Source organism: Pseudomonas sp. JE3303, assembly GCF_056312565.1.
Genome location: NZ_JBWGIF010000013.1, coordinates 1 through 57,671, shown reverse-complemented (window position 1 = coordinate 57,671; position 57,671 = coordinate 1). Strand labels below are relative to the sequence as shown.

At 63.9% G+C, this 57,671-nt stretch carries 39 protein-coding genes and 2 pseudogenes (1 of these 41 running past the window's edge); 22 read left to right on the top strand and 19 right to left on the bottom strand.

Annotation, left to right across the window (positions count from 1 at the left end):
- The 3 genes in view from ptsP to AC0ZZU_RS18590 are tightly spaced (each overlapping or abutting the next) and all read left to right on the top strand, a layout consistent with a single transcriptional unit that may run on beyond the window.
- Positions 1 to 2,347: the 3' portion of a phosphoenolpyruvate--protein phosphotransferase gene (gene ptsP, locus AC0ZZU_RS18600; RefSeq protein ID WP_476342649.1), read on the top strand. 509 nt of this gene lie to the left of the window's left edge; the window shows 2,347 of its 2,856 coding nt (coding positions 510-2,856); its start codon lies beyond the left edge, outside the window; the stop codon is at positions 2,345 to 2,347.
- Positions 2,347 to 3,294, top strand: a complete 948-nt coding sequence (gene pfkB / locus AC0ZZU_RS18595) for a 1-phosphofructokinase (RefSeq protein ID WP_476342647.1) — start codon at positions 2,347 to 2,349, stop codon at positions 3,292 to 3,294. The genes ptsP and pfkB overlap by 1 nt, the downstream gene beginning before the upstream one ends.
- Entirely contained in the window at positions 3,291 to 5,027 is a 1,737-nt protein-coding gene (locus tag AC0ZZU_RS18590) for a PTS fructose-like transporter subunit IIB (RefSeq protein WP_476342646.1), read from the top strand. Before pfkB ends, AC0ZZU_RS18590 begins: the two co-directional genes overlap by 4 nt.
- 25 nt (positions 5,028 to 5,052) lie before the next feature.
- Here the strand turns inward: AC0ZZU_RS18590 and AC0ZZU_RS18585 are convergent, their stop codons facing one another.
- On the bottom strand, positions 5,053 to 5,274 hold the full coding sequence (locus tag AC0ZZU_RS18585; protein ID WP_476342645.1) for a DUF3820 family protein: 222 nt from the start codon (positions 5,272 to 5,274) through the stop codon (positions 5,053 to 5,055).
- A 203-nt stretch (positions 5,275 to 5,477) separates the two neighbouring features.
- Here AC0ZZU_RS18585 and AC0ZZU_RS18580 point away from each other — a divergent pair, with 203 nt between their 5' ends.
- Entirely contained in the window at positions 5,478 to 5,954 is a 477-nt protein-coding gene (locus AC0ZZU_RS18580; protein WP_476342644.1) for a ferritin-like domain-containing protein, read from the top strand.
- Here the strand turns inward: AC0ZZU_RS18580 and AC0ZZU_RS18575 are convergent.
- The 12 genes from AC0ZZU_RS18575 to norR all read right to left on the bottom strand — a co-directional run bounded on the left by AC0ZZU_RS18575 (position 5,951) and on the right by norR (position 35,401).
- Entirely contained in the window at positions 5,951 to 7,447 is a 1,497-nt protein-coding gene (locus AC0ZZU_RS18575) for a GGDEF domain-containing protein (RefSeq protein WP_476342643.1), read from the bottom strand. The two genes, AC0ZZU_RS18580 and AC0ZZU_RS18575, sit on opposite strands and share 4 nt — an antisense overlap.
- A gap of 128 nt (positions 7,448 to 7,575) precedes the next feature.
- Complete coding sequence (locus AC0ZZU_RS18570) at positions 7,576 to 8,856, bottom strand: OprD family porin (protein ID WP_476342834.1); 1,281 nt, start codon at positions 8,854 to 8,856, stop codon at positions 7,576 to 7,578.
- Positions 8,857 to 9,112: 256 nt separating this feature from the next.
- Positions 9,113 to 9,337, bottom strand: a complete 225-nt coding sequence (locus AC0ZZU_RS18565; RefSeq protein WP_476342642.1) for a hypothetical protein — start codon at positions 9,335 to 9,337, stop codon at positions 9,113 to 9,115.
- Between the two features lie 129 nt (positions 9,338 to 9,466).
- Complete coding sequence (locus tag AC0ZZU_RS18560) at positions 9,467 to 12,556, bottom strand: multidrug efflux RND transporter permease subunit (protein WP_476342641.1); 3,090 nt, start codon at positions 12,554 to 12,556, stop codon at positions 9,467 to 9,469.
- Positions 12,553 to 13,731: an efflux RND transporter periplasmic adaptor subunit gene (locus AC0ZZU_RS18555; RefSeq protein WP_476342640.1), complete on the bottom strand. Its 1,179-nt coding sequence runs from the start codon at positions 13,729 to 13,731 to the stop codon at positions 12,553 to 12,555. Before AC0ZZU_RS18555 ends, AC0ZZU_RS18560 begins: the two co-directional genes overlap by 4 nt.
- A gap of 77 nt (positions 13,732 to 13,808) precedes the next feature.
- Positions 13,809 to 14,120: a hypothetical protein gene (locus AC0ZZU_RS18550; protein WP_476342639.1), complete on the bottom strand. Its 312-nt coding sequence runs from the start codon at positions 14,118 to 14,120 to the stop codon at positions 13,809 to 13,811.
- A 61-nt stretch (positions 14,121 to 14,181) separates the two neighbouring features.
- A complete protein-coding gene (locus tag AC0ZZU_RS18545) occupies positions 14,182 to 15,081 on the bottom strand; it encodes a chemotaxis protein CheW (RefSeq protein WP_476342638.1) in 900 nt (299 codons plus the stop codon).
- A gap of 76 nt (positions 15,082 to 15,157) precedes the next feature.
- The gene (locus AC0ZZU_RS18540; protein WP_476342637.1) at positions 15,158 to 16,342 is read right to left on the bottom strand and encodes an HlyD family type I secretion periplasmic adaptor subunit; all 1,185 of its coding nucleotides are present in this window, start codon (positions 16,340 to 16,342) and stop codon (positions 15,158 to 15,160) included.
- Positions 16,339 to 18,498 (bottom strand): type I secretion system permease/ATPase, encoded by a 2,160-nt coding sequence (locus AC0ZZU_RS18535; protein ID WP_476342636.1) that lies wholly within the window; start codon positions 18,496 to 18,498, stop codon positions 16,339 to 16,341. The genes AC0ZZU_RS18540 and AC0ZZU_RS18535 overlap by 4 nt, the downstream gene beginning before the upstream one ends.
- A complete protein-coding gene (locus tag AC0ZZU_RS18530; RefSeq protein WP_476342635.1) occupies positions 18,495 to 19,928 on the bottom strand; it encodes a TolC family outer membrane protein in 1,434 nt (477 codons plus the stop codon). Before AC0ZZU_RS18530 ends, AC0ZZU_RS18535 begins: the two co-directional genes overlap by 4 nt.
- A gap of 66 nt (positions 19,929 to 19,994) precedes the next feature.
- The gene (locus AC0ZZU_RS18525) at positions 19,995 to 33,563 is read right to left on the bottom strand and encodes a BapA/Bap/LapF family large adhesin (protein WP_476342633.1); all 13,569 of its coding nucleotides are present in this window, start codon (positions 33,561 to 33,563) and stop codon (positions 19,995 to 19,997) included.
- A 275-nt stretch (positions 33,564 to 33,838) separates the two neighbouring features.
- On the bottom strand, positions 33,839 to 35,401 hold the full coding sequence (norR, locus tag AC0ZZU_RS18520; RefSeq protein ID WP_476342632.1) for a nitric oxide reductase transcriptional regulator NorR: 1,563 nt from the start codon (positions 35,399 to 35,401) through the stop codon (positions 33,839 to 33,841).
- 156 nt (positions 35,402 to 35,557) lie between these two features.
- Here norR and hmpA point away from each other — a divergent pair, with 156 nt between their 5' ends.
- From hmpA to AC0ZZU_RS18465, 11 genes are all read left to right on the top strand, one after another.
- Positions 35,558 to 36,736 (top strand): NO-inducible flavohemoprotein, encoded by a 1,179-nt coding sequence (hmpA, locus tag AC0ZZU_RS18515; RefSeq protein ID WP_476342631.1) that lies wholly within the window; start codon positions 35,558 to 35,560, stop codon positions 36,734 to 36,736.
- A gap of 264 nt (positions 36,737 to 37,000) precedes the next feature.
- Positions 37,001 to 37,507 carry a disulfide bond formation protein B gene (locus tag AC0ZZU_RS18510; RefSeq protein ID WP_476342629.1) on the top strand — a complete coding sequence of 169 codons (507 nt, stop codon included), beginning with the start codon at positions 37,001 to 37,003 and terminating at the stop codon, positions 37,505 to 37,507.
- Between the two features lie 558 nt (positions 37,508 to 38,065).
- A complete protein-coding gene (cyoA, locus tag AC0ZZU_RS18505) occupies positions 38,066 to 39,013 on the top strand; it encodes a ubiquinol oxidase subunit II (protein WP_476342628.1) in 948 nt (315 codons plus the stop codon).
- Positions 39,014 to 39,016: 3 nt separating this feature from the next.
- Entirely contained in the window at positions 39,017 to 41,035 is a 2,019-nt protein-coding gene (gene cyoB / locus AC0ZZU_RS18500) for a cytochrome o ubiquinol oxidase subunit I (protein WP_476342626.1), read from the top strand.
- Positions 41,036 to 41,038: 3 nt separating this feature from the next.
- Positions 41,039 to 41,662: a cytochrome o ubiquinol oxidase subunit III gene (gene cyoC / locus AC0ZZU_RS18495; protein WP_476342625.1), complete on the top strand. Its 624-nt coding sequence runs from the start codon at positions 41,039 to 41,041 to the stop codon at positions 41,660 to 41,662.
- Positions 41,662 to 41,994, top strand: a complete 333-nt coding sequence (gene cyoD, locus AC0ZZU_RS18490) for a cytochrome o ubiquinol oxidase subunit IV (RefSeq protein WP_476342624.1) — start codon at positions 41,662 to 41,664, stop codon at positions 41,992 to 41,994. The genes cyoC and cyoD overlap by 1 nt, the downstream gene beginning before the upstream one ends.
- An 11-nt stretch (positions 41,995 to 42,005) precedes the next feature.
- A complete protein-coding gene (gene cyoE / locus AC0ZZU_RS18485) occupies positions 42,006 to 42,893 on the top strand; it encodes a heme o synthase (RefSeq protein ID WP_476342622.1) in 888 nt (295 codons plus the stop codon).
- A gap of 151 nt (positions 42,894 to 43,044) precedes the next feature.
- The gene (gene alaC, locus AC0ZZU_RS18480) at positions 43,045 to 44,253 is read left to right on the top strand and encodes an alanine transaminase (RefSeq protein WP_324121786.1); all 1,209 of its coding nucleotides are present in this window, start codon (positions 43,045 to 43,047) and stop codon (positions 44,251 to 44,253) included.
- Positions 44,254 to 44,406: 153 nt separating this feature from the next.
- Positions 44,407 to 44,781, top strand: a complete 375-nt coding sequence (locus tag AC0ZZU_RS18475; RefSeq protein WP_476342620.1) for a YkgJ family cysteine cluster protein — start codon at positions 44,407 to 44,409, stop codon at positions 44,779 to 44,781.
- Between the two features lie 52 nt (positions 44,782 to 44,833).
- Positions 44,834 to 45,382: a hypothetical protein gene (locus AC0ZZU_RS18470; RefSeq protein WP_476342618.1), complete on the top strand. Its 549-nt coding sequence runs from the start codon at positions 44,834 to 44,836 to the stop codon at positions 45,380 to 45,382.
- A gap of 41 nt (positions 45,383 to 45,423) precedes the next feature.
- A complete protein-coding gene (locus tag AC0ZZU_RS18465) occupies positions 45,424 to 45,795 on the top strand; it encodes a lysozyme inhibitor LprI family protein (protein WP_476342616.1) in 372 nt (123 codons plus the stop codon).
- On the opposite strand, the gene mnmH is transcribed toward AC0ZZU_RS18465, so the two are convergent.
- Both mnmH and selD read right to left on the bottom strand, forming a co-directional pair.
- The gene (gene mnmH / locus AC0ZZU_RS18460) at positions 45,779 to 46,906 is read right to left on the bottom strand and encodes a tRNA 2-selenouridine(34) synthase MnmH (RefSeq protein WP_476342615.1); all 1,128 of its coding nucleotides are present in this window, start codon (positions 46,904 to 46,906) and stop codon (positions 45,779 to 45,781) included. The two genes, AC0ZZU_RS18465 and mnmH, sit on opposite strands and share 17 nt — an antisense overlap.
- Positions 46,906 to 47,940, bottom strand: a complete 1,035-nt coding sequence (gene selD, locus AC0ZZU_RS18455; RefSeq protein ID WP_476342613.1) for a selenide, water dikinase SelD — start codon at positions 47,938 to 47,940, stop codon at positions 46,906 to 46,908. Before selD ends, mnmH begins: the two co-directional genes overlap by 1 nt.
- Before the next feature lie 124 nt (positions 47,941 to 48,064).
- On the opposite strand from selD, the gene AC0ZZU_RS18450 reads away from it, so the two are divergent.
- The 4 genes from AC0ZZU_RS18450 to phnE are packed head-to-tail and all read left to right on the top strand — an operon-like array spanning position 48,065 to position 51,295.
- Complete coding sequence (locus AC0ZZU_RS18450) at positions 48,065 to 48,919, top strand: putative selenate ABC transporter substrate-binding protein (RefSeq protein WP_476342611.1); 855 nt, start codon at positions 48,065 to 48,067, stop codon at positions 48,917 to 48,919.
- On the top strand, positions 48,916 to 49,710 hold the full coding sequence (locus AC0ZZU_RS18445) for a phosphonate ABC transporter ATP-binding protein (RefSeq protein ID WP_476342609.1): 795 nt from the start codon (positions 48,916 to 48,918) through the stop codon (positions 49,708 to 49,710). Before AC0ZZU_RS18450 ends, AC0ZZU_RS18445 begins: the two co-directional genes overlap by 4 nt.
- The gene (locus tag AC0ZZU_RS18440; RefSeq protein ID WP_476342608.1) at positions 49,704 to 50,531 is read left to right on the top strand and encodes a PhnE/PtxC family ABC transporter permease; all 828 of its coding nucleotides are present in this window, start codon (positions 49,704 to 49,706) and stop codon (positions 50,529 to 50,531) included. Before AC0ZZU_RS18445 ends, AC0ZZU_RS18440 begins: the two co-directional genes overlap by 7 nt.
- Positions 50,528 to 51,295: a phosphonate ABC transporter, permease protein PhnE gene (phnE, locus tag AC0ZZU_RS18435; protein WP_476342607.1), complete on the top strand. Its 768-nt coding sequence runs from the start codon at positions 50,528 to 50,530 to the stop codon at positions 51,293 to 51,295. Before AC0ZZU_RS18440 ends, phnE begins: the two co-directional genes overlap by 4 nt.
- A 9-nt stretch (positions 51,296 to 51,304) precedes the next feature.
- On the opposite strand, the gene AC0ZZU_RS18430 is transcribed toward phnE, so the two are convergent.
- Complete coding sequence (locus AC0ZZU_RS18430) at positions 51,305 to 52,198, bottom strand: bestrophin family protein (protein ID WP_476342606.1); 894 nt, start codon at positions 52,196 to 52,198, stop codon at positions 51,305 to 51,307.
- Positions 52,199 to 52,470: 272 nt separating this feature from the next.
- Here AC0ZZU_RS18430 and AC0ZZU_RS18425 point away from each other — a divergent pair, with 272 nt between their 5' ends.
- From AC0ZZU_RS18425 to AC0ZZU_RS18415, 3 genes and pseudogenes are all read left to right on the top strand, one after another.
- Positions 52,471 to 53,517 (top strand): diguanylate cyclase, encoded by a 1,047-nt coding sequence (locus tag AC0ZZU_RS18425; RefSeq protein ID WP_476342604.1) that lies wholly within the window; start codon positions 52,471 to 52,473, stop codon positions 53,515 to 53,517.
- A gap of 167 nt (positions 53,518 to 53,684) precedes the next feature.
- Positions 53,685 to 54,965: pseudogene (locus tag AC0ZZU_RS18420) on the top strand (DUF3300 domain-containing protein).
- A 32-nt stretch (positions 54,966 to 54,997) separates the two neighbouring features.
- Positions 54,998 to 55,882, top strand: a complete 885-nt coding sequence (locus AC0ZZU_RS18415; protein WP_476342832.1) for a DUF2950 domain-containing protein — start codon at positions 54,998 to 55,000, stop codon at positions 55,880 to 55,882.
- A gap of 27 nt (positions 55,883 to 55,909) precedes the next feature.
- Here AC0ZZU_RS18415 and AC0ZZU_RS18410 read toward each other — a convergent pair whose 3' ends face one another.
- From AC0ZZU_RS18410 to AC0ZZU_RS18400, 3 genes and pseudogenes are all read right to left on the bottom strand, one after another.
- Positions 55,910 to 56,584, bottom strand: coding sequence for a MarC family NAAT transporter (locus AC0ZZU_RS18410; RefSeq protein ID WP_476342603.1), 675 nt, complete (start codon positions 56,582 to 56,584; stop codon positions 55,910 to 55,912).
- A 33-nt stretch (positions 56,585 to 56,617) separates the two neighbouring features.
- Positions 56,618 to 57,196, bottom strand: a complete 579-nt coding sequence (locus tag AC0ZZU_RS18405) for a hypothetical protein (RefSeq protein ID WP_476342601.1) — start codon at positions 57,194 to 57,196, stop codon at positions 56,618 to 56,620.
- Between the two features lie 273 nt (positions 57,197 to 57,469).
- Positions 57,470 to 57,671, bottom strand: a pseudogene (locus AC0ZZU_RS18400) (hypothetical protein); the annotation flags it as partial.

Here is a 57,671-nt window from a genome sequence, read left to right as displayed (position 1 = left end):
GCGCCTGTTGCAGCGCGCCGATTGCGTCGACAACGGCTTCGCCTCGGTGCTCCAGCAGGCCGAGCCGCTGCCGCTGGGAGATGGCCTGTGGTGGCTGAACAGCGAACGCCAGGTGCGCCAGCCGGGCCTGGCGTTCGTTACCCCGCAGCAGCCCCTGCGCTACCGCGACCAGCCCTTGAACGGGCTGTTCTGCCTGGCCAGCCTCGGCGCTGCGCACCAGGCGTTGCTCGAGCGGCTGTGCGAAGTGCTGATCGAAGGCCGTGGGCAGATGCTCTACCAGGCCACCAGCAGCCGGACCGTGCTCGAAGTCCTGGGTGGCGAGGTGCCGGCTGACTGGCCAAGCGTGCGCGTGACCCTGGCCAATCCCCACGGGCTGCATGCCCGCCCAGCGAAAGAGCTGGCGCAGCTGGCCAAAGGCTTTGAAGGCGAGATCCGCCTGCGGGTGCTCGACAGCAGCCAGCCAGCGGTTTCGGTGAAGAGCCTGAGCAAGTTGCTGAGCCTGGGTGCGCGCCGCGGCCAGGTGCTGGAACTGATCGCCGAGCCTGACATTGCTGCCGATGCCTTGCCCGTACTGGTAGCGGCCATCGAACAAGGGCTGGGCGAGGAGGTCGAGCCGCTGGCTGCGACGCCCGAGCCCACAGTGGCGCCGGTGCCTGAGGTGAAGCTCCAGGCGCCCGCCTTGGGTAGCCGCATTCAGGGCGTCGCGGCGTCGCCGGGGATTGTCTGCGGACCCGCGCATATCCAGGCCGAGCGCAAGATCGACTATCCCCTGCGCGGCGAATCGCTGCAGCACGAACGCGTGAAACTTAGCGGCGCACTGGCGGTGGTGATCAGCGAACTGCAGGTGCTGGTGCAGCGCAGCGACAAATCCATTGCCGAGATCTTCGTCACTCACCAGGAGATGCTCGCCGACCCGGCCCTGACCGATGATGTCGAGCAGCGCCTACGCCAGGGCGAGAGCGCCGCGGCGGCCTGGATGGCGGTAATCGAGGCGGCCGCGCGTCAGCAGGAGTCGCTCAACGACGCCTTGCTGGCCGAACGCGCCGCCGACCTGCGTGACATCGGCCGGCGCGTGCTGGCGCAGCTCTGCGGCATCGAGGATCACCCTGCACCGGAACAACCCTACGTGCTGGTGATGGCCGAAGTCGGCCCGTCCGACGTCGCCCGCCTGGACCCGGCGCGTGTCGCCGGCATTGTCACCGCTCACGGCGGAGCGACGGCGCACAGCGCGATCGTCGCCCGGGCGCTGGGTATCCCGGCAGTGGTCGGCGTGGGCGAGTCGGTGTTGCTGCTCCAACCCGGGACCCAACTGTTGCTCGATGGCCAGCGTGGCCAGCTGAGCGTGGCGCCCGCCGAGCAGGACATCCAGCGTGCCCTGGCTGAACGCGACAAGCGTGAAGCGCGCTTGCAGGCGGCCTGGACCCATCGCCTGGAGCCCGCCATAACGCGCGACGGGCATGCTGTCGAAGTGTTCGCCAACATCGGCGAAAGCACCGGCATTGAGAAGGTCGTCGACCAAGGCGCCGAAGGCGTCGGCCTGCTGCGTACCGAGCTGATCTTCATGGCCCACCCCCAGGCGCCCGACGTGGCGACCCAGGAGGCCGAATACCGCCGCGTGCTCGAGGGCCTCGATGGCCGTCCGCTGGTCGTGCGTACACTCGACGTGGGTGGCGACAAGCCGTTGCCCTATTGGCCGATCGCCACCGAAGAGAACCCTTTTCTTGGCGTGCGCGGAGTGCGTCTGACGCTGCAACGCCCGCAAGTGATGGAGGATCAGCTGCGGGCCTTGCTGCTGGCGGCCGGTGAACGTCCCCTGCGCATCATGTTCCCGATGGTCGGCCAGGTTCACGAATGGCGCCAGGCCCGGACCATGGTCGAGCGCCTGCGCGAGGAAATCCCGGTCAGCGACTTGCAGCTCGGGATCATGGTCGAGGTGCCGTCGGCTGCCCTGCTGGCCCCGCAGCTGGCACGCGAGGTCGACTTCTTCAGCATCGGCACCAACGACCTGACCCAATACACCCTGGCGATCGACCGCGGCCATCCGAGCCTCAGCGCTCAGGCCGACGGCTTGCATCCTGCGGTATTGCAGCTGATCGACATGACCGTGCGCGCTGCCCATGCCGAAGGCAAGTGGGTGGGCGTGTGCGGCGAGCTGGCAGCCGATCCGCAGGCGGTCGCGCTGCTGCTGGGCCTGGACGTGGACGAGCTCAGCGTGTCGGCCCGCAGTATTGCCGAGGTCAAGGCGCTGGTGCGCGAAACCGATCAACAGCAGGCCCGCGCCCTGGCGCGCCTGGCCTTGCAGCAAGACAGCGCCGAAGCGGTCCGGGCGCTGGTGGAGAACAACTGATGGCCAAGATACTCACCCTGACCCTTAACCCTGCCCTGGATGTCACCGTAAGCCTGGACGTGTTGCGTGCCGGGCACGTCAACCGCAGCCAGGCGCAGCACAGCCATGCCGCCGGCAAAGGGCTGAACGTAGCCCAGGTGCTGGCGGACCTTGGCCACGATGTCACGGTCGGCGGCTTTCTCGGCCGCGACAACCTGCAGCCGTTCGAAGCGCTGATCGAGGCGCGCGGTTTTACCGACTGCTTCGTGCGCGTGGCTGGCGAGACCCGCAGCAACCTCAAGCTGGTCGAGGCCGATGGCCGCGTCACCGACATCAATGGCCAAGGCCCTGTGGTCGACGAGGCTGCACAGGATGAACTGCTGCGTGTGCTTGCACAGGTCGCGAGCGGCCATGACGCCGTGGTGGTGGCTGGCAGCCTGCCGCGCGGCATCACTGCGCAGTGGCTGCGCCAGCTGTTGCTGCAACTCAAGGCCCAAGGCTTGAAGGTTGCCCTGGACAGCAGCGGGGAGGCCCTGCGCCTAGGGCTCGAGGCTGCGCCTTGGCTGGTCAAGCCAAACACCGAAGAGCTCGCCGAAGTGCTCGGCCAGCCAGTGGAGGGCCGCGCCCAGCAGCGCGCCGCGGCCGAACGCCTGTTGGCCAGCGGCATCGAGCATGTGGTGGTCTCCCAGGGCGAGCAGGGTGTGAGCTGGTTCACCAACGGCCAGGCCCTGCACGCGCAGCCTCCCCAAGTGCGGGTGGCCAGTACGGTTGGGGCGGGGGATTCGCTGGTGGCGGGCATGGTCCATGGCCTGCTGCACGCCCAGGCCCCTGCGCAGACCCTGCGCCGCGCGACTGCGATCGCCGCGCAGGCGGTCACCCAGATCGGTTTCGGTATCCGCGACCTCGAGCAACTGGCGCAGCTCGAAGCCGCGGTGCAACTGACAGAAGAACAAGAGGGTTGCCGATGAACATTGCGATTATCACTGCCTGCCCGAACGGCCAGGTGTCGAGCGTGCTCAGCGCGCGCTTGCTGGCTGCGGCGGCGCAACAGCGCGGCTGGGCCACCTGTGTTGAAGTCCAGGATCCGGAGCACCCGGAGCGGCGCCTGACGGCCGCCGAGATCGACGCGGCCGACTGGGTGCTGGTGGTCAAGACCGGTCCCGTCGACCTGTCCCGCTTCGTTGGCAAGCGTGTCTACCAGAGTACGCCTGCCCAGGCGCTGGCCGACCGTGAAGGTTTCCTGGAAGTCGCGGCAGACCAGGCGCAGTTGCTGGAGGCTGTGGACAACGCCGAGCCTGAAACCGCCACCGGTGTGCGCAAGATCGTCGCTGTCACCGCGTGCCCGACCGGTGTCGCGCACACCTTCATGGCGGCGGAGGCGTTGCAGCAGGCCGCGCAGCAGATGGGCCACCAGCTGACGGTGGAAACCCAGGGCTCGGTCGGCGCGCGCAATCCATTGTCCGCCGAGGCGATCGCCGAGGCCGATGTCGTGGTGCTGGCGGCCGACATCGAGGTGCCGACCGCGCGTTTCGCCGGCAAGCGGATCTACCGCTGCGGTACCGGCATCGCGCTCAAGCAGGCCCAGCCTACCCTGACCAAGGCGCTCGCCGAGGGCAAGGTGGAAGGCACCGGCGCTGGCGCTGCAACTGCAGCGGGCAGTGGTGAAAAGGCTGGGGTCTACAAGCATCTGCTGACGGGCGTGTCGTTCATGCTGCCGATGGTGGTGGCCGGGGGACTACTGATCGCGTTGTCCTATGTCTTTGGTATCGATGCCTACAAGGAAGCCGGCAGCCTGCCCGCCGCCTTGCGGCAGATCGGTGCACAGGCCGCGTTCCAGCTCATGGTGCCGCTGCTGGCGGGCTACATCGCCTGGTCGATCGCCGACCGTCCCGGCCTTGCGCCGGGGATGATCGGCGGCATGCTGGCGACACTTCTGGGAGCAGGCTTCATCGGTGGCATCGTGGCCGGCTTTCTTGCCGGCTACTGCGCCAAGGCCATCAGCCGTTGGGTGCGTCTGCCCACCAGCCTCGAGGCGCTCAAGCCGATCCTCATCATTCCGTTGCTGGCCAGCCTGTTCACGGGACTGGTGATGATCTACGTGGTCGGCCAGCCGGTCGCGGCCATGCTCGATGGCCTGACCCGCTTTCTGGACAGCATGGGCACCACCAACGCCATCCTGCTCGGGGTGCTGCTTGGCGGCATGATGTGCGTCGACCTTGGCGGGCCGATCAACAAGGCGTCGTATGCATTCTCCGTCGGCTTGCTGTCGTCCTCCAGCTTCGCGCCGATGGCCGCGACCATGGCCGCTGGCATGGTGCCGCCAATCGGCCTGGGCATCGCCACCTTCATCGCCCGGCGCAAGTTTGCCCAGAGCGAGCGGGAAGCGGGCAAGGCGGCACTGGTGCTGGGGATGTGCTTCATTTCGGAAGGCGCGATCCCCTTTGCCGCCAAGGACCCGCTGCGGGTGATCCCTGCAAGCGTCGTCGGAGGTGCATTGACCGGGGCACTGTCGATGTATTTCGGCTGCAAGCTGGTGGCGCCGCACGGTGGGTTGTTCGTGCTGCTGGTACCCAACGCGATCAACCACGCGCTGCTGTACCTGCTGGCGATTGCCGCAGGCAGCCTGGTAACGGCGGTGGTGTATGCGCTGCTCAAGCGCAGTGAGCAGGTAGAGCTGGCGGTGGCGCCGGTGCAGGGGTAACCGGCCGGCGACACTGTTTTGAAACTTACCCCCGATGCTTGCGCCGCAACGGCGCAAGCAACTCCCCAAGCCCGTTGTGATCGATCTCGTGCATCAGCGCCAACAGCGCGCCGATCTCCCCGGGGGGAAACCCCTTTCGTGCAAACCAGCCCAGATAATCGCCCGGCAGATCAGCGATCAACCGGCCTTGGTATTTGCCATATGGCATCTGCCGGGTGACCAGCAGTTCGAGGTTTTCCGGCTTCATGGGGCCTGCCTGAATATTTCAAACCGGTGACCTTACTGCAATCTGCACGAAGGCCAAAGGACAGTTCATGCAGAACGCCGTGAATCGAGAGGTTCAATCTTTTATAAATGCTTGATTTAAAACAATATTTTATTTTAACAAAAGCTGGCACAAAGGCTGCTCTGTAAAACAGGACTTCCACCTGTGCAACAAGGAGATTTGCCATGAGCACCCCGAACAAAGACGTGATCGACGTACTGAACGACCTGATCGAGTACAGCAAGGACGGCGCCAAGGGTTTCCGCGAGTCGGCGGATGACGTCAAGGACACCCAGCTCAAGACTTTTTTCCAGACTCGCGCCGCAGAGTGCGAGACCGCTGCATCCGAACTTCAGGCCGAAGTTCGCCGCCTGGGTGGCGATCCGGAAACTTCCACTAGCGTCACCGCCGACCTGCACCGTGGCTGGGTCAACTTCAAGTCGATGTTGACTGGCAAGGACGAAACCGCCGTTCTGAACGAAGTCGAGCGCGGTGAGGACTACGCCCTCAAAGCCTACAAGGAAGCCCGCGAGAAGCTCGCCAAGCACCAGCTCACCGCCACTGACCCGGTCTACTCCCTGGTAGAGCGTCAGCTGCAGGGCGTGCAACGCAACCATGACCAGGTCAAGGCGCTGCGCGACGCCGCTCGCGCCCGCTCTTAACCGAGCGCCGTCTCTACCCGGTTGCGGCCATTGGCCTTGGCCCGGTAGAGCGCCTCATCCGCGGCACCCAGCACGCTCGCGAGATCCTGCTGGGTTCCCGGGATGAATACCCCGATGCCGATGCTCACGGTCACAGGCTGTGTGTCACCGGCAAACGGCGGTAGTGTCTCGACACCCGCACGTATTCGCTCTGCCATCTGCAATGCCCCCGCCAGTTCCGTTTCCGGCAATACCACCTGAAATTCTTCCCCACCGTATCGCGCTGCCAGATCGGCCGGGCGGCGAATGCTGCTGTCGATGGCCTTGGCCACTTCGCGCAAAGCGCTGTCCCCCCCGGCATGGCCATGGCGCTGATTGAAGGCCTTGAAGTGATCCACATCCACCATCAGCACTGCCAAGGGCTTGCGGTTGCGTTGAGTGCGCGCCCATTCCTGGCTCAGTACCTGATCCAGGTGACGCCGATTGGCAAGCCCCGTCAGGCTGTCGGTGGCGGCCAGGTCCGCCAGGCTCAGTTCGGCGGTGTGGCGGCGGCGCAGCTCGCGTCCCAACAGCAACGTCAGCCAGAGAATCCCGACGCACAGCACCCCTGTGGCAGCGCTGATCACCTGCGCGGTACGTCGCCATGACGCAAATACCTCATCGGCAGCCTGTACCACCAACACCATCAGGGGCAGGTCGGCGACCTGGGCAAACGTGTAGATCCGTTGAGTGCCGTTAACGGCGGAGGTGCTGACGAAGGTACCGCTCTTCTCGCTCAGGAACCGCTTGAAGTTGGGGCGCTGGCTGAAGTTCGCGCCGATCAGCGGATCTGACGTCCGCGTGGGTTGGCGGGCGAGCAGTTGGCCGTCGGTATTGAACAGGTTGATGCTGCTCTCGGAACCGATGTCGAGCCGCTCGAACAGCTCGGTGAAATAGGACAGGCGCAACGCCCCGGCCGCCAGTCCCGAGAATTGGCCATCAGGCCCCAGGATGCTTCGGCTGAAACTGATGCACCAGTCCAGTTCGCCCAGGCGCGCCTTGAACGGCGGGCTGATGACCAGCCCCAGCCCGGGATCACGACGATGCAGGCGAAAGGGTTCGGTGTCGGCGAAATTGGCCTTGCGCGGCACTGCGCTGGTGGAATCACCGACTACATCGCCTTGCGCGTCGAGCCAGAGGATATCGCCGCGCATCGGGGCACTGAAGGCCTGGTTGAACAGAATCTGCTGGCGCAGCTCGGCGGGTACCTTGAGCAGCTGGGGATGCTGGACGGCCCAGATCAGCCCGCGCAGGGACTGGTCGTAGAGTTCGACGTTGCGCACGATGTCGCTCTCGATCAGCTGGACGATATTGCTCGAAGAGCGCGCGGCAGCCTGCTCGACGCTGTCGCGTTCGCGCATCAGGAGGTAGCTGACGATCGCTACTATAGCGAGCACGGCCACGCAACTGCCCAGGGTCAGGAGCAGTTCCGGATGCTTGTGGAAGATGGATCGCGCGGATCGGGTGGACGTCATGCTCGCTACTGCAAAAGCCCTCGAATTGTAAGGGTATAGTCATGCGGCGGGCATATTCTAGGCGTCAGGCATTTGTCGGACAATACCTGAGGCTGTTGTCCGACAAAATGAACCCTGACGGCGTGGGATCAGAACACGTCTAGCGGGTAATCGACTATCAGCCGGTACTCATCGACGTTGTTGTCGACCTGCGAGTAACCCTGGCTGACCCGGTGGGTCGCCCAGCGCAACTGCACCGAGAGGTCCTTGAAGTCGCCCTCCTGGACCACGTACTGCACGTCAAGGTCGCGCTCCCAGTGGCGGGCGTTCTCGCCGTCGGCGTTGTACCAGCTGCTGTAGCTCGCGCTGTCCTGGGCGGCCTTGGTCATGTCCATCTCGCCGCGCGAATACGACAGGGTGGTGCTCAGGCCCGGGAAGCCGAAGCCGCTGAAGTCATAGCCGTACTGCAGCTTCCAGGAGCGCTCGTTGGGACCGTTGAAGTCCGAGTACATGCGTGAATTGTCCAGGAACACGCTGTCGCCCAGGTTGATGTAGTCGAACGGCGTGTTGCCGTTGACCCGCTGGTAGGCCGCGCTAACGCTGTGGTAACCCACGTTGGCGGTGAGCGAGAAGCTGTAGGTGTTGTTGTCGATCTTGCCCAGCAGCGCCTGGCCGGTGTCCTGGGTGTGATAGAAGTGCAGCGCTGGGGTCAGGCTCAGCTGCTCGTTGACCTCATGGGTGTAGCTGAAGTCGAAGTAGTACTGGTTCCAGATATCCTCGAGCTCGGCCGCGTACAGGCTGGTGACGATGTCCGGATTGGCGTTCCACACTCCGCCTGCCCAATTCATGTGCCGGCTCTTGCTGCCCTCGGGGAGGCTGCCGTAGAAGGTGTCGATACGACGATGGCCACTCTGGTTGTACGGTTTGGTAAAGCTGGCCTGGCCCGCTTCGAGCATCAGCCCGTCGATACTGTGGTTGGTCAGGCTCACGCCGCGGAACGTCTGCGGCAGCATGCGCGTCTCGCCACCGGCGATTACCGGGTTGCTGAGAAACAGGTCCCCCGCCTTGAGCTCGGTGTCAAAGGCCTTGAGCTTGATCGCAGCGCCCCCGGTCGAGAATGAACCCGGCGCCTTGTTGCGCTCGCCGTCCTCGTCGAAGCTGTCCGGCAGGATGCTGGTACCCGCGTGCCCGCCACCGCCGTCGAGCTTCAGGCCCAGCATGGCGTGGGCATCGATACCAAAGCCCATCACGCCTGGCGTATAGCCCGACGAGAACTTGGCGATGAACCCCTGGCCCCACTCGCGGCTGTCAGCGTTGCCACGGTCGCGCTGGTTGCGGTTGAGGTAGAAGTTGCGGGCATTGAGGTTCAGGGTCGAACCTTCGACAAAGCCCTCGGCGGTGTCGCTGTCGGCCTGGGCGGTGAAGGGCATCGTTGCAGCCAATGCAACGAACAACGGGGTAGAACGCAAAGCAGTGGACACCGGTACAAACTCCTTTGATCTGACGTCGAGGCAGTTTTTATTGTGTGAAAAACGCACTTCTTGTTGATGGGCGTCCCAGCTCTACTGGTATTTTCGACACACAAAAAAAAGCCGCTATTGGCAGCGGCTTTAAAAGACTAACACATCGCCGCCCGAGGCTACCATGTGTGGGTCGAGGGAACAGGTTGCTGTATCCGGGCGCCGATCAACTATCGGAAGCTTCATCGCTGACTGCCTGAGAGGCCGTCTGCCGTGCATCTTTTGCCGCATCGGAGTGTTGCGCGGCGTAGGCGTCGCGGGCCTCTTGATGAACAGCGGCGAGTTGGGCATTACGGGTGACAAAGGCCGGCGATTCTTCTGCCATGGCCAAGGGCGACAACAACAGGGAAGACAGGACGAATACGCTGGCAATACCCATACTGTTGGACATTTGAAACTACCTTCTTGCGGAGCAAGTGCTAATTAAGACCCCGCTAAATTAGTCCGCAATTGCACGTCGAAACAGTGTCGGGCGGGATAATCACTATTGCAGCCAATGTAACAATTGGGCTGGAAATACCTAGTTTTTTGTCTCAAAGCCGCGTAATTGACGTCTCGGCGCGCGCAGACGCTCCAGCGCCAGGTAGATGACCGGCGTGGTGAAAAGGGTCAGCGCCTGGCTAACGAGCAGCCCTCCCACCACTGCGATGCCCAGCGGCTGGCGCAGTTCGGCACCGGCACCGAAGCCCACCATCAACGGCACCGCGCCGAGCAGCGCTGCCAGGGTTGTCATGATGATCGGCCGAAAACGCGTCAGGCAGGCCTGATGGATCGCCTGCTCCGGCGTCAAGCCCAGGCGGCGCTGGGCGTCCAGGGCGAAGTCGATCAGCAGGATGCCGTTTTTCTTGACGATACCGATCAGCAGCACCACGCCGATCAGGCCCATGATGCTGAAGTCCTGCCCCATCACCCAGAGCAGCGCCAGCGCCCCCAGGCCAGCAGAAGGGAGGGTGGAGATGATCGTCAGCGGATGGACGAAGCTCTCGTAGAGCACGCCGAGGATGATGTACACCGCCACCAGCGCTGCCAGGACAAGCCACGGTTGGCTCGACAGCGAGCTCTGGAAAGCCTGGGCCGCGCCTTGGAAGTTGCCGCTGATCGACTCGGGCATGCCCAGCTCGCGCTGGGTGCGCTCCAGTATCTGAACCGCATCGCCAAGGGCCACGCCAGGCGCCAGGTTGAACGACAGGTTGGCGGCCGGGAACAGGCCGTCATGGCTGATCGACAGCGGCCCGGTAGTCGGCGGCGCGACTGTGGCCAGCGCTGACAGTGGCACCATTTCGCCGCTCAAGGGCGAGCGCAGGTAGAAAAAATTGAGGCTCTCGGCCTTGCCACGCTGGCGGGCGTCGAGCTCGAGGATCACTTTGTACTGATTGGTCTCGGTCTGGAACTCGCTGATCTGGCGCTGGCCGAACGCGTCGTACAGGGCCTGGTCGACGTCGGTAGTGGTCAGGCCGAAGCGGGCCGCGGCCTGGCGGTCGATGTCGATGCGCGTGACGCTGGCACCCAGTTGCAAATCATTGGACAAGTCGCGCAGGGCCGGGTTTTCGCGCAGGCGGTCGGTCAGACGCTGGGTCCACAGGTTGAGCGCCGCGCCGTCGTTGCTCTTGAGTACGTACTGGTACTGGGTGCGGCTGGGGCCGGAGCTGAGATTGATGTCCTGGCCTGCGCGCAGGTACAGCACCACGCCGGGCACCTCGGCAAGCTTGGGCCGCAGTCGGTCGATAAGTTCGCTGGCCGTCACGTCGCGTTCGCTTTGCGGCTTGAGGGCAATCCAGAAGCGGCCGTTGGCGATGGTCTGGTTGCTGCCGGTGACGCCCACGGCATGGGAAAACGCACGCACGGCTGGGTCCGCCTCGATGATCCTGGCCAGGGCCTTGTGCTTGTCGATCATGGCCGGGTAGGAAATGTCGGCGGCGGCCTCGCTGGTGCCAAGGATGAAGCCAGTGTCCTGCAACGGGAAGAAGCCCTTGGGAATGGCCACGTAGCCCCCCAGGGCCAATGCGAGGGTCACGAAGAACACGCCCAGGGTCAGGCGCTGATGGGCCAGGGCACGGTCGAGGCCCCTTTCGTAGCGGCGCAGCAGACGCTCGCCGAAGCCGCCGTGCTGCCCGGACGGTGCCTTGCGCATGAACAGCGCGCAGAGCGTCGGCGCCAGGGTAAGCGACACCACCACCGAGATCAGGATGGTGAACGTGGCCGTCAGCGCGAACTCCTTGAACAGCCGGCCGACCACTCCGCCCATGAACAACAGCGGGATGAAGGCGGCGATCAGCGAGAAGCTGATCGACACCACGGTGAAACCGATCTCGCCCGCGCCCTTGATCGCGGCAGTGCGGCTGTCGTCACCCGCCTCCAGATGGCGGTGGATGTTCTCGACCACGACGATGGCGTCGTCGACCACAAAGCCCACCGAAATGACGATGGCTACCAGGGTGAGGTTGTTCAGGCTGAAGCCGAACACGTACATCAGTGCGCAACTGGCGATCAGCGACACCCCGAGCACGCTGGACACCACCAGGGTCGCCGACCATTGGCGCAGGAACAGCGCCATCACACCGATCACCAGCGCTACGGCGATCATCAGGGTAAGCTCCACCTCGTGCAGCGAGGCGCGGATGGTCTGGGTGCGGTCGTTGAGTATCGACACCTCGACCGAGGCGGGGAGCATTTCCTTCAGCCGCGGCAGAGCGGCCTGCACCCGGTCGACGGTCTCGACGATGTTCGCGCCGGGCTGGCGGAACACCACCAGGTTCAGCCCGGGCTGTTCACCGGACCACGCCTTGACGTAGGCGTTCTCGGCGCCATTGACCACGGTCGCGACGTCCCGCAGGTGCACAGGCGCGCCGTTGCGGTAGGATACGATCAGCCGGGCGTAGTCTTCGGGGTGAAACAACTGGTCGTTGGCGGCGATGGTCGAGACGCTGTACTCGCCGTACAACGCGCCCTTGGCCAGGTTCAGGCTGGTCTGCTGGATCGCCTGGCGCAGATCGGCCAGGGTCAGGCCGATGGCCACGAGCTTCTCGGGCTGGGCCTGGACGCGGATGGCCGGGCGCTGCTGGCCGGTAATGTTGATCAGACCAACGCCATCGATCTGGCTCAGTTGGCGGGCAAGCAGAGTCTCGGCGTAGTCGCTGAGCTCGTTGCCGGGCATCTGCGCGGAGCTTACGGTCATCACCAGCACCGGACTGTCCGCCGGATTGACCTTGCGCCACGTGGGCGGGTTGGGCAGGTCCTGGGGCAGGCGGGAGGTGGCGGTATTGATGGCTGCCTGGACTTCCTGGGCGGCCGTGTCGATGCTCTTGTCGAGGGTGAACTGCAAGATCAGGTTGGTCGAGCCCAGCGCGCTGCTGCTGGTCATCTGGGTCATGCCCGGGATGGCGCTGAACTGCACCTCGAGCGGTGTAGCCACCGAGGAGGCCATGGTTTCCGGGCTGGCGCCGGGCAACTGCGCGGTTACCTGGATGGTCGGGAAATCCGCTTCGGGCAGCGGTGCCACCGGCAGGCGGGAAAAGGCCACGGCGCCGAGCAGCACCATGGCGAAGGTCAGCAGCACGGTGGCCACCGGGTGATCGATGCACCAGGCCGAGACCCCATTGCGTCCGGTCATGGCTGGCGCCTGCGCTCGGCGTCATCGTCATCGGCATTGGCATTGGCATCGGCCGGAGTATCGGGCGCGATCTCGACTCGTGCACCGGGCTTGAGCCGTGACTGGCCGTCGAGAATCAGCCGGTCACCGGCGTTCACCCCGGCGATGATGCTCAGGTCGCTGTCCTGGTGCAGCACCTCTACAGGCACGCTCTTGACCCTGTCGCCCTCCAGCCGGTAGACAAACTGCCCATCGATGCCGCGTTGCACTACCGGCGGCGGCACCACCAGCGCGTTCTCGTCGACTGCGGTGCGCAGTTTCACGGTGACCAGCTGGCCGGGCCACAGGCGTGCGTCGGCGTTGGCGAACTCGGCCTTGACCCGCACGGTGCCGGTGTTGGCCGACACCTGATTGTCGATCAGCGCCAGGTGACCCTCGCCGAGCAGGATGCTCTGGCCGTCGGCGTCCAGGTAGGCCTGCACAACGGCGGGTACCGGAGCCTTCAGCAGGCCTTGCAAGGTGGGCAGCATCTGCTGGGGCAGAGCGAACTCGACGGCGATCGGGTCGATCTGGGTCACGCTGAACAGGCCCTGGGTATCCGCGACGCGCAGGAAATTGCCTTCGTCGACATTGCGAATTCCCACCCGCCCGGTGACCGGTGAGCGAATCTGCGTGAAGGAGAGCTGCACCTGGGCATTGGCGATGGCCGCCTGATTGCCCTTCACCGTGGCCTGCAGCTGGTTGAACAGCGCCTGTTGCTGGTCGAGGGTCTGGCGTGACACACCGTTGTCGGTGCTGAGCACGCGGTAGCGCTTGAGGTCGACCCCGGCCACCTGCAGTTGCGCCTGGCTCTGGCCAAGCTGCGCTCGCGCCTGCTCGAGGCTTGCGCGTATTGCCCGGTCGTCGAGGGTGGCGAGCAGGTCGCCGGACTTGACCCACTGGCCTTCCTTTACCAGCACCCGGGTCAGCACGCCTTCGACCTGCGGGCGGACCTCGACGCTGTGCAGCGACAGCACCGAGCCGATCGCGCTGGTAATGCGCGGCACATCCTGCCTGACGACGCTGATCACCCGCACGGGCACGGCGGCCGAGACGCGGGCCGTTGCGGCGCTCTGGCGCTGGGTCAGCCAATAGGCAAGCACTGTCATGACCACGGCCAGCACGGCAATCAAGAGAAAGCGGGACGAAGGTCGCATGCAGGTCGGGCACCTAGCCTAGGGGAGGGGAACGGTTTATCCAGCGGGTAGAGGTGGCTCGGGACCGGAGGGAGCAGCTACCTGGAGGCAGCTGTCCACTCGCTCACGTGCGCACGCTGGTGCTGCTTGTCATAGAGGCACAATTCCGTGCCCGTACGGCCGTTCATGTGCGCCTGAGGATACCGGCCTTCGATCAGTAGCGCGCTGTAGCCGACCTGGTCGTCGAACTCCACCGGTTTGCTGCGGGCATGTGCATCCTTGAGCTGGCTGGCGGCAAGGCAGGTCTTGATGACCTGCTTGCGGTGCTCGTTCCAGGCTTCGGGGCTGGAGGCGTGGACGGCGCCGCTGAACAGGGCGCAGGTCAGCAGGGCGGTAGTCAGGTGTCTCATGGCAGGTACCGGCATGGCGTGCAGAGCTGCAGAGTATGCCCGACTCAGGCCGTGTGTTTCATCAATGCTCGGCGAATACCACCGTGCGCGCGGCGACCACAAGGCAGTCGGTGAGCTCCGGCGACGAGAACTTGGTCAGCACCGCGTTGGCGCCCGCAGCCCTGGCCTTTTCGCTGTTCATGGCGCTGTCCAGCGAGGTGTGCAGGAGCACATAGAGATGCTTGAAGTCGGGCGTCTCGCGCAGGGTGCGGGTAAAGGCATAGCCGTCCATCTCCGACATCTCGATATCCGACACCACCAGGTTTATCTCCTGCTCGGTCCCCTGCAGTTCCAGCAGCACATTGATCGCGTCCTTGGCGCTGCGCGCGGTGTGGCACTCGATGCCCAGGTTACGCAATGTGTGAACCGACTGCTGCAACGCCACCTGGCTGTCGTCGACCACCAGGATGTTGGCCGCAGCTAGCAGCGCGGCGTCCTCGCTGTCGAGCGCGTTGGCTGGGACATCCTGTGGCGCCGGGGTGATGCCGTGGATGACCTTTTCGATATCAAGCACCTGGACCAGGGCGTTGTCGACCCGGGTGACCCCCGTGATGAAGGCCTTGCTGCCCGAGCCGAAGGGCGGCGGCTTGATGTCGGTGCTCTGGCAATGAATGATCTTGCTGACCGCCTGAACGTGCAGGCCCTGGCGGGAGCGGCTGATGTCGGTGACGATCAGGCAGCCGCCATCGGGGTCGGCCAGCGGGCGCTCGCCGATGGCCCGGGACAGGTCGATCACCGACAGCGCATTGCCCCGCAAGGTCGCCACGCCTTTGACGTGCGGGTGCGACTCCGGCAGCTTGGTCAGTGGCGGGCAAGGGATGATTTCGCTGACCTTCAGCAGGTTGATTGCCATCAGCTTGCCGCTGCGCAGGGTGAACAGCAGCAGGGACAACGCGTCCGCGCGGGCATTTTGCTTGGCCATGGTCGGGCTCTGTCGGTGAAGTAGATGCCGGGTTATCGGCCTGCAATCGCGGTCCTTTAGCGGACCGCGTTGCTGTTCAGCGTTCGCGCAATGCCTCCTTGGCCCGGTTCAATGGCTTGACCAGGTAATTCAGGATGGTCTTCTCACCGGTGCGGATATCCACTGTGGCGATCATCCCCGGCACGATCGCGAAGTGCTTGCCGGCCTTGTTCTGCAGGCTGTCCTGTTCGGTGCGGATGAACACGCGGTAGTAGTAGATCTCGGGCTTTACCTCGTCCTGCAGGGTGTCGGGCGAGATGCCGACCACTTTTCCATCGAGGCTGCCGAACACCGAGTAGTCATACGCGCTGATCTTCACCTTGGCGGCCTGGTCGGGATGAATGAAGGCGATGTCGCGGGGTGCGATACGGGTCTCGATGAGCAGGCGCTCGTCCATCGGCACGATCTTCATCACCTGCCCACCGGGTTGCACCACTCCACCCAGGGTGGTCACCTCGATGTCCTTGACGATGCCGCGCACCGGCGAGCGCAAGGTCAGGCGCGTCAGTGAGTCATTGCGACCGCGCATCACCGCGGCCAGGCTGTCGGCCTCGGCGCTGGCCTTGGCCAGCTCTTCGCGGGCGCGCACCAGATAGTCGGAGCGGGCTTCGGTGGCCTTGAGCTCCAGCTCCGAGCGCTGGCGGTTCAAGCGGATCACTTCGACCCGGCTGGAGGCACCCATCTTGGCCAGGTTCTCGGTGATCTTCAGCTCGCTGCGCACAAGTCTGAGGGAATCCTCGATACCAGCCAGTGTTTGTTCGAGGCCGCGGCGGCGGGTCTGGTAGAGCGCGGTCTCGGCCTCGACCAGATCCGCCGACTGCTTGAGGTCGTCAGGGAATACCAGCGGCTTGCCTGCGACTTCCGCGCGCAGCCGCGCCACGCTGGCCTTGGCCGCGAGGTACTTGGCCTCGCTTTCACCGACGCTGGACTGGGACTTGGTCGGGTCGAGCTGGGCCAGGATCTGTCCGCGCTGGACCATGTCGCCCTCGGCCACGTTCATCTGCGCGACGATCCCGCCTTCGAGGGTCTGGATCACCTGCTCACGGGAACTGGGGATCACCTTGCCGGTGCCGGTGGACACTTCGACCACCTCGAACCAGGCCGCCCAGGCCAGGAACGCCGCCAGCATCAATGCACAGATGACGATCACCCGGCCGGCGCGCAGTACCGCGTGGTCATCCTGGCCATCAAGGTATGCAGAAGGAAGTTCGTGAGTGCTCATGCCTTGGCTCCCTGGCTCAGCCGTGCGAGCGCGGCGTCACGCTTGTCGTCGATGACGATACGGCCGGCGTCCAGCACCAGCACGCGGTCGACACGCTGCAGCACGCTCATGCGGTGGGTAGCGATCACCAGGGTGCGGCCCTGGGCGAAGCGGTCGAGGTTGTCGAGCAGCCTGCGTTCGGTCACGTCATCCAGCGCGGCGGTCGGTTCGTCGAGCAGCAGCACCTGGGGCTGGCGCACCAGCAGGCGCGAGAGCACCAGTGCCTGGCGCTGGCCACCGGACAAGCCAATGCCGCCTTCGAGTATCAGGTGGTCCATGCCCTTGGGCAGCTGACGGACGAAGTCCAGCGCCCCGGTGGCTGCCAGTGCGGCTACGAGCTCCTGGTCACTGGCCTGACCGGCACCCAGGGTGAGGTTTTCCCGAAGGGTGCCGTGGAACAGCCGGGCATGCTGGCTCAGCAGCCCGACATCACGGCGCAGGTCGGCAGGGTCCAGGTGGGCCAGGGCGATGCCGTCGAGCGAGATCTCGCCCTCGGCAAGGTCCATGGCGCCGCCCAGAGCCTGCAGCAATGTGGACTTGCCCGCGCCGTTGCGCCCGAGCACCGCAATGCGTTCGCCAGGCTGGATGTTCAACTGGCCGATGTTGAGTGCCGGGGTCGCCTCGGGGCTGTAGCGGAACTGCACCTGGCGCAGCTGGTACTCGCCGCGGATCGCGGGCAGGTGCACGCGTGCCTCGCCCTCGGGATGATCGACCGGCGACTGCATCAGCTTGTCCAGGCCCTCGAGCGCGACCTTCGCCTGCTGCCAGCGTGTCAGTACATGGGTCAGTTGAGCCATCGGCGCCATCATGCGCGAGGCCAGCATCGAGGCGGCCACCAGGCTACCGGTGGTGAGGTCGCCGGCGATGACCATGGGTGCACCGACCACCACCACTACCGCGAACACCGCCCCCTGGACGCTCTGGGTCCAGGTCACCAGGCCGTTGGTGAGGGTCCGAAGGCGCAAGCTGCTGTGGGCGCAGGCAGCGTTGTACTGGTTCCATTGGCGTTCGAAGCGGGCCTCGGCCTGCAAGGCCTTGATCTCGTCCATCCCCTGGATGCTCTCGACCAGCATGGCGTTGCGCAGCGCCGACTCGCGCATCGAGGCATTGGCCAGGCGCGCCAGGCGCCGCTGTGCCAGCAGGCCCGGCAGTACCATCGCCACCAATGCCGCCAGCGGGATGATCACCAGCACGCCTCCGATCAGCCAGAACACGAAGAGGAACAACAGGAAGAAAGGCAAGTCGGCCAGCGCCGTGGCGGTGCTGGAGGTGATCAGGTCGCGGATCTGCTCCAGTTCGCGAAGCTGCGCAATGAATGAGCCGGTGGACTTGGGCCGTACCGAGTTGCGCAGGCGCAGGGCGTGGCCATACACCAGGTCGGATACCCGCAGGTCGGCGCGCTTGCCCAGCAAGTCGGTCACCTTCAACCGCAGCAGGCGCATGGTCAGGTCGAACACCAGCGCCAGCGCGACGCCGCCGAACAGCACGTACAAGGTTGGCAGCGATTCGGCCGGGATAACCCGGTCGTATACCTGCATCGAGAACAGCACCCCGGCCAGGGCCAGCACGTTGGCCACCAGCGAGGCGATCATCACCTGGCCATAGGGCCGCAGGTCGCGCAGCACGATACGCGCGAACCAGTGCCGGTCGTAGGGCGCGGTGTAGTCGTCGGTGCGCACATCGCGCAGTGGCCGGGCGGGGCGCAGCAGGGCAACGCGGGTGATGCGCCCGGCCAGGTCATCGCGCTGCAGCCGACAGGCCAGGCCTTGGTCGCCGGCGAATATCACCGACAGGCTGTCGTCCTCGGTCACGGCCTCGACCACGGCCAATTGGCCGTCGTCCAGTTCCAGCACCAGCGGGGTGCGCCATTGGCGCAAGCCCTTGGCGTCGAAGCGCACAAAGCGCAACGTCAGGCCGGCCTGGCGTGCCATGTGACGGAGGATTTCATCCAGCGGCCGGGCGTCCTCGACGGCCGCCAGGCGAATGCGCTGCGGCGAGACATCCAGACGGTAGTGGTGGGCGACTTGCAGCATCACTTCAAGCCAGGGACCCAGGTCGGGGCGCTCGGCGGCGGGCGCAGTCTCGCCAGGTTTCGCCAGGTTGACGGTATCGGTCATGGCAGAATCTCCACGCCTTGCAGGCTCAGGCCCTCAAGGCCCAGGGCAGGACGCAGGGCGCCATTGTTGTAGAGGCAGTCGATGTCCAGGCGCAGCAGGTCGGAGCGCGTGCCGGCCAGGTCGAAGCGTGACTGGTAGATCTCCTGTTCGGCGTTGAGCAGGTCGAGCAGCGGCCGGGTGCCGAGGTCGAGATACTGGCGGCCATAGAGCATGCGGGCTTCCTGGATACTGCCCTGGCGGGCTTCGAGCGAGCGCAGGCGGCGGCCAAGGCCCGAAGTTTGCGCCTTTGCCTCGGCCAGGCCGCGGCGGGCTTGCAGGCGAGCGGCGTCTTCGGCGGAGTCGGCGGCGGTCAGGGCGTGCCCGGCGGCGCGGGTACGGGCACTGGTCGCGCCGCCCTGGTAGATCGGGACTTCGAGGTTGATGAAGATGCCGGCCTGGGTCCTGTCCAGGCTTGGGTTGTCGCGATTGTAGTCGCTGTCCAGGTACTGGTTGACCTGGGGCTCCAGCGACAAGGTCGGATAAGCCTCGGCCTTGGCCTGGGACAGCTCGGCCTGGGACTGGGCCCGCTGCGCGAGGGCCATGAGCACCGCCGGCAGGCGATCGTCGCCGCCCAGGGGACGGTTGCACGCGCCGCCGAGTTCGGGCGGCTCGTCTTCGGCCAGCGCAGGTGGTGCCATGCGGCCGATCAGGGTCGCCAGGGTCGAGCGCCAGCGTTCGTACTGTGCCTGGTATTCCTCCAGCGTGGCACGGGCGCCTTCCTCCCGGGATTCGGCCTGCACCACATCGGAGCGGGTGCTGGCGCCCATGTCGCTGCGCTGGCGCGCCAGCCCGACGATCTCGCCGATGCCACGGATCTGCTCGCGGGCAATGACCATCAGTTGCTCATAGCGGCGCGTCTCGATCCAGGCATAAGAGGTGTCGCGGGCCAGGTCGTCCACCACCAGCAGGATATTGGCTTGCGACCGGGCAGCGGAGGCCCGGGCGGCATCGACGGCATAGTCCACCTTGCCGAAGTCATAGAGCATCTGCTTGAGCGAAAGGCTCAGCGACTGGCTGCCACGGTCGGCGCCATAGCCGGTGTCGTAACCGGTGCGGATGCCGCCTGAAATCTGGGGGTAATAGCCGGCGCGGGCGACATTGATACCCTCGCCTTGCCGGTACAGCTGGCCGATCGCCTCGGCCACGGAGGGGTGCCATTGCGCAGCGACACGGGCCGCCTCGGCAAGTCCGAGGCGTTCGCCCGTGTCGTTCGCCTGTCCTGCGGGTGCTCGCGCAGGTATGGCTTCGGGCGCGTCGCGCAGTAGCGACGGGCCTATCTTGCGCAGTTGGGGGTCTATGTCATCGTCCGCCGAGGCGGCCGGATTGAAATTCAACGCCAAGAGCCCGAAGGCACCCAGCCACAGCGGTGACAGCGCACGGCATCGCTTCACATCATTCCCTTAGTGCTGTTTCATCCTGCCCGCCGGGCTGGCCGCCCGGCGAGGTAGTGCAAGGGCTCAGACAACGTTGACGCTGTTCTGCACCCACAGGTGGTGGCTTGGGTCCTCTTGAGCCACGTACTGGATATAGTCGACGCCGTCTGCCGTTTCGTTCCCCGCCAAACTCCAATTATCTTTTAATGTGACCGAGTCCTCACTTCCGCCCCTGATGATCAGGGTGTCATTGGCCGAATCGGTAACGGCGATCACATCCGCCAGGTTCAGGCTCAGGGACACCGCGCTGGTGTCGTTGAGATCGATCACCTCGATGTCATGGAGCCTGCCGACCAGGTTGCCCAGGTCGATGCTGGCATCGCCTCCGGCCCACAACAGCGTATCGGTACCGGTGCCGCCGTCGACGTTGGCGAAGTCCTGGTCGACGATCACCTGGGTGTGGGCGCCTGCGCCGCCTTGCAGCGTCCCCGCGCGCCCCTGGCTGCCATCGAGGCGATCGTCGGCATCGGTGCCGACGATCGCCTCGCCGGTCACGCTAACGGCGGCCAGGCTCGAGAACAGCGCAGCGCTGTCGCCGCTGCCGTCGTCCAGGAACGCGGCCGTAGCGGTGAAGGCTGCGGCGTTGTCCAGGTTGATGGTCAGGGTGGCAGTGTCGCTGGTGCCGTTGGGGTGGGTGAGCTCGTAGGTGAAGGTGTCGTTCTGACCGATGACCTCAGAAGTCAGGCCGGCTTTCAGCAGGTAGGTGTAGGTGCCGTCCGCCTGCACATACAAGGTGCCATAGTTGCCTACGACACTGACGCCGTTCTGGCCTGGGTTGACGAAGGTGTTGGCTGCCACCAGGACGCTCAATATCGTCAGCGCCGAGCCTTGGTAGTCGGCGCTGCCACCAGAAGTATCGGTGAGCAGGTTGCCGATGACGGGCGTGTAGTTACCCACCACCAATTCGTTGTTGAAGGTGGTGATGCTATTGATGGTAGTGGTGACCGAACTGGCAAGGCCGATGCCGCCAGCGGTTACCTTCACGTGATAAGTGCCAGGCCCCTGATCCTGGAAAGTATAGGCCGCGCCGCCACCGAGCAGGCTGATCAGCGAGCCGCCGCTGACAGCCTGCACACTGACGTACTGGCCGGTGGCCGGGTTGAGCTTGAGCAGCTCGATGGTTGCGCCGTTGAGCAGTGCCAGCAGGTTGTTGGATGTCAGGACCACCTGCAGGTCGGCCGAGGTGTCCGCCGCCACAGTAGTGGTGTAAGTCGCGTTCTTGACGCCGAGCACGGGCAACGACAGAGGCGTGAACGTCTGGCTGGTGGTCGCTTCGCGATTGATCAGGCCGATGTTGGTGTTGTCGATGTCGTCGACCGCATCGACCACGACAGCGGGCGCTGCCAGGTTCGGGTTGCTCCAGATTTCTTCAGCGTCTGGGCTATCGATGCGTACATAAAGTGTCGCCGCGTCGCTCTTCCCATTGGGATGGACCAACTGATAGCTGAACACATCGACCAGGCCGACACTGGCCTGGCTGCCATTGGGGGTGTAGGTGTAACTGCCATCGCCCCTGAGCAGCAGCGAGCCATAGAGACCTTGCACGGTCACACCTGCCCCGGCGTCTACGTAGCTGCCGAACTGCGACACCTGCACCACTGCGCCACTGTCCGGCCCGGTGACGTCGACGGTGCCATCGACGCCAGGATCGGTCAGCACGTTGCCAACGAGCGGCGTGCCTACGCCAGTGAACTGGGTCAGGCTGGTGGAGGTGACGTCGAGGGATGTGGTGACCGTGGTCAGCAGGCCGATTCCGGAGCTACCTACGGTGAGACGGTAGTCACCCGCGCGCAGCGTGCCCAGGTCGGCCTGGATGCCTTGCCCGAGCGGCAACAGGATCAGGTCCAGCAGGCCTGGGCTGTCGCCCGAGGCGATGGTCACCCATGCGCCGCTGGCGTCCTTGACCTGCAGCGTGAACAGCGCGTTGTCGAGCAGGGCCAGGGCGCTGCTGGTGGTCAGGGTCAGGATGGGGTCGGCCGTGGTATTGGGGCCTACCGTCCAGGTGAAGGTTTTCGTGAAGCCCGAGAGCAGGGTGGTGAAACTGTCGGTGAAGACCTGGTTGGCGGTCACGGGCGTCAAGTCGACAACGGCGGTGGCCAGGTTGTCGCTGGCAATCACCTCGCGGTCCGCATCGACGTCCGGCGCAGTCACCGTGACATTGCCCGACACATTGCCGCGTGGATCGGCCAGGGTCACGCTGAGAATCTGACCATTGTCCTGCACCGGACTCAGGGTGACACTGAAAGTGCCATCAGGTTGAACCGTGGTCGTTGGCAGCAAGGTGCCGTCAGGCAAGCGTACGGTGACCGTGGCACCTACTTCACCCGTACCGGACAGCAACGTGCCTTCGGCGTTGACCGCCAGGGTGCCCGCCGCTGCCGGTGAGGTGAAGTCAGGCGCGACCAGGGGCGTGGCGGATGAAGGACCGGCACCGTCCGACTGGGTGACGTTCAGTGATTGGAAGTCGATCTGCGCGGCGGTCAGGCTCACCGAGAAGGCGCCAGTGCTGCCAACGATTGCCGAGCCGACCACAGCGCCGGTGACGGCATTGGTGACTGTGACGGTCGCGCCTGCCTGGCCGGTACCGGAAACCACGGTGCCATTGGCGTTGATGGCTGCAACCGGGGCTGCAGGAGCTATTACGTCTGGGACGGTGATACTGGTGCTGCCGGAAGTGTTGGTGGCGGCATCGGTCAGGCGGACAGACAACGTCTCGCCGTTGAGCTGCGCGGCGGTGAGGGTGATCGTGAATGTGCCGTCTATGCCGACCGTGCCAGTTCCGACAGGACCCGGGCCAGTACCACGCACCGTCACGCTTGCGCCTGCTTCCCCTGTACCGGTGAGGAGGAAACCTGTGGCGTCCAGCGCCAGGTTGGCCGGAGCGAGCGGTGCCTGTACATCAGCGGCTGTGAAGCTGGTCGGGTCAGACGTATTGCCGGCGACGTCGGTCTGGGTGAGGCTCAATGGCTGCCCGTTGAGCTGCGCGCTTGGCAAATTGATGCTGAAGATCCCGCCCGCATTGACCACGGCGCTGGCCGTGAGCCCTGCCGGACCGGTCACGGTCACGGTGGCGCCCACTTCGCCGGTACCGGTAAGTACCAGGCCATTGGTGGAGAGCGCGTCCACGATTGGCGCTGCCGGTGGAGTGATATCGGCGGCCTGGAGCACGAAGGGCTGGGACTCGCCGCCCGTGGAAACCGCGACCACGTTCAGCAGTTCGCCGTCGAGTTGCGGCGTCGGCAGGAGGAGTGTGAAGGTGTCTCCAGCACCGGCGGTTCCGGCGATGAGCAGGTTGCCGTCGGCATCATTGATTTCGATTGCGGTACCTTCGGCCGCGGTGCCAGTCACGGTGATTCCATCAGCCGCCAGGACCACATTCACAGGCGTGGCGGGGACTGGCTCCAGCGGCGTGTCGTAGAGTGCATCGGGTGATACACCGGCGGTATCCGCTTGCACCACGGTCAGTTCGCCGCCCGGGGTGGCGGCGGGGGCCAGTGGCACCACGAAGGTGCCATTCTCCGCGACCTCGGCTTCACCGAGGAGCACACCTGCCTGGGTGACAGTGACGGTTGCGCCAGCCTGGCCGCGACCGGCCAGGCTCGCATAGCCAGGGTCGATAGCCAGGTTGCTGACCGCGTCCGGCGGTGTGGTGTCGAGGGCCAGAACAGTTTGCGGCAGCGATTCGTTGCCTGCCGCATCCATGGCGATAACGGTGAGGGTCTCGCCATTGGCCTGGGCTGGCACAAGGTTGAAGCTGAAGCTACGGTCATCAGCCACCGTGCCCTCGCCGACAACCACGCCATCCGGATCGCGCACTTGGATGATGCTGCCCGGCTCACCCGTGCCGGTGAAGACGATGCCAGCGCCATCCAGTGCCAGTCCGGCAGGCAGCTCAGGCCCAATGATATCCGGTGCGGACAACGTGACCGGGATCGACGGGTTACCCGTGGCATCCTGGGCAATGATGGTCAGTACCTGGCCGTTCTGCTGCGGCGTGAGCAGCGTCAGCACGAAAGTGCCGTCCGGATCGACGACGCCTTGGCCAACCAGGTCGCCGCTGTTGTTGATCACGGTCAGCCGTGCGCCCGCTTCGCTGACACCGTTCAGTTGAGTGCCGTCGGCGTTGAGCGTGGCCGTCAGCAGCGGCACGGTGCTGTCGACCGCCGTGACAGGCGTCTCGGGAGAGACGTTGTCGCTGGCGTCCACCAGGCTGACCAGCAGTTGCTCACCGTTGAGCTGCGGGTCATCCAGGTCGATCAGGAAGGTACCATTCTCACTGACGGTACCGGTGCCGACCTGCACTCCGGCAAAGGTCGTCACCACCACTGTGGTCCCCGCCTCGCCAGTACCGCCCAGCTGGGTCCCATCGGCGTTGAAGCGCAGGTCGGCCGGTGCTGCCGGTGGTGTCAGATCTGGCGCGACGATGTCCACCGGGTCACTGACGTTGCCGGGTGGGTCGGCCTGTTGCACGCTCAGCGGCTCCAGATTGATCTGCGGCGGATCAAGCTCGACCCGGAAGGTGCCGTCGCCAAGCACGGTCGAACTCCCCACCACGGCACCGGCGGCATTGCTCACTGTCACCGTGGCGCCCACTTCGCCATTACCCGCGACTACGCTGCCATCGGCATTGATGGCCACGTTGGTCAGCACCGCTGGCGGTGTGAAATCCGGCGTCGACAGGCTGGCTTCTGGCGAAGCGTTGCCGGCCAGATCGGTTTGCGTCAGGCGCAGCACCTGGGCATCACCCAACGGCGGATCCAGGACGATGGTGAAGTGGCCGCTGGCATCGACGAAGGCCGAGCCGACTTCTGCGCCGGTGGCATCGAGTATCGTCACCTCTGCGCCTGCTTCACCTCGACCGGTCACGGTGACGCCGTCGCCCGAGACCGCAAGCTCGGTTACCAGGGCAGGGGCAGTGGTGTCCAGCGCGGTGATGACACCGGCATCGGACTGGTTGCCCGCGCCATCGGTCAGCAGCACGCGGAGAGTTTCACCGTTGGACTGGGCTGGGCTCAGCGTGACCTGGAAGGTCCCATTCTCGCGCACGGTGCCACTGCCCAACGGCGTGCCATCGGCGGCAAGTACGCTGATCAGCGCGCCCGCTTCGCCGGTGCCGCTGAGCAAGGTGCCGCCGGCGGCGAAGGCCAGGGCCTCGGGGGCATCTGGAGCGACACGGTCAGGCGCGGTCAGGTTGATACTGTTGGATTCGTTACCGGTGACGTCGGACTGGCTGGCGCTGAGCACCTCGCCGTTGATCTGCGCGGCTCCCAGGTTGACGGTAAAGGTACCGTCGGCGTTCACCACGCCGGTGCCAAGGTCCAGGCCGCCTGCGCCGAGCACGCTGACGGCAGCGCCCGCTTCGCCGCGGCCGGTCAGGATCAGGCCGTCGTTGGACAGTACCAGTTGGGTCAGCGGTTGCGGCGCGGTGAAGTCGGGCGCGGTCAGCTCCGCCTGCAACGAGGCGCTGCCATCGGTCCCCACGGCGCCGACCTGCAAGGTTTCGCCATTGCCCTGGGCCGTGCCAAGCGCAACGGTAAAGGTGCCAGCGTCGGCTACCACGGCGCTGCCGAGGAGTACACCATTGGGCCCATATACGTTCACCGTGGTGCCTGGGCTGCCGGTGCCGGTGACGGACAAGCCATCGGCGGCGACTGCCAGGTTGGCTGGAACAGCAGGGGCCAGAACGCCCGGGGCGGTCACGGTACCGACGGGTGAGCCATTGAGGCCAGCGTCGGTCTGCACCACGCTGAGGATGTCTCCCGTGGCGGCGGCAGGGGCAAGGGCAACAGTGAAGTGACCGTCGCCGCCCACGATGGCGGTGCCCAGTGGCGTGCCATCGGCGGAAGTGACCGCCACGCTGGCGCCCGCCTCGCCGTAGCCGGCCAGGGTTGCGCCATCGGCGGACACGGCGAGATTGCTGACAGCGGGCGGGGGGGTGGTGTCGGCCGCGGTGTAGCTGGCTGCCAGAGAAACGTTACCGGCTGCGTCGGTGGCGGTCACCTTCAGCAACTGGCCGTTGGTCTGTGCACTGCCGAGGCTGACCTGGAATGTGCCGTTCGCGGCCGCCAGCGCCGTGCCGAGCACAGTGTCCGAGGCATCACGTACGGTAACCGTGCTGCCGGCCTCGGCGCTGCCGACCAGTTGCACGCCCGAGCTGGCCAGCGCCAGCTCAACAGGCGCCGCCGGTGGGGTCAGGTCCGGGGCAATGACGGGAAGGGCAGGGGAGGTGTTGTTGCCTGCATCGGTCTGGGTGACGCTCAGACGCTCGGCGTTGAGTTGCGCGGTATCGAGCGCCAGGGTGAAGCTGCCGTTGGCGGCCACGAGGCCCGTGCCGACGATAGTGCCGTCTGGCCCGGCCACGGTGACCGTCGCACCGGCTTCGCCCAGCCCGGTCAGGGTCAGGCCGTTGTTGTTGAGCACCACATTGCTCAGAGGTGCAGGCGCAGTAAGGTCTGGCGTGGCCACCAGGACTGCTGGCGAGGTATTGGCCGCGGCGTCCACCTGTGTCACGCCCAAGGCCTGCCCAGCGTTCTGCGGAGTATCGAACAGCACCGAGAAGCGGCCGTCCGCGGCGACGGTGGCGGAGCCTACGACGGTGCCGGCAACATTGCGCACCTGAACAGTGGCACCTGCTTCACCCAGGCCCGTCAGATGCCTGCCGTCGCCACTCAGCTCGATCTGGTCGACGGCCGCGGGTGGTGTACGGTCCGGGGTCGCCAGGCTGGCAGGCGCAGAGGTATTGCCTGCGGCATCGGTCAGCGTGACCTGCAATGCAGTGCCAGCAGCCTGGGCGCTTGGCAGGGTCACCTGGAAGGTACCGCTCTGGTTGACGGTGCCGGTGCCCAGCAAGGCTCCGCCAGCGTCACGCACGGTCACGGTGGAGCCGATCTCGCCCTGGCCGCTGACCACTGTGGCAGCAGCATTGAGCACGGCGCCGGTGGGGATCTCGGGCGCCTGCAGATCAGGCGCCGTTACGGTGGCGGCCAGTGAAATATTGCCGGCCGCGTCGGTCTGCGTGACAGTCAGCGCCTGGAGGTTGGCCTGTGGCGGGGCCATGGCGATGCTGAACAATCCATTGCTGGCTACTATCCCGCTGGCCACGAAGTTGTCGGGGCCTGAGACGGTGACCGTCGCGCCGACCTCGCCACTGCCTGTCAGCAGACTGCCGCTCCGGTCGATGGCGACGTTGGCCAGAGCCTCGGGGGCGGTAGTGTCATCGGCCACGACAGTCGCCGGAACCGACGGCTTGCCGCCTGCTGCAAAGCGCGCATTGACCTGCAAGGTCTGGGCGTTGAGCTGCGCATTGAGGAAGAACACCCGGAAGACCCCGTCATTGCCGACGGTAGCGGTTCCCAGCGTGGTGCCAGCCGAGGTGACGGTGATGAGCGAGCCCACCGTGCCTTCGCCGGTGAGCAGGAAGCCATCGCCGCTGAGGGCGAGGGCGGTCGGGGAGTCGACTTCGGTGCCGTCGGGCCCTGCGAGGTCGACAGCGGTTTCGTTGCCCCCAGCATCGCGAACCACGACCTGTACCACGTCACCCGCTCCGAGCGCAGGCGTCACTTCAACCTGGAACGCTCCGTCAGGGCCTGCCGGGACGCTGATGATGTCAGTCCCGCCATTGCGGATGACAACTGTTGCACCAGGCTCGGCGGTGCCGGCGATGACATCACCGCCGGGGCTGATTGTGAGGTTGGTGGCGGCGTCCGGGAAGGTGGTGTCTGGCGCGGTCACGGCAGCCGAGTCACTGATGTTGTCAGCCACGTCGGTGGTTACCACCGTCAGCTGTTCACCGTTGGTCAGTGCTGCTGGCAATGTGACGGTGAAGCTGCCATCGGGGTTGGTCGGGACGGTGATCAGCTCATTGCCGGCAGCATCGCGCACCGTCACGTTGGTGGCACCTGGCGAAGTGCCGGTCAGGGTGGTGCCGTCCGGGCTGACCAGGAGATCGGCCGGAGTGGTGGGAGGGGCGATGTCGGGTGCGCTGATCGGGGTCGCCGGGGACGCAATGCCACTGCCATCGATCTGGTTGACGCTCAGGGCCTGGCCGTCCTGCAGGGCGGGGTCCAAGGCCACTTCGAAGCTGCCGTCAGGCTGCACAGCAATGGTACTCAGCACAGCGCCCGCCGCATCGAGGACTTGCACGGTAGCGCCAGGCTGCCCTGTACCGGTGACAAGTGAGCCCTCTGCATTGATGGCAAGGCCGGTCGGCGCATCGGCGGGCGTGGTATCGGCGGCGGTGACGGTAACCGCCGGGGAGCGGTAGCCCGCACCATCGACCAGTGTTATGGACAGGATCTCACCGTTGGTCTGCGGCGGATCCAGCGTGATGCTGAAGCTGCCATCGGCAAGCACCACACCGTCGCCGACCAGATCGCCTGCGGCGTTACGGACCTCCACCGTGGTGCCAGCTTCACCCTGACCGGAAAGCTCGGCACCGGCCGCGTCCAGGACTGCCCCGAGCGGGGCCAGTGGTGCTTCAAGGTCAGTCGCGACAAGGGTATCGGCAGGCGATTGGTTGCCAATCGCATCGGCCTGGGTGGCCGACAGCGTCTGGCCATTGAGTTGCGCAGGCAGGAGGGTGACGCTGAACGAGCCGTTGGCCTGCACCACCGCAGTCCCCAGCACCACGCCGGCCGTGCCGGTGACGGTAACGGTCGCGCCCGCTTCACCAGTGCCCGTGAGAACGGCGCCGTCAGTGGACAGCTGCACTATCACCGGAGCGAGTGGGACCTCGGTATCTGGCGCGGTGAGATTGACCGGCGTAGCCACGTTGCCTGCCACATCCTGTTGCTCGACCGTAAGCGCCTGAGCGTTGGTCTGCGCAGTCGTCAGGGCGACCTCGAACGAACCGTCGGGATTGACCAGGCTTCTACCCAGTTCAACACCGTCCGGCCCACGGACGATAACCGTAGCGCCGGCCTCGCCGAGCCCGCTGACCAAGGCGCCGGTGGCGTCGATGGTCTGTCCGGTGATCGGGTCAGGCGCCTGCACGTCAGGCACGGTATAGCTGACAGGACCGGCACTGTTGCCACGGCTGTCGGTAGCCTCGGCCGACAGGGTTTCGCCGTTGCGCTGGGGCTCGGCGAGCGTGACCGTGAAACTGTTGTCCGCGGCGACGGTGGCGGTACCGAGAACGGTGCCGTCGGCGCTGCGCACGGTAACGGTCGAGCCGGCCTGGCCTGTACCGGTGAGCACGATGCCACCGATATCGATGGCAAAGCCCGAGGGCTGCAATGGGCCGTCCAGGTCAGGCGCCGTGATGCTGGCGCCGGCCGATGCATTGCCGGCGCCATCGTTGAGGATTACATCCAGTACTTGCCCATCGGTTTGTGCCGGAGCCAGCGCAATGCTGAATACGCCATTGGCGCCCACCAGGCCAGTGCCCACGACAGCGCCTTGGTCATTGGTTACCTGGACGGTGGCGCCTGCTTCCCCACGTCCGACCAGGGTCAGTCCGTCAGGGTTGAGGATCAAGTCGGTTGCGGCGTTGGGCGCGGTGATATCAGGCGCGGTGGCTTGCGTCGGCAACGAGCTGTTGCCGTCGGTATCGATCGCCACGACGTCGAGGATCTCGCCATTGGCCTGTGCTGGCGTGAGGTCAACCGTGAAAGTACCGTCGCCGCCTACCACGACGCTGCCCAGAACAGTGCCCTGGGCATCAGTCACTTCGACAAGGCTGCCGATCGTAGCCGAGCCGCTGACCGAACTGCCGTCGGCGGCCAGCACCAGGCCAGTCGGGCTTTCCGGAACAGGCTCGACGGGTACGGTCACGTCGATTGAAGCGGAGTCGTTGCCGGCCGCATCGGTCTGCACCAGGCTGATTGTATCGCCTGCCGCGACAGCGGTGTCCAGATTGAACAGGAAAGTGCCATTGTCGCCCACGGTCCCGCTGCCGACGAGAACCCCCGCGGCGTCGCGCACTTCAACCCTAGCCCCTGGCTCGCCGCGGCCGGAAATAGCCAGGCCGTCGGCACCGATCACTACGTCAGTGAGGATGTCGGGGACGGTGTTGTCTGGCGCAGTGAAGGCAAGCGGCGTCGAGATGTTGCCCGTGGCATCGATAACCCGGATATCAAGAATTTCAGCATTGTTCTGTGCAGTGTCCAGCACCACGCTGAAACTGCCGTCGACGTCGACGACGACGGTCCCGATCAAGGTGCCGGCGGCATCGCGCACTTCCAAACGCGCACCGGCTTCGGCGTTGCCGGTCAGGGTTACGCCGTCGGCCAGGAGGAGTTCTGTCGGTTGGGCCGGTGCGGCGCTATCGGGTGCAACCAGCGGCGTGACAGTGGAGACATTGCCCGCGACGTCGGTAAGGGTGACCTGCAGGGCACTGCCGTCTGTGATCGGTGGATCGAGCTGCAGGTTGAAGCTGCCATCTTCGAGTACCGTCCCGGTAGCGACGACAGCGCCCTGGTCATTCAGTACGTCAACGGTCGCACCAGCTTCTCCACGGCCGGAGACCGTACGGCCATCGGTACTGATCGCCAGCTCGGTGGGAGCGTCAGGAGGGGTGATGTCGGCGCCGGGATTAGCGATATCCGGTGCACCGATGCCCACGGCGGCCGACGTGTTGCCTGCAGCATCGGCAGCGCTGGCCTGGAGCAACTGGCCGTCTACCTGGGGTGGGTCGAGCGTGATGCTGAAGCTGCCGGCGTCATTGACCACGGCGGTGCCCAGCTGGTTGCCGTCAGCATCGACGACGCGCATGGTCGAGCCGGGCTCGCCACGGCCGGTCAGCAGTTCGCCATTGGCGCTGACGGCCAGCTCGGAAGGCGCGGCAGGAGCGGTGGTATCCGGGGCGGTGATCTGCACTGGCAGGGAACTGGCGCCAGTACCGTCGACGGCGACCACATCGATCAGTTCGCCATTGGTCAAGGGCGGTGTCAGGCCGATGGTGAATCCGCCGTCGGCGCCAACCACCACGCTGCCGATCACGGCGCCGGTATCGTCACGTACCTCGACCTGCGAACCGACCGGCGCCGTGCCGCTGATGCTGCTGCCATCCTCGGCCAGTACCACGTCGGCCGGAGTGGCGGGTGCCGGGGTGACCGGCACGGTGAACTGCAGGGCCTCGGACGGGTTGTTGGCCGCGTCGAACTGGGTCAGGTCGAGGCTTTGGCCGGCGATTACCGGCGTGTCCAAGGTGAGTACGAAACTGCCGTTGTCCGCAACCGTGCCGGTGCCGATGAGGTTGCCATCGGCGTCGCGCACTTCCACGCGGGCGCCCGGCTCGCCGCGGCCGGAGACGCTGAGCCCATCGGCGTCGACCACCAGGTCACTGAGAATGGCGGGCGGGGTCGTGTCCGGTGCGTTGAGCACTGCCGGCGAAGAACTGTTGCCCGCGGCGTCGACCTGGCGGACGTCCAGCGGCTCGCCGTTGGTCAGGGCGGGGGTGATGGCCAGGCTGAAGCGGCCATCGTCACCGACCACGCCGCTGCCAACGATCGCGCCGGTGGCATCGCGTACTTCCACGGTAGCGCCGGGCTCGCCAGCACCCGTGAGGGTAACGCCTTCGGCCAGGGCCAGGTCGGCAGGGGTGGCGGGCAGGGTAAGGTCGGGGCTGGTGGCCGGCGCGTCAGCCGACACATTGCCGGCCGCATCGGTGAGGCCGACTTGCAGCGTGCTGCCGTCGAGCACGGCCGGATCAAGCGCCACGCTGAAGGTGCCATCATCAGCAACGGTGCCGGTGGCGATCACATTTCCGGCGGCGTCGCGGACCTGGACACTGGCGCCGGCCTCGCCACGGCCGGAGACCGTACGGCCATCGGCGCTGACCAGCACCTCGGTGGCAGCCTCGGGCGGCGTGGTGTCGGCGCCTGGGTTGTCGATATCAGGTGCTCCTACCGCAACGGCGGCGGACGTGTTGCCTGCAGCATCGGAAGCGCTGGCCTGGAGCAACTGGCCGTCTACCTGGGGAGGGTCGAGCGTGATGCTGAAGCTGCCGGCGTCATTGACCACGGCGGTGCCCAGCTGGTTGCCGTCAGCATCGACGACGCGCACGGTCGAGCCGGGCTCGCCACGACCGGTCAGCAGTTCGCCATTGGCGCTGACGGCCAGCTCGGAAGGCGCGGCAGGAGCGGTGGTATCCGGGGCGGTGATCTGCACTGGCAGGGAACTGGCGCCAGTACCGTCTACGGCGACCACATCGATCAGTTCGCCATTGGTCAATGGCGGTGTCAGGCCGATGGTGAATCCGCCGTCGGCGCCAACCACCACGCTGCCGATCACGGTGCCGGTATCGTCACGTACCTCGACCTGCGAACCGACCGGGGCTGTGCCGCTGATGCTGCTGCCATCGCCCGTCAGCACCACGTCACCGGGAGCTGCTGGCGCCGCGGCGGCGGGTACGGTGAACTGCAGACTCTCTGAGGAGTTGTTGCCAGCGTCGATCTGTACCAGGGTTATGTTCTGGCCAACGGTCACCGGGGTATCCAGCGGCAGCACGAAGGAGCCGTTGTCCGATACCGTGCCACTGCCGATCAGGTTGCCGCCGACATCGCGCACTTCCACCTGTGCGCCGGGCTCACCCCGCCCTGAAAGGCTGGTGCCATCGGCAGCGACCACCACGCCGCTGAGTACAGCAGGCGGAGTCGTGTCTGGTGCATTGAACACCAAAGGCGCAGAACTGTTGCCTGCGGCGTCGACCTGGCGGACGTCCAGCGGCTCGCCGTTGGTAAGGGCAGGGGAGATGGCCAGGCTGAAACGCCCATCGTCGCCGACCACGCCGCTGCCAATGATCGCACCGGTGGCATCGCGTACTTCCACGGTGGCACCGGGCTCTCCGGCACCGGTCAGTGTGGTTCCGTCAGCCAGAACCAGGTCGATCGGAGCCTCTGGCGGGGTGGTATCGCCCGGCGGCACTCCTAGGTCAGGCGCCGAGACGGCGGCCGCGTCTGAGGTATTTCCAGCGGCATCGCTCAAGGTCACGTCGAGCTGTTCGCCGCTGACTTGCGCGGCGCCCAGTGCGACGTCGAAGCGGCCATCGGCGCCTATGGTGCCAGAGCCGATCACGTTTCCTGCCGCGTCGCGTACGAACACCGTGGCGCCCGCTTCACCGAAGCCGGTCAGTCGCAGGCCATCGGCAGAGACCAGCAGGTCGGTGGCGCTGGCCGGGGCCGTGGTATCGCCGGGGGTGCCATCGCCGCCTCCGCCACCACCACCGCCGCCGCCCGCCGCCGCTGCGGCGCCGCCAGCGCCCAGCAGGCTGAGGCCGGCGATTGCAAAGGTCGGCGTCGCGCTGCCCACCACGCCGATATCAGCCATGAGTTCATCAAGGGATGCAACGCTTTCAAAAGTGAACCCGGTGAACGCATCGGCATCGTAGACCGCGTGCCAGAGCGTACCGTCCTCGCCGATAAATACCATGTCGCTGGCGACGCCATCGGCATTGACTGCAAAGAAGTTACCGACGGTGACCTTTTCACCCGACTTCAGCGTGACGATCAGGTCCTGGCCATTGCGCGTAACGGTTGCCACCTGGTTGGGCGACACAGGCATCTGTACGAGAGACGGGTTCTGGAGGCTTACATCGCCCCACGCATTCTGGGTGAGTTGGGCGGATTGTTTATCGGCGACGACGATGTTAGCCATGACTGCTCCCTGCAATGAATGTGCTTGTTCTCACTGGATCGACCAGCGGACTTGCGAGCCGTGCATGTAACCCGACAAATGGTAAAGCCAGGGTTACAGCTGTGTAACGCTGGCGTTACACACGTTCAGGGAGGTATAGCAAAGCTGACCCGAAGGACCAGTTTGTAAGGCGCGCGAAATAAAGTGGTGTCAGGTAAATGGGGGGCAGTCACGGGCGATGGCGTGCGTTGAATTCTTCAGTGTCTTTGCTGCCGGAGCGCCGTCCTCATGCTGTTTCAGCGTAACCCGAGCCGTTTCGCCAGCCGGCTCAGGTTCGCCCGATCGATGTCCAGCTCACGCGCCGCAGCCGCCCAATTGTGCTCATGGCGAGCCAGGCACGTTTCGATCAACTGCCGTTGATAAGCGTCCGTCGAGTCCCGCAGGTTTCCAGGCGCCAGAGAGACGATTGGGTCGGATTGCACTTCGCGCGGGGCGACCGGCAGTCCATTGCGCAAATCCAGATCTCCCGCTTCAAGCGTCAGGATGCGCGGGCGCGCTGGGTGCTGCCCAAGGGCCTTCAGGGCCGAACGGCCGATCAGGTGCTCGAGCTCTCTCACATTGCCCGGCCAGTCGTATGCCAACAGGGCCGACTGTGCATCGGCACCCAGGCGCAAGCTGTTCAAGCCCATGCGCGAACGGTTCTGCTCAAGGAAGAAGCCCGTCAGCAGCAGCACATCGCGGCCGCGTTCGCGCAGCGGCGGTACCTGCAAGGGGTAGACGCTGAGCCTATGATAGAAGTCCGCGCGGTAGCGGCCGTTGCGGACTTCCTCGGCAAGGTCGCGGTTGGTGGCGGCGATCAGGCGCACATCCACCCGGTGTTCACGGTCGGAGCCCAGGCGCTGCAGCTGTCCGCTCTGCAGCACCCGCAGCAGCTTCGCCTGAACGGACAGCGACAGCTCACCCACTTCATCGAGAAACAGCGTGCCGCCATTGGCCAGCTCGAACTTCCCCCGGCGCTCGACATGAGCTCCAGTAAAGGCGCCGCGCACATGGCCGAACAGTTCACTTTCCACCAGAGTATCGGGCAGGGCCGCGCAGTTCAGGCTGATCAGCGGCTTATCGGCCCGCCCACTCGCCAGGTGCAGGGCCTGGGCCACCAGTTCTTTGCCGACACCGGTTTCGCCGGTGATCAGCACCGTCAGGTCGCTGCTGCCGACCAGTCGGATTTCTTCGATCAGACGCTTGTGGGTCGGACTCTGGCCGATCATTTCCTTGTGCTGCTGGCCGCTTGCCTGGCGGTAGACCTCGGCACGCTGGCGTTCATCCTCGGCGCTCAGGGCCAGGCGATCGATCCGCTCGGCTACCGTGACGGTGGCCGCTGCCAGGCTGGCGAAAGCTTGCAGGGCATCCAGCTCCAGTGCCTGGAACTGCCCTGGTGTCAGTGCATCCAGCGTGACCAGGCCCCAGGGTTGTTCATCCACAAACAGCGGGCAGCCCATGCAGTCATGCACCTCCAGATGCGGTTGGCCGCCCTCGGTCAGGCCCTCCACCAGGCCGTCGTAGGGATCGGGCAGGTCACTGTCGCTGGCAAAGCGGGTGGGCTCGCGATGGCTGAGCAGGATCTGGAAGCGTGGATGCTCACTGACTCTGAAGCGTCGGCCCAAGGTGTCCGCTGACAGGCCGTCGACCGCCAGCGGGACCAGCCATTCGCCATCGAGTCGCAGCAATGCCGCCGCGTCGCACGGCAACAGGCCTCGCATGGCCTGCAGCAAGCGGCGATAGCGCTCGTGCTCGGGCAGGTCACGGGACAGATCGCTGACCAGAGGCAGCAGGGCGGTGAGCAGTGGCTTTGCAGTCATAAGGACTCCTGTTGGTCATCATGACTATATAGCAGCCAGTGTCGATTTGACTTGATCCAAGGCAAGAGCCTGAATTTGCTGGAAATAGGATCTGGCACGAATACTGATATAGCCAGGGCAGTCTTTTCAAAGCCCCAAGGCTCAGGAGTTGCTGCAATGCTCAATGCCCAACAACGCGCGATCGTCAAAGCCACCGTTCCTCTGCTCGAAAGCGGCGGTGAAGCGCTGACCACCCACTTCTACAACATGATGCTCAACGAACACCCTGAAGTGCGTCCACTGTTCAACCAGGCCCACCAGGCCAGCGGCGCACAGCCGCGCGCGCTGGCCAACGGCGTGCTGATGTACGCCCGTCACATCGATCAGCTCGAACAGCTGGGCGGGCTGGTCGGGCAGATCATCAACAAGCATGTGGCGTTGCAGATCCTTCCGGAACACTACCCGATCGTGGGCGCCTGTCTGCTGCGCGCCATCGAGGAAGTGCTGGGCAAGGAGATTGCCACGCCCGAGGTTATCGAGGCCTGGGGCGCGGCGTACCAGCAGCTTGCCGACATTCTCATCGGCGCTGAGGAGGAGTTGTATCGCACCAAGGCCGAGAGCACTGGCGGCTGGCGCGGTACCCGCGAGTTCCGGCTGGTGCGCCGGGTGGAGGAGAGCAGCGAGATCGTCTCTTTCCATTTCGCTCCGGTCGATGGTCAAGCGGTGCTCAAGGCAGAGCCTGGCCAATACATTGGCCTTCAGCTGTTCATCAAAGGAGCCGAACAGCGCCGCAACTATTCCCTGTCGGCGCTGTGCGCGGGCGATGAGTACCGCATCAGCGTCAAGCGCGAAGCGGGTGGCAAGGTTTCGAACTACCTGCATGAACAATTGAAGGTAGGCGACACGTTGCAGTTGTTCCCGCCGGCGGGTGACTTCACCTTGACGCCCAGCGGCAAGCCACTGGTGCTGATCAGCGGCGGCGTAGGTATCACCCCGACCCTGGCGATGCTTCAAGCGGCGCTGGGCAGCGGCCGGCCGGTGCGATTCATCCATTGCGCTCGCAACGGCGGCGTGCATGCGTTCCGCGACTGGGTCGACGCCCTGGCCGCGGGTCATCCTCAGCTCAAGCGCTTCTATTGCTATGCCGAGGATGATGGCAGTGTGCAGCCAGACGCCGTGGGCTTGCTCAGTCAGGAGCAACTGGGGCATTGGCTGGGACAGGAGCGGGATGTGGATGCCTACTTCCTGGGTCCCAAAGGGTTCATGGCTGCGGTGAAGCGCCACCTGCGTGAGCTGGGTGTGCCGGAGAAGCAGAGTCGCCATGAGTTCTTCGGGCCTGCCGAGGCGTTGGCGTAACCACCAGGCCCGTTCCGTGACATCACTGTCTTGTCACGGAACGGGCCGCAGCATGGCAGAATCGTGCTTTCCTCCCAGGTTTAATCCTTCTTTAATCACTGTATCCTTCACTGCCGGGCGTCATCCCAGTGCGGCCCCCGCCGCATTTTTTCTGCCCGGGACGTTGAACCGGTGCGGGGCAGTCATGTCTGAGACCTGCGGATAGTCCCGCGCAGGGGCACTGCCATCGCCTGGCGCAGCCACTATCCATCGAAGGAAACGGCAATGATCGAACAAACATCCCGCCTGAACAGGGAAAGGCGCTTTCTCGTGCTGCTGGGCGTGATCTGTCTCGCGCTGATCGGCGGGGCCCTCTACATGCAGGTCGTGCTTGGCGAAGCACCTTGCCCGTTGTGCATCCTGCAGCGCTATGCATTGCTGCTGATCGCAGTGTTCGCGTTCATTGCCGCGGCCATGCCCGGCCGGCGCAGCCTGACCCTGTTCGAGGGGCTGGTCGTGCTCAGCGCCGTGGGCGGAATCGTTGCGGCGGGCAACCATGTGTATATACTCGCCAACCCCGCAGTCAGTTGTGGCATCGATACCCTGCAACCGATTGTCGATGACCTGCCTCTGGCGCGGGTCTGGCCGCTGGCCTTCCAGGTCGATGGCTTCTGCTCGACGCCCTATCCGCCGGTACTGGGTCTTTCCCTGGCGCAATGGGCACTTGCGGCGTTTGTTCTGACAGCCGTCCTGGTGCCTCTGGGCATCTACCGGAACCGCCGTCGGACTTAGACCAAAGTCCCGACTTGATGCAAGCCTGTCCTGTAGTCTACCGACTGCCAGAAGTCGCTCCCCAGTTCATCCCGACCCCCAGCAAACCCTTGCGGCAAGCGGGTTCCGCGCTTGCCGAGCAGGGTGCGACAAACTGTCGCGAAGCTGATTTTTTGAGCAGCATTGTTACATATCCTGTAAAGGACTGTTGCTCAATAAGTCATAGTCAAGGGTTGGCGACCTATCTACAATCGCCCCCAATTTCCGTTCGGCACTGCTTGCGAGTCGCAGGATTAAAGGGGGCCAAGGCTCTTTTTTGCTGACTTCGACAAGTATCGCCCACGGCGATACCGGGCGGACTTCCCTCCGCGATTTTCCGCACCAAACGGACTTGGTCTGAAATCAGGCCTCTGGCCTTCGAAATCTGCAAAAGTACCGTAGACCCGCTCGATGCCCTGCTCCTTGCAGTCGGAGGCCAGGCATGAGCGATTCGCCCCAAATGCTGACGCTTGGCAGGACGAAGTGTTGGCGACCAAAACACCAAATTGCATTGAAGCAAGCTGATCTAGAGGTCGTGAGATGAGTAAAAAGCGTTACCCCAGACTGTTTGGCATTCTGCCCTTTTTAGGCATGCTTTTACTCAGTGGGTGCAACTGGACCCTGCTCGACCCGAAGGGCCAGGTCGGCATTGAGCAAAAGAACCTGATCCTGATCGCTACCGGGCTGATGCTGCTGGTGGTGGTGCCGGTCATTATCATGACCTTGGCATTCGCCTGGAAGTATCGTGCTTCCAACAAGGCAGCCACCTATACCCCGGACTGGTCGCACTCCACCAAGATCGAAGCCGCCGTATGGGCCATCCCGGTGCTGATCATCATCGCCCTGGGCTATGTCACCTACAAGACCACCCACTCGCTGGACCCGTATCGCCCACTGGATTCCGATGTGAAGCCGGTGCTGATCGACGTCGTGGCGCTGGACTGGAAATGGCTGTTCATCTACCCGGAACAGGGCATTGCCACGGTCAACAAGATCGTCTTCCCGGCCAATACCCCGGTCAACTTCCGCGTGACCTCCGATTCCGTGATGAACTCGTTCTTCATCCCGGGCCTGGGCGGCCAGATCTACGCGATGGCGGGCATGACCACCAAGCTGCACCTGATCGCCAACGAAAACGGTGTGTTTGACGGTATTTCCGCCAACTACAGCGGCGCCGGCTTCACCGGCATGAAGTTCAAGGCCACTGCTACTTCCCAGGCTGATTTCGAGGCATGGGTCAACGAAGTCAAGCAGTCGCCGAAGACGCTGAACAAGGCCGAATACGAAGCCTTGATCAAACCAAGCGAAAACAACCCAGTAATGCTGTACAGCGAGGCATCGGCCGACACGTTCCAGTCCATCGTCGACAAGTACGAAGGCATGAACCGTGGCAAGCCTGTCGTCCACGAAGAAGCAGGCAGCAAGGATCTGGCCACTACCGAAGGTGTGGACTCGAGTAAGCAACCAGCTGCCGGGGCAGAGGAGTAAGAGATGTTCGGTAAACTAAGTCTGGAGGCGATACCCTTCCACGAGCCGATAGTTATGGTGACACTTGCCATAATCGCGCTCGGCGGGATCGCTGTTGCCGGTGGTATCACCTATTTCCGCAAGTGGAACTACTTGTGGAGCGAGTGGCTGACTTCGGTCGACCACAAGAAAATCGGCGTGATGTACATCATCGTCGCGATGGTCATGCTGCTGCGCGGCTTTGCCGACGCCATCATGATGCGCAGCCAGCAGGCGCTTGCCACCAGCGGCTCCGAAGGCTACCTGCCGCCTGAGCACTATGACCAGATCTTCACCGCCCACGGTGTGATCATGATCATCTTCATGGCGATGCCGTTCTTCACCGGCCTGATGAACCTGGCCCTGCCTCTGCAGATCGGTGCACGTGACGTTGCCTTCCCGTTCCTGAACTCCCTGAGCTTCTGGTTGCTGGTTGCTGGCGTGATCCTGGTCAACCTGTCCCTGGGCGTCGGCGAATTCGCCAAGACCGGCTGGGTTGCCTATCCGCCTCTTTCGGGCCTGCAATACAGTCCCGGGGTCGGTGTCGACTACTACATCTGGGCGCTACAGCTATCAGGTCTAGGGACAACGCTGACAGGCGTCAACTTCCTCGTCACCGTGATGAAGATGCGTGCCCCTGGCATGAAGCTGATGGACATGCCGATCTTCACCTGGACCTGCACCTGGGCCAACGTCCTGATCGTCGCTTCGTTCCCGATCCTGACTGCCGCTCTTGCCTTGCTGACACTTGACCGTTACATGGACTTCCACATTTTCACCAACGAGCTTGGTGGGAATCCGATGATGTACGTCAACCTGTTCTGGGCATGGGGTCACCCTGAGGTGTACATCCTGATCCTGCCGGCGTTCGGCGTGTTCTCGGAAGTCACTTCGACCTTCACCAGCAAGCGCCTGTTCGGCCACCACGCGATGATCTACGCATCGGGTGCGATCGCCATCCTGGGCTTCGCGGTCTGGCTGCACCACTTCTTCACCATGGGCTCTGGCGCCAGCGTCAACACCTTCTTCGGGTTGGCGACGATGCTGATCTCGATCCCGACGGGTGTGAAGCTGTTCAACTGGCTGTTCACGATCTACCAGGGCCGTCTGCGCTTCACCGCGCCAGTGCTCTGGACCCTGGGCTTCATGGTCACCTTCTCCATCGGTGGCATGACCGGCGTATTGCTGGCCGTACCAGGTGCTGACTTCGTACTGCACAACAGCCTGTTCGTGATCGCTCACTTCCACAACGTGATCATCGGTGGCGCTGTATTCGGCTACATCGCAGGCTTCGCGTTCTGGTTCCCGAAAGCGTTCGGCTTCACCCTGAACGAGCGTTGGGGCAAGGCTGCCTTCTGGTTCTGGATCTCCGGCTTCTACGTGGCCTTCATGCCGCTGTACGCGCTGGGCTTCATGGGCATGACCCGTCGCCTGAACCACACCGACAACCCACTGTGGGAACCCTACCTGTACGTAGCCGTCTGCGGCGCCGTGCTGATTGCCTTCGGTATCGCATGCCAGCTGATCCAGCTGTACGTGTCGGTGCGCGATCGCAACGAGAACCGCGACGTGACCGGCGACCCATGGGGCGGCCGTACCCTGGAATGGTCGACTTCGTCGCCACCTCCGTTCTACAACTTCGCCACCATGCCAGAGAAAGTCGGCCTGGATGCCTGGCACGAAGCCAAGGAAGCGGGCGTCGCCTACAAGGTTCCGGCCAAGTACGAAGCGATCCACATGCCTAACAACACGTCGACCGGTGTGTTCATGGGCCTGCTGCTGGCGGTATTCGGTTTTGCATTCATCTGGCACATCTGGTGGCTGGTGGGCGCGAGCCTGGTAGCAACCATCGCGGTCTTCGTTCGCCACGCTGCACGTGACGACCAGGGCTACATGGTTCCGGCCGAGGAAGTGGCGCGTATCGAAGCTGAACACCAGAAGGCCCTGCGCCTGGCTGGCGTCGCTACCGGTGGCGCCCGTGTCGAATCGTTTGAGCGGGTTTAATCAATGTCCAGTCAAGTAATCAACGCTGGTGCTCATGGTCACGACCATGGGCACGATGATCACCACCACGACTCGGGTCAGAACACCGTACTGGGGTTCTGGCTGTACCTGATGACCGACTGCATTCTCTTTGCGTCGCTCTTCGCTACCTACGCGGTGCTGTCCGGCAGTTTTGCCGGCGGCCCGTCGGGTCATGACATCTTCGAACTGCCCTTCGTGGCTGTCGAAACCGGCCTGCTGCTGTTCTCCAGCATCACCTTCGGTTTCGCCATGCTGCAGATGTTCAAAGGCAACAAGGCCGGTGTCCTCGGCTGGCTGGCGGTCACCTTCCTGTTCGGTGCCGGCTTCATCGCGATGGAAGTCTACGAGTTCCATCACCTGATCGAGGCTGGCTTCGGCCCGCAGCGCAGTGGTTTCCTGTCGGGCTTCTTCGCCCTGGTAGGCACCCACGGTCTGCACGTGACCTGCGGCCTGATCTGGATGGCGATCCTGATGTACCAGATCAACAAGCACGGCATCACCGCGACCTCCAAGACGCGCATGAGCTGCCTGAGCCTGTTCTGGCACTTCCTGGACGTAGTCTGGATCTGCGTATTCACCGTCGTCTACCTGCTGGGGGTTCTGTAATGGCCAATGCACACGACACTCATCACGAAGGCAATCACGGCAGCGTGAAGTCGTACATGATCGGCTTCGTCCTGTCGGTGATCCTGACCGCGATCCCGTTCGGCCTGGTGATGTTCCCTAGCCTGCCGAAGGACCTGACCATCATGATCGTGGTCGCGCTCGCCGCGATCCAGGTTGTCGTCCACCTGGTGTACTTCCTGCACCTGGACCGTTCGAAAGAGCAGCGCTCGAACGTCTCGACCTTCCTGTTCACCGTGATGGTCATTGCACTGTTGGTCGGCCTGTCGCTGTGGATCATGTTCAGCATCCATACTTCGATGATGGCCAAGTGAGGTAAGACCGCATGTCCGTTAAGCACTTTATCCAAATCACCAAACCGGGGATCATTTTCGGTAACGTGCTTTCCGTGGCAGGCGGCTTCTTCCTTGCTGCGCAGGGGCATGTCGATTTCGCCCTGTTCCTGGCGGTGGTGATCGGTACTTCTCTGGTGGTGGCGTCCGGTTGCGTGTTCAACAACTGCATCGACCGTGACATCGACCAGAAGATGGAACGTACCAAGAACCGCGCCATGGTGATGGGCGACATGTCACTGCCCGTAGCGCTGGGCTACGCCACCCTCCTGGGGGTGGTCGGCCTGGGTCTGCTGTACTTCAAGGCCAACCCGTTGGCGGCCTTGTGCGGCCTGATCGGCTTTGTCATCTACGTGGGTTTCTACAGCCTCTGGCTGAAGCGCAAATCGGTGCACGGCACCTTGGTCGGCAGCCTGTCGGGTGCCATGCCTCCGGTGATCGGCTACTGCGCCGTGAGCAACAGCTTCGACCTGGCGGCAGTGACCCTGCTGGTGATGTTCAGCCTGTGGCAGATGCCGCACAGCTATGCGATCGCCATTTTCCGCTTCAACGATTACAGCGCTGCCAAGATTCCGGTCCTGCCGGTGGCGCGCGGTATTCTCGCGGCGAAGAAGCAGATCCTGCTGTACATCCTGGCATTCGTGCTGGCGACCCTGATGCTGACCCTGGGCGGCTATGCCGGTCTGGGTTACCTGGCAGTTGCTGCCGGCATGGGCCTGTACTGGCTGTACATGGCCTGGGGTGGCTACAAGGCCGAAGATGACAGCAAGTGGGCGCGCAAGGTATTTGGCTTCTCCATCCTCACCGTCACCGCCCTGAGCGTGATGATGTCGGTGGACAGCCAGACCGCTGGCGAAGTGCTGATGACGTACGCACGCTGACAGTTGCCTGTTGTACAAGAACGCCCCGGCTTGCCGGGGCGTTTTTTTTTGCCTTTACAACCCACACCCTGCGCATTTATCTTCTTCCTCGGCCACCGCAGTGGCCAACGTCGCTCGGACGGTTCCGGGCGCTTACGTCTTCGAGGAAATCATGGCCAACCCAGGTTCGCCGCGCCGCTTTGCGCGCATCGATCGTCTCCCCCCCTACGTCTTCAACATCACCGCCGAACTCAAGATGGCCGCGCGCCGTCGTGGCGAGGACATCATCGACCTCAGCATGGGTAACCCCGACGGCGCCACGCCGCCGCATATCGTCGAGAAGATGGTGCAGGTTGCCCAGCGTGAAGACACCCACGGCTATTCCACCTCCCGGGGCATTCCGCGTCTGCGCCGCGCTATCTCGCGCTGGTACCAGGACCGCTACCAGGTCGACATCGACCCCGAAAGCGAAGCGATCGTTACCATCGGCTCCAAGGAAGGCCTGGCGCATCTGATGCTCGCCACGCTCGACCAGGGCGACACCGTGCTGGTGCCCAATCCCAGCTACCCGATCCATATCTACGGTGCGGTCATCGCGGGTGCCCAGGTGCGGTCGGTGCCGCTGGTACCGGGTGTGGACTTCTTCAACGAGCTGGAACGGGCGATCCGCGAATCGATCCCCAAGCCGAAAATGATGATCCTGGGTTTCCCTTCCAACCCCACGGCCCAATGCGTCGAACTCGACTTCTTCGAACGTGTGGTGGCGCTGGCAAAGCAGTACGATGTGCTCGTGGTTCACGACCTGGCCTACGCCGACATCGTCTACGACGGCTGGAAGGCCCCGTCGATCATGCAGGTACCCGGCGCCAAGGACATCGCGGTGGAATTCTTCACCCTGTCCAAGAGCTACAACATGGCGGGCTGGCGGATCGGCTTCATGGTCGGCAACCCGGAGCTGGTGAACGCCCTGGCGCGGATCAAGAGCTACCACGACTACGGCACCTTCACCCCGTTGCAGGTCGCGGCCATCGCGGCGCTCGAAGGTGACCAGCAATGCGTGCGCGACATCGCCGAGCAGTATCGCCAGCGCCGCAACCTGCTGGTCAAGGGGCTGCACGAGATGGGCTGGATGGTCGAGAACCCCAAGGCCTCGATGTACGTCTGGGCGAAGATCCCCGAAGCCTATGCGCACCTGGGGTCGCTGGAGTTCGCCAAGAAGATGCTGGCCGAGGCCAAGGTCTGCGTATCGCCTGGCATCGGTTTCGGGGACTACGGCGACGATCACGTACGCTTCGCCCTGATCGAGAACCAGGACCGTATCCGCCAGGCCATCCGCGGCATCCGGCAGATGTTCCGGGCTGACGGCCTGACGCAGAAGTAACCGCGGCGACGGGGCAGGTCCGGACCACCGGTCTGCCCCCGATCTTTTTCTTCACGACCCCCTTCTCAGCGCCCCGCGCATGCATTACAACTAGCGCCCTGGGCCAGGCCCTCCAATAACGATAAATCCCTTCCCTCTCTCTTCCTTCCAATCATGTCCGAACATAATCCTTGTTTGAACTGCGGCGCCTGCTGCGGGTATTTCCGTGTGTCCTTCTTCTGGGGCGAGTGCGCTTCGGCCGGGGGGGTGGTGCCAGATGACCTTGTGGTGCAGATCAACCCCACGCGGGTGGCGATGATCGGCACCGACAGCAAGCCCTGCCGATGTGTGGGGCTGTCCGGGGAGATCGGCAGCCAGGTCGCTTGTACGCTATACAGTGAGCGATCGAGCCCCTGCCGCGAATTCGAGGCCTCCTGGGTCGATGGCGTGCACAACCCCAGTTGCGACGCCGCGCGCGCCGCCTACGGCATGCCGCCGCTGGAAGCCAACGAGCCGCTCTGGCGGGATGAAGGCGAGCAGGTGGCGTGAGAGGCGAGCGCTCCGGTATGGTCGGTTTTTACCGACCATACCGGAGCCTTGAGTGCCTGCCCGTTACCTGACCGTCAGCCTGCTGTTGTATTTGCTGAGCCTGTGCTTTGACGGCGCGAAGATGACCAACGGCGGGCACATGCCCGCGTTGCAGATGCTGTTGTATGGCGCCTGGGGCGTGCCGTTCGGGTTGTTCCATTGGTTCGCCAATCCGCTGCTGGCGCTGGCGATGCTGTGTCGCCGGCGCTTCAGGCGCCTGGCACTTGTGCTCGGCCTGACAGCGCTTTACCTGGCCTGCGGCACGATCGGCATTGAGCGCCTGCCGGATAATCGCAGTTATGCGTTTCATGACGTCACGGCTCTCGGCGCGGGTTTCTGGCTCTGGCTGTTGTCGATCCTGGTGTTCAGTGCAGGGCAGGGGTGGTGGTGCTGGCAAGTACGCGAGGCGGCCGAGATGCCGCGCTGGCGGCCGCTCGACGGGCTGCTGCTGGTAATCCTGGGCTGTGCCCTTTACGCCGCTACGCAGATGCCTTCGCTGCATTTCGAACCCGGCAAGGCACTGATGCCGCCGGAGTATCGGCAGCAGCCTCGCGTAACATGACTTGCGCTGTTGCATAGATCAGTAACCGAAGGGACTTTCCGATGTTCAATCGATACCTGCTGGCAACCGTGGCTCTCACGAGCATCACTGCCCAGGCTCAGGACTACACCCAATGCATGGACAAGGCCTCCAGTACCTTGGCCATGAGCAGCTGTATCCAGTCTGAAACGCAAGGGCAGGACGACCGCTTGAACACGGTCTACGAACAGCTCATGGCCAAGCTCGACAGCGATTCGCAGAAGCGCCTGCGCGAGGCGCAGCGCAGCTGGATCAAATACCGCGAAGGCAACTGCGGTTTCATGGGCCGGGTCAGCGGCGGCAGCATCGATCGCATCCAGGGTGCCATGTGCGAGCTCGACATGCGCCGCGACCGCGCCGACGAGCTGGAGCGGGTGCTCAACCCCGAGCGCTGACCGGCCGCGGTTGGCGGCGCGCGCGGCCGCGCAGGTACTCGCGGACTTCCACGCGGTCGCCGGCGAACTCGATGCGCTCCTTGTTGGCCTCGCGTTGATACGCGTACATCGGGTCGTAGTACTCGTGGAGCAGCCCTTCGATCCATGCGCGGTGCAAGTCGACCTCGCCCGTGCGCAGCTGCACATCCAGTGCCTGCTGCAGCAGGTCGGCCAGGCGCTGGTAGCGCTCGCCGCCCAGACGCTTGCGGATGTTCACCAGGCTTTGACGCAGGCGGTCGGCGAACAGCAGCGGGCCAGCCTCCAGCCCGTGGACCCCGATGAACTCTGCGCTCAGGTTGACCACGTAATCGCGCAGGATGCGCTCGACCCGATTGCCGAAGCTGTCCTCCAGCCACACCATCGGGTACTGCTTCATGCCCTGGTACAACTCCAGCGGCACCGCGCAGCTGCCCACGATACGGCCTTCGTCCTCGAGCACGAACTGCTCGATGCCGCGTGCGCGTTTCTTGAGGATATCCACCGCCAGGCGGTTCTCGAAATTGATCTGCGCCGGCTGCCCGGTGGCACGCTTGCCGAAGCTCGAGCCACGGTGATTGGCATGGCCCTCAAGGTCCAGCACGTTGTCGAGCTCTTGCAGGACATCGGTCTTGCCGGTACCGGTGAGACCGCCGATCAGCACGAAATCACACGTCTGCACCGCCTCAAGCGTCGCGCCCAGCAGGAAGTTGCGCATCGCCTTGTAGCCACCGATCACCCGGGGGTATTCAATGCCCGCTTCATCCCTGAGCCACTGCTGCACGATCTGCGACCGCAGTCCGCCACGGAAGCAATACAGGTATCCCTGCGGGTTTTCCCTGGCGAAAGCGGCCCACGCCTCGAGGCGCACCTCTTTTTCATGGCCCTGGACCAGTTGGTGCCCCAGCGTGATGGCGGCGGCCTGACCATGCTGCTTGAAGCAGGTACCGACCTTCTCGCGCTCATGGTCGTTCATCAGCGGCAGGTTGATGGCACCAGGGAAGGCGCCCTTGGCGAATTCGACAGGGGCGCGCATGTCCATCAGCGGCACGTCATCGAGAAACAGCTGGCGGTAATCGGTGCAGTCGTCGCGCATCACAGCACCTCGACCGCGTGGCTCTGTCGCTCGACCAGGGTGCCGATCGGGGCAAGCGACAGGCCCAGTTCTGCAGCCACGGCAAGAAACTCCGCTTCACCCTCTCCGGTCACGGCCACCAGCAGGCCGCCGCTGGTCTGCGGATCGCACAGCAGGTGCTTCTGGTCATCGGTCAGGGCGCCCAGTTTGTGGCCGTAGCTGTCGTAGTTGCGCAGGGTGCCGCCCGGTACACAGCCTTCAGCCAGGTAGTACTCGATGCCCGGCAGGCGCGGTACCGCTTCGTACTGCAGGTGCGCGGTCAGCCCGCTGCCTTCAGCCAGCTCGACCAGATGGCCCAGCAAGCCGAAGCCGGTCACGTCGGTCATCGCCAACACCCCGTCCAGCTTGCCGAAACGGCTGCCGGGCGTGTTCAGGGTACACATCCAGTCCCGCGCCAGGCCCTGGTCCTGATCGCGCAGCTTGGACTTCTTCTCGGCCGTGGTCAGGATACCGATGCCCAGCGGCTTGGTCAGGTAAAGGCGGCACCCCGCGACGGCGGTGTCGTTGCGCTTGAGATGGCGCTTGCTGACCACGCCGGTCACCGCCAGGCCGAAGATCGGCTCGGGCGCATCGATCGAGTGACCACCAGCCAGTGGAATACCAGCCTCGGCGCACACCGCGCGGCCCCCGCGAATCACCTCGCGGGCAATCTCCGGGGCCAGCACATTGACCGGCCAGCCGAGGATGGCGATGGCCATCAGCGGGTCGCCGCCCATGGCGTAGATATCGCTGATCGCGTTGGTGGCGGCGATGCGGCCGAAGTCGTATGGGTCATCGACGATGGGCATGAAGAAATCGGTGGTCGAGACCACGCCGCGCTCGTCGTCCAGGGCATAGACGGCGGCGTCGTCGCGTGAGGCATTGCCGACCCACAGCTTGGGGTCCAGCGCTTGTGTGCCGCTTTCGGCCAGGATGACATCCAGCACCTTCGGCGAGATCTTGCAGCCGCAACCGGCGCCATGGCTGTACTGGGTCAGACGGATCGGTTCGCTCATACGTACCTCGGATAATCGTGATGCGCGATTGTAGCAAAGCTGGCCTTTACGCCTACGGCTCTTATAATTCGATCCTGTCGGCAAGACGCCGGCCTTGTCCCTGCTATCGAACCGGAGAATCCACATGTTCAAACGTCCCCTGGCGCTCGCCGCCGGCTTCGTGCTGTCTTGCTCCGCCGTCATCGCCCAGGCCGCCGATACCCTGCGCGTCAGCGCCATTCCCGACGAAGCGCCGACCGAGCTGCTGCGCAAGTTCAAGCCCCTGGGCGCGTACCTCGAGCAGCAGCTGGGGATGAAGGTGCAGTTCGTGCCCGTGGCCGACTATCCGGCGGTGGTCGAGTCGCTGGCCAGCAACCGGCTTGATCTGGCCTGGCTGGGCGGCTTCACTTTCGTCCAGGTGCACCTGAAGGATCCGACCGCCACGCCTCTGGTACAGCGCGAGCAGGATGCGCAGTTCACCAGCAAGTTCATCACCGCCAATCCTGACGTGAAGAGCCTGGCGGACCTCAAGGGCAAGACCTTCGCCTTCGGCTCGATTTCATCCACCTCGGGCAGCCTGATGCCGAGGTACTTCATGCTCAAGAACGACAACATCAAGCCTGAGGACTACTTCAAGCGCATCTCCTACTCCGGCGCCCACGATGCCACCGCTGCCTGGGTGCAGGCCGGCAAGGTCGACGCCGGGGTGCTCAACGCCAGCGTCTGGGACAAGCTGGTCGCCTCCGGCAAGGTCGATACCCAGAAGGTCAAGGTGTTCGCCACCACGCCGACCTACTACGACTACAACTGGACCGTGCGCGGCAGCCTCGACCCGGCGCTGAAAGAGAAGATCAAGAAGGCCTTCCTCGACCTCGACCCGGCGAACCCTGAACAAAAGGCCATTCTCGACTTGCAGGCGGCCAGCCGCTTCATCGAGACCAGCCCGGACAATTACCAAGGCACCGAGGAAGCCGCACGCGCCGCCGGACTGCTCAAGTGAGCATCCGCCTGCTCGGTGCCGGTTTGCGCCACGGCCAGGTACAGGCCCTTAAAGGCGTAGACCTGAGCATCGAAGCCGGCGAGCGTGTGGCGATCATCGGGCCTTCCGGGGCTGGCAAGTCCAGCCTCCTGCACCTGATGGCCACCGCCAGCCGCCTGAGCGAGGGCAGCCTCGAGCTGCTCGGCGAACAGCCCTGGCGGTTGTCCGCCCGCGCCCGCCAGAGCCTGCGCGCGCGGGTAGGGCTGGTGCACCAGGCGCCGCCGCTGCCCTTGCGCCAGCGTGTGGTGACGGCGGTACTGGCCGGCCGGCTAGGGCAGTGGGGCACCTTGCGCGGGCTGCTCAACCTGCTGTACCCGCTGGATGTGCCCGGCGCCCGCCAGGTGCTGACTGACCTGGGCCTGGCCGACAAGCTGTTCGCCCAGTGCGGCCAGCTTTCTGGCGGCCAGCTGCAGCGTGTCGGCATCGCCCGCGCACTGTACCAGCGGCCCAAGGTGCTGCTCGCCGATGAGCCGGTGTCGGCCATGGACCCCGTGCTGGCAGGCCACAGTCTTGCGCTGCTCAACCGCCATGCCCGCGAGCAGGGCGTGACCCTGGTGGCCAGCCTGCATGCCGTCGAGCTGGCGCTGGCGCACTTCCCCCGAGTGGTCGGTATTCGCGAAGGGCAGGTGGCCTTCGACTGTCCGGCGCAGGCCGTGACCCCCAGCCTGCTCGATGCGCTGTACGCCAACGAACAGCTGGCCCCACCGCCCACGCCTGAGACCACGCCGCACGTGCAGATCCCTCGATGCTGAGCCGCGATACCCGTGACCCGGCGGCCCTGCCGCGACTCTTGCTGGCGCTTCTGGCCCTGGCGTTGCTGTGGCCCGGTGTGCAGCTCAGCGAACTCGATCCCAGCGTATTGATGCAGGCTGACAACCGTGCGCAGATGGGCAACTTCGTCAGTGGCTTCTGGCCGCCGGCCCACGGTCCCGACTTTCTCGCGCTGTTGCTGGAAAGCACCTTGCAGACTCTGGCCGTTGCCACCGCCGGCATGGCCCTGGCTTTCGTGATCGCGGTGCCTGCCAGCTTGCTGGCCAGCCGCGCATTGTCGCTGGGCGCTGCTTCACGTGCAGGCCGTGCCGGTTTCTGGTCCCGCGCCGCGCGCCTGCCTGTGCGCGGCTTGCTGATATTCCTGCGCAGCGTGCCGGAAATCGTCTGGGCGCTGCTGTTCGTCCGCGCCGTGGGTCTGGGGCCTACGGCGGGTGTGCTGGCCATCGCCATCACCTACAGCGGCATGCTCGGCAAGGTGTACGCGGAGATCTTCGAGTCGGTCGACCAGCGCCCGGCCCATGCCCTGCTCCAGGCGGGCAGCGGCCGGCTCAGCGGTTTTCTCTACGGCATCCTTCCCAGCGCCGGGGCGGAGCTGGTGTCCTACACCGTCTACCGCTGGGAATGTGCCGTGCGCGCCTCTGTGGTGATGGGCTTCGTCGGAGCGGGTGGCCTGGGGCAGCAGATCGACCTGTCGATGCGCATGTTCGCGGGCGCCGAGGTCGCCAGCATGCTGCTGGCGTTCCTGGTACTGGTGTTCCTGGCCGACCAGCTCAGCCGCGTACTGCGGGGGAGGCTGGCATGAACCGGTTGATCAACCTGCTGTTGGTGTTCGTCATCCTGACTGCCGTCGCGGTTTCCTTTGCCTACCTCAGCCTGGATCTGGAGGCCCTGGTTGGAAATGGCGGGCTGGGGCAGATGGGCGGGTACGCAGTGCGGTTCCTGAGTCCTGACCTGAGTGCGGAGCATCTGCGCGCCGTCTGGCACGGCGCGCTGGAGACTCTGGCGATGTCCGGCCTAGGCACCTTGCTGGCGATGGTCCTCGGCTTGCTTCTCGCCTTGCCGGCCGCCGGCCGTTTCGGCTGGCCGCTGCAAGGCGCCGCGCGGCTGGTGCTCAATGCCCTGAGGGCGATTCCTGAACTGGTGTGGGCGGCGTTGACCGTACTCGCCGCAGGCCTGGGGCCCAACGCGGGCACCCTGGCCTTGGCGCTGCACACTGCGGGCGTGCTGGGCCGCCTGTTCGCCGAAGCCCTCGAAAACGCTCCGCCCGAGCCTGCCGCAGCCTTGCGCTTGCAAGGCGCCAGTCAGGTCAGCGCCTTCTGCTTCGGGACCTTGCCCAACCTCTGGCCGCAGTTGCTTGCCTACAGCCTGTACCGCTGGGAGAACAACATCCGCATGGCCAGCGTGCTGGGTTTCGTCGGCGCGGGTGGGTTGGGGCAGATGCTCTACACCACTCTGAGCCTGTTTCAGGAATCCCAGGCCAGTGCTGTCATCATCGCCATGCTCATTCTGGTGCTGCTTGTGGATGGTCTGAGCGACCTCCTGCGCCAGCGCTACGTGACAGTCTGAGCGCCGCCATCAGCCCACCACCAACCGTTCACATTGTGCATCGCGCTGCATCGACTCGAGATTGCGCTCGATCGTCTCGCAGATCGTATCCATCTGGATCTGATGCTCACTGAACCGGAACGGGCTCTGCAAGTCCGTACCGATCCGCTCGATTGCCAGGAGCATGAAGCCCACCACTGTCGAAGCCAGCGGCGTGAACCAGCCCAGCGTCTCCACCAGGCCTACCGGTACGATCAGGCAGAACAGGCTGATGAACAGCCGTGGAAAGTACACATAGGGATAGGGAAGGGGTGTATTGGCGATCCGCTCCATCCCCCCTTGGGCATTGGACAGGTCGACCATGGTCGACTCCAGCCGGGCAAGGCGAATGGTGTCCAGACGGCCTGCCTTGTACTCCCGGCTCAACATCGCCGCGGAACCGGTCAGGATGTCATTGGCGAAATTGTTGGAGTTGTTGCGCCGCTCGAACTCGTTCGGCGGGATGAATGCCATCAGCTCATCAGGGCACGGTCGGCCCTTCAGGTGCGCCGCCAGGCAATTCACGTAAGCGATATGCCGGCGCAGCAGAGTGGCTTTCACCGGATTGACCCCTTCCTCATCATCGTCGATCAGCGAGAGCACCTGGCGCCCATAACTGCGTGAGCTGTTGACCAGCATCCCCCACAACGTACGCGCTTCCCACCAGCGGTTGTAGGCACTGCTGTTGCGAAAGCTCACCAGTACCACCAGTGCCGAGCCCAGCAGGGTCAATGGCATCAATGGCAAGGTGAACTGAGTGTTGAAGAACAGCATGAATTCGATGGTGACCATCACGTCCCAGACCAGCAGCCAGAACAGCGACCAGCCGATATAACCGAAGGTCTTGACCACCAGGCGGTACTTGCGGGCAATGGCGTCTTTCATAGGTCAACCTCCAGGCGAAGAGCATGAGGTTTCGGACGCCGAGGCGGGCAAGAGGTTCGCTGCGGTTCATCGGTGGGTGTTGCGGGAGGTGTCTGGAATAAGGATTACACGCTGGAAATGCTGGCGGGCTTGCTCACACAATCGACCAGCGGATTTGAAGTTCCATTTTCAGTGATGGCACAATGACACCCACACCGAACCCCAAGGCAGCTTCCTGCCTTGCCGCTGTCCGGTGCATCCAGGACAGCATTGAATTCGGTGACCTTCTCGAAATGAGTGAACGAACAACCAAAGGTCTCACTTTCGCCAAGCGCATGTACGTGCCACGGGCGGTGGGAACGGGGCTGGGCTTTTTCTGTGTGATGGTCGGCATCTGGCCGCTGCAGCCCGGCTGGTGGATTTGGGTGCTGCTGTTCGGACATGGTTTCATCTGGCCGCACCTGGCCTACCAGCTCGCCCGACGCTCCGGCTACCCTCTTCGCGCAGAACAGCGAAACGTGATCGTCGACGGCTTCGCGGGTGGTTGCTGGGCCGGCGTGATGGGCCTTAATCCGCTGCCAAGCGTGATCATCCTGTCGATGATCGCCATGGACAAGATCGCCGCAGGCGGCTGGCCCATGCTGTTCAAGACGTTGTGCGCGCAGGCCGTGGGGATCGGCCTGTGCCTGTTGCTGTACATGCCGCCGCTGTTTCCTGAAACCACCCATGAGCAGATGCTCGCCTGTCTGCCAATCCTGCTGATCTATCCCATGGCGATCGGCCTGATCTGTTACCAGGTTACCGTCCAGCTCACCCAGCACAAACGCACGCTGGCGCGGTTGAGCAAGACTGACAGCCTCACCGGCCTTGCCAACCACGGTGCCTGGAAAGACCTGCTGGTGCGCGAGTTCGAACACTGCCGCCGCAGCCAGCAGCCCAACAACCTCGCCCTTATCGACGTTGACCACTTCAAGCAGATCAACGACCGGTACGGCCACCTGGCCGGCGACAATATCCTGCGCACGCTTGGCGCCACGCTGGCGTCGCATCTGCGCAAGACCGACCTGGTAGCCCGCTACGGCGGAGATGAATTCTGCGTGATGCTGCCTGGCACCACCCCGCATGACGCCCATGAGATTCTCGAGCGCCTGCGCCAGACCGTCGAGACGTACCACGACCCGGAGCTCCCGGAGATGACATTGAGCCTGAGCATTGGTATCGCGCCCTATGGCGATCACTTCGCCGATGCCGATCGTTGGCTGCATGCGGCGGACATGGCGTTGTATGCCGCCAAGAACGCGGGACGCAATACCATTCATCAGACCAGCGCGCCAGGCTGAGGGGCGCTGCAGGCGATAACTTCTGCTGCCTATCCGGAAAACCGACACCTGACGTCTAGCCAGAAATCTGTTTGCTAACATTACCAGGGGCATCAGGTTGGCCTGCTTTCACTTTCTGGCACCGACCCGGTCTTTTCAGGACTGCGTGGCCAGATGGAGGTAAGGCAATGCGTATTTCATTAGCTTGCGCCGTGTCCGCTCTACTGATTCTCGGTGGATATCCTTGCCTGGCGCAGTCAGCGGACGCGATATCAAATGCCGCCGCAGATACGGCGCCCGCTACCGCAGCGGTCAAGGACGCGGTATTCACTCCGGAAAAGCTCGACCAGATGCTGGCGCCCATCGCACTGTACCCGGATCCATTGCTTGCGCAGATACTGATGGCTGCGACATACCCCGGAGAAGTCGCCGAAGCAGTGACCTGGGCCAAAGCTCACCCGGACGCCAAAGGCGATGAGGCAGTCAGGCAAGTGGCAAGCCAGCCCTGGGATCCGAGCGTGCAGGCGCTGGTTGCGTTCCCCCAGGTCCTGGCCACGCTGGGACAGGATCTCGTCTGGGTGCAGCGCCTGGGTGATGCCTTTCTTGCCCAGCCAGACGATGTCATGGGAAGCGTGCAGCGCTTGCGGCGTCAGGCCCAGGCGACGGGCAACCTGCAGAGCAACCAGTACCAGAACGTTACGGTCCAGTCGCCGCCGGTCACGGCCCCCAGCAGCGCGCCCACCATCGTTGTCCAGCCCGCCGATCCGCAGGTGGTGTACGTACCCAGTTATAACCCGACCACCGCCTACGGCAGCTGGTCCTATCCTGCGTCACCACCTGCGTACTATCCGCCGCCGCCGACCTATTACCCGGGTTCGGCATTGTTGGCCGGACTTGCGTTTGGCACCGGCGTGGCTGTCGTCGCCTCGTTGTGGGGGGATTGTGACTGGGGCAACAACGACATCGACATCGACGTGGAGCGCTACAACAACATCAATCGCAACACTCAGATCACCAGCACTCAAGGCAAGTGGCAGCACAACGCCGTTCATCGCGACGGCGTTCCCTATCGAGACAGCCGCAGTCGTGAATAATATGGCCGACAACTGAACGGTGCGAATCAGCGTGAGGCCTATCGAGGGGATAATGCCCAACGCGCGCAGGCTCGTGAAAAAGCCCGCACTTCCATGGCCAGGCACGGTGTCGAAAGACCTGCCACCAGTAATCGCCAGGCTCGTGATCAAGCGCGCCAGGTGCAGGCTGCCCCCAAACGAGCGCCCGCCAGCCGAAGCAGCGCCCGCAATAACGCATTCGCCGGAGCGCGTGCTCCGTCGCAAGCCAATGCACAAGCTGTTCGCGGCCGGGCCAGCCAGGCATCTGCACAGCGTCCCAGCTCTGCACGGTCAGCCGGCCATCAGATCAGTCGGCCGTCCCAGGGGCCTGCGCGTCAGAGAGGAGGCCGGCGTTGAAAAAACATTCTCGCGTCAGGGCTGTCATGAGCATGCTGCCCAGTGCCGTGGCGATAACTGCTGGCTTGGCAGGGTCGGGCAGCGTTACCGCGCAGCAGACATTCGGGACGCCGGAAAAGGCTGCTCAAGCGTTCGTCGAAGCACTGGGCACGGAGCGGGCCGATGAGGCTCGCCTGGCTGAACTGCTGGGTGCCGACTGGCGCATGTTTATTCCGCGAGGCGGCGTGCAGCGAAGTGATGTAGATGCATTTCTGAAGCTATACCGCGAGCAACACGACATTCAAAAGCCCAGCGAGCGCAAAGCGGTCCTGTCGGTTGGGAGTGATCACTGGACACTGCCGATACCCATGATGAAAGCCAAGAGCGGTTGGCAATTTGACATCAAGGCCGGCAGCGCGGAAATCCGTGCACGGCGAATCGGCACCAATGAGCTCGCTGCAGTGCAATCGGTACTGACCTATCACGACGCCCAGATGGACTATGCGTCAGTGGACCGTAATGGTGACGGCGCACTCGAATATGCGCGGAGGATCTTCAGCACGCCCGGCAAGCACGACGGACTGTACTGGGAGGAGGGCGGCAGTGAGCAGCTCAGTCCATTGGGCCCTTTGTTCGGTAACCTCATTGCTGGCGAGGATTGGCACGGCTACCACTTCCGTATCCTCGAAGGTCAAGGTCCTTCAGCGCCTGGCGGTGCCTACAGTTACCTCATCGACAACAAGATGAGCCGGGGGTTCGCACTGGTCGCCTGGCCTGAAAAATATGATGACACCGGCGTGATGAGTTTCATGATCAGTCATGAAGGACAAGTGTTCGAGAAAGACCTGGGGCCCAGCACGCAGGCAGTGGCGCAGTCGATGAGGCGCTTTGATCCGGATGACAGCTGGACGGAAACTACCCTGGATCAGCAGCAGTGACTCATAGGCCAAGGCAAGTGGAGCGTGCTAGAGAGGCCGGGCCAGATGAAGGTTGTTATTGATAAGGGTCTGCAATATTTCCAGTGAGCCGTTGATGGCAAATTGCGCACCCATGCATACCAGCAGGAAACCCATCAGGCGGGATATCGCATCGATGCCCGAATCCCCCATTGCCTTCATGATGATGTTCGAGCTGCGTAGGCATACCCAGAGGACAAGCGACGTAAGCAGGAAAATCAGCGGAGGCGCTGCCACCAGTACCCACGCAGGGAAAAGCGTGCTGTGTTTGATCGTGGCGGCGGAGCTTATGATCATCGCGATTGTCCCCGGTCCTGCGGTGCTTGGCATGGCTAACGGGATGAAGGCAAAACTGGCTTGTTCCTGTGCAGGGGTCTTGAGAGAAGAGGGTTGAAGAGGCTGCGGGAAAAGCATCTTCAATCCCATGATGATCAGGATCCCGCCTCCCGCCATGCGCAAGCCGGGAATGGAAATATTGAAGACCTCCATGACGACCTCGCCGATGTAGTAGCTACAGGCCATGATGAGAAAGACATAATAGGATGTCAGGAGCGCTTGCCTGCTCTTCTCTCTAGGACTCAGTCCTTTGCTGAGGGCGAGAAACAGCGCCACGCTCGTGGGAGGATTTGTCAGAGGCAGCAGAGCCAGCAGCCCAAGGCCGACGGCGTTGAATAGATCACTCATATCAAAACAGTCCCCGCTGGCCAGTCCGCGTTGCTAGCGTGAGGTTTTGACCTTCAAGACTTCGGTATAGACAGCGTTGACTGTCTGACCAACCTGGAGCTTTTTCATACGCTCCTGCAGCTCAGGGTCCTCCACCTTGAGGACACTCACTTTTCCCTCGGGAGGAAGCAACATCACCTCATGCTTTTTCAGGTCAATGTGAGTGATCTTGGACGTGACCTTGACCTGGCGTACCGCTTCTCCGCCTGGATGCGGGTTGTCCCTGGCGGCGCGAATGGTCATTGATTCGTCGCTGACACCCGGTGCACCCTCCACATTGGTGTCAAGCACATAGGCAACCGAGCGAATAACATGGATCTCGACCTTGTCCCCTACTTTCAGGTTGGGCAGGGCCTTGGCTTCATCCGTGAGCTGAACAGGTACGGGGCGTTTGTCCGGGCCTTCCAGCGTGACCTGATAATTTGCCGGATCAACGGCCAGCACACGCGTGACCATTCGGCCTTCCATCGCATGACTGCCCAACGGCACGTCCGCGGCACGCGCTGTGAAGCCAGCGGTGGACATGATTGCGACAACAGCAATAGCGCAAGTACGGAGGTGGCTGGGTTTCATGGGCTTGCTCTCCACTGGATGGCTAACAAGCCAGCACGACGGATCTGGGGACAGATCGCTGGCACATGGGAGAAAGCATAGACAGTTGTTGCAGATGTGCATGAGTGGAATGGGCTGCTGGTGATATTGATGACCGCCGCCATGACCACCGGAGGGAAAAGAATTTACCGGTAGGGGTTGACCACCATTTCCAATACTGTATTATTCGCCTCCCGCTAGCAGCGATGCAGCGAGTCAAGTGTTTGAAGTTAAACAGCTTTCTGGTTAAAAACTTCAAAATAAACGCTTGACAGACTTAGAGGAAAGCGTAGAATGCGCACCTCGGTTCAGCAAGCCAAGCGCTTCGGGCCAACCGCTCTTTAACAATTGAATCAAGCAATTCGTGTGGGTGCTTGTGAGTACGGACTGATAGTCTGCAAGATTATCAGCATCACAAGTGACCACATGAGCAATCATAGTAGTCATTTGAGATTGC

Coding starts and splice junctions, on each gene's coding strand:
- AC0ZZU_RS18510 (WP_476342629.1), top strand. CDS start 37,001: ATGATCGAACAAACATCCCGCCTGAACAGGGAAAGGCGCTTTCTCGTG.
- AC0ZZU_RS18430 (WP_476342606.1), bottom strand. CDS start 52,198: ATGAAAGACGCCATTGCCCGCAAGTACCGCCTGGTGGTCAAGACCTTC.
- AC0ZZU_RS18465 (WP_476342616.1), top strand. CDS start 45,424: ATGTTCAATCGATACCTGCTGGCAACCGTGGCTCTCACGAGCATCACT.
- cyoC (WP_476342625.1), top strand. CDS start 41,039: ATGTCCAGTCAAGTAATCAACGCTGGTGCTCATGGTCACGACCATGGG.
- AC0ZZU_RS18580 (WP_476342644.1), top strand. CDS start 5,478: ATGAGCACCCCGAACAAAGACGTGATCGACGTACTGAACGACCTGATC.
- AC0ZZU_RS18570 (WP_476342834.1), bottom strand. CDS start 8,856: ATGCCCTTCACCGCCCAGGCCGACAGCGACACCGCCGAGGGCTTTGTC.
- mnmH (WP_476342615.1), bottom strand. CDS start 46,906: ATGCGCGACGACTGCACCGATTACCGCCAGCTGTTTCTCGATGACGTG.
- AC0ZZU_RS18405 (WP_476342601.1), bottom strand. CDS start 57,196: ATGAAACCCAGCCACCTCCGTACTTGCGCTATTGCTGTTGTCGCAATC.
- pfkB (WP_476342647.1), top strand. CDS start 2,347: ATGGCCAAGATACTCACCCTGACCCTTAACCCTGCCCTGGATGTCACC.
- AC0ZZU_RS18555 (WP_476342640.1), bottom strand. CDS start 13,731: ATGCGACCTTCGTCCCGCTTTCTCTTGATTGCCGTGCTGGCCGTGGTC.
- AC0ZZU_RS18440 (WP_476342608.1), top strand. CDS start 49,704: ATGCTGAGCCGCGATACCCGTGACCCGGCGGCCCTGCCGCGACTCTTG.
- AC0ZZU_RS18475 (WP_476342620.1), top strand. CDS start 44,407: ATGTCCGAACATAATCCTTGTTTGAACTGCGGCGCCTGCTGCGGGTAT.
- AC0ZZU_RS18545 (WP_476342638.1), bottom strand. CDS start 15,081: ATGGCCAAGCAAAATGCCCGCGCGGACGCGTTGTCCCTGCTGCTGTTC.
- AC0ZZU_RS18450 (WP_476342611.1), top strand. CDS start 48,065: ATGTTCAAACGTCCCCTGGCGCTCGCCGCCGGCTTCGTGCTGTCTTGC.
- norR (WP_476342632.1), bottom strand. CDS start 35,401: ATGACTGCAAAGCCACTGCTCACCGCCCTGCTGCCTCTGGTCAGCGAT.
- cyoE (WP_476342622.1), top strand. CDS start 42,006: ATGTCCGTTAAGCACTTTATCCAAATCACCAAACCGGGGATCATTTTC.
- cyoA (WP_476342628.1), top strand. CDS start 38,066: ATGAGTAAAAAGCGTTACCCCAGACTGTTTGGCATTCTGCCCTTTTTA.
- cyoD (WP_476342624.1), top strand. CDS start 41,662: ATGGCCAATGCACACGACACTCATCACGAAGGCAATCACGGCAGCGTG.
- AC0ZZU_RS18410 (WP_476342603.1), bottom strand. CDS start 56,584: ATGAGTGATCTATTCAACGCCGTCGGCCTTGGGCTGCTGGCTCTGCTG.
- selD (WP_476342613.1), bottom strand. CDS start 47,940: ATGAGCGAACCGATCCGTCTGACCCAGTACAGCCATGGCGCCGGTTGC.
- AC0ZZU_RS18425 (WP_476342604.1), top strand. CDS start 52,471: ATGAGTGAACGAACAACCAAAGGTCTCACTTTCGCCAAGCGCATGTAC.
- alaC (WP_324121786.1), top strand. CDS start 43,045: ATGGCCAACCCAGGTTCGCCGCGCCGCTTTGCGCGCATCGATCGTCTC.
- AC0ZZU_RS18575 (WP_476342643.1), bottom strand. CDS start 7,447: ATGACGTCCACCCGATCCGCGCGATCCATCTTCCACAAGCATCCGGAA.
- AC0ZZU_RS18525 (WP_476342633.1), bottom strand. CDS start 33,563: ATGGCTAACATCGTCGTCGCCGATAAACAATCCGCCCAACTCACCCAG.
- AC0ZZU_RS18540 (WP_476342637.1), bottom strand. CDS start 16,342: ATGAGCACTCACGAACTTCCTTCTGCATACCTTGATGGCCAGGATGAC.
- AC0ZZU_RS18550 (WP_476342639.1), bottom strand. CDS start 14,120: ATGAGACACCTGACTACCGCCCTGCTGACCTGCGCCCTGTTCAGCGGC.
- AC0ZZU_RS18560 (WP_476342641.1), bottom strand. CDS start 12,556: ATGACCGGACGCAATGGGGTCTCGGCCTGGTGCATCGATCACCCGGTG.
- AC0ZZU_RS18590 (WP_476342646.1), top strand. CDS start 3,291: ATGAACATTGCGATTATCACTGCCTGCCCGAACGGCCAGGTGTCGAGC.
- AC0ZZU_RS18585 (WP_476342645.1), bottom strand. CDS start 5,274: ATGAAGCCGGAAAACCTCGAACTGCTGGTCACCCGGCAGATGCCATAT.
- AC0ZZU_RS18415 (WP_476342832.1), top strand. CDS start 54,998: ATGCTGCCCAGTGCCGTGGCGATAACTGCTGGCTTGGCAGGGTCGGGC.
- AC0ZZU_RS18565 (WP_476342642.1), bottom strand. CDS start 9,337: ATGTCCAACAGTATGGGTATTGCCAGCGTATTCGTCCTGTCTTCCCTG.
- hmpA (WP_476342631.1), top strand. CDS start 35,558: ATGCTCAATGCCCAACAACGCGCGATCGTCAAAGCCACCGTTCCTCTG.
- cyoB (WP_476342626.1), top strand. CDS start 39,017: ATGTTCGGTAAACTAAGTCTGGAGGCGATACCCTTCCACGAGCCGATA.
- AC0ZZU_RS18535 (WP_476342636.1), bottom strand. CDS start 18,498: ATGACCGATACCGTCAACCTGGCGAAACCTGGCGAGACTGCGCCCGCC.
- phnE (WP_476342607.1), top strand. CDS start 50,528: ATGAACCGGTTGATCAACCTGCTGTTGGTGTTCGTCATCCTGACTGCC.